Genomic DNA, 57671 nt, shown 5'->3' with positions numbered 1-57671 from the left:
TGAACAGCACCTGTGATTTCCAGAGTTCAAGATTGGATTCACTATCCGATTCAGCGACAGCGCAGATGCCGTTCTCGACGTTGCCATTTGATACTCCGTTTGGCTGGTATGGTACGACCTTCGGTAATCATGGTGGCAACGAGCCACGGCGAGGAGATTTGCCCAACCCGTTAGAGAATAACGGTATGCCCGGTTGCCGAAATGATGGTGAAACGTGTCAACAGCGTGGGAATGGTGCGGCTGATTAACATGAAGCCCGTTGAAGTTCGTATTAAGTCCGAAAGATGACAGAGTAAGTGCGTAGTAGGATGATGATGAAAAAAAAGATCGGCCTGATCTTGGCCATAGCGACCCACCTTGTACCGACAATGGCTTTTGCTACCACGGTTATTGAGCAGGCGCCTGCGTATAACACGGGGTTGATGCAACAACGGGTGGAAGATTTTCGCGTCGCCGTCATGGGGGGCTACATCACTTGGCAACGTGAATTCAGCCAAGGGCGCTGGGCGTTTAACGCGCAGTGGGCCAATCTGCACTATGGCGATTTACGGACGGTCGAACAGAGCAAACCGAAGGGCAAAGAACAAGCTACGACGGGTCATGATAAAACAGTATTACTGCGCAACGGTTATGCCTACCGCTTAGATCGCCAAGCCGCTGGCCGCATCTACCGTTATGACGTCAATAAATATATCGAGCAAACCGACGACGGGTTTATTTGGCATAACCGTGACGACGATTGGATCCGTTACGACCACGATGGGTTCATTGTGGCTTACGGTCAAGGGGCTCTAGCTACCGCGACATTTGTGCATAATGCGGCGAACCAATTGGTGGCGGTTAATGATCGTCACGGGCAAACGGTGTTAACGCTCGACTATGTTGATGATCGCCTTGTGGCAGTGGTTGACCGTGTCGGCCGAGCTGTTCGCTATCAGTGGCAAGGGGCAGCGCTGGTGGCGGTGACAGACGTGAACGGACAAGTCTGGCGATATACCTATGACACGTTCCTTGAAAAGGCGAGCAACATAGAGACAGAAAAGAGTGCGCCTTACGCGTTAGCGTCGTTTACTGATCCTGAAAACAGAACATGGATTTTTACCAATGCCGTTGTCGGAGGTGAAGTTGTACAACTCTGTGCGGATCGTGGCCCACAATGGCGCTTGCTTGAACGACAGATTGGATGGCAGGATGAACCGTCGGTCGTTCAACCGTTGGCCCAAACGCCAACCGGCGTAGTGACGATTGAAAAAAGTGTATTGCCCGGCACCGAAAATTGTCAGGCATTCACCATACCGCGTCAAATGATCACGCAGTCGGTGACGGGCCCCGATGGGCATACCCAGCGCTACGCGTATGCCTACCATCAAGCACAACAAGCGTATTACCAGTTACAGATCGACGCGACCGGACGAAAAACACAAACGTTCTACGGCAGTGACGGCGCGGTGACGCAAGTGCGTATTGATGATCAGACTGTTATTCGCCGTGTGCGCCAAGGGGATACGCTGTTTATTCAAGATCAGGCTGTTCAGCAGCAGACCAAGTCAGACCAGATAAACCCCAAGTTCAACATAAACTCCGAGCTCAACATAACCCCAAAGCCCAACAATCCGCTAACAACCGTCACCTTGAATCGCTTTCAACAGCCGATCAAAGTGACCCATTTTGATGGGCACGACACCGTTTCGGAATACCATCCACAACGTAATGTACTGACCCGTCAGGTGGATAAACATGGCATTATCACCATGTTTTCATACGATGATGCTGGGCTATTGACGCAAAAGATCAGCGCCTATGGCTTGCCTGAGCAGCGCACGGTGGATTACCGCTATAACAGTGACAAGCTGTTGAGTCAGGCGATTTATCAAGGCGGTCAGTCACACCACGTTGTTAAATACGATTGGGTGTATGACCCAATGGGGAATGTGGTCAAAACGGTGATCAATGATGCCATCACATGGGAATATCGTGATTATACGGTGACGGGGCAACCGCAAACCGTAATTGATGGCCGCGGAAAAACGTGGAAATTCCGTTATGACCCTGTGAGCCGCTTGACGGCGGAGATGAACCCTAACAAGCAAGAAAAAACGTATCAGTACGACAACGTCGGCAATTTGCGTGCGATTGTGGATGAAAACCAGCTAAAAACGCAGTTTACCTACAATGGCAATGACCAGTTAGTTACAGTGATTCATCCTGACGACACCATGCGCTCCTACCATTATGAGGCGGATGTGCTGGTGGCCATTACCCATGAAGATGGTGAGCGTATCGCGGTACCGGTTGAACCCGTAGGTCACCCTCGCTTATCGGATTCGTTGGAGGGGGATCAGGTGCATCGTTATCAGCACGCTTTCTTGGATACGCCGACACAGATTGTAGACGATGCCAACCGCGCGGTGGATATGGAATATGACCCGTGGGGACGCCTTGTTCGTCAGGCGCGCGAGGGCCTTGGTGTTTGGACGTGGCAGTACGATGGGAATGGTAACGTGACGCGCGTTGCTGACAGTAACCGGAGCGTGATTGATTTTGTTTACGATGACGCTAATCAACTGCGCCAAGAAAAGTGGTATACCGCCACGGAGCCTGCCGTGGTTCAAGGCATTGGTCGAGATACAGTTGAAGGCACGGTAACGCCTGATAGCACCGTGGCTTACCGTTATGACAAAACCGGTCGCTTACGCAGTTGGTCGGTGACATCTGGGCGCGCGAAGCAAGATGGGGCTCACGGTAAGACGCGTACCCGTAAACCTACAAATAAACCCACAAATAAACACAACAGCAAATTGGCCGGTGTGTTCACCCATGACAAGCAAGGGCGAATAACCTCAGAAACGGTCGACTTTGGGCCGTTCAGTAAACGCTACCAATACCGTTATTACGCCGACGGCATGCTCCAAACCTTGATCATGCCTGATGGCCGTGAATACCATTATGACTACGATGACCGCAATCGCGTGACGCGCGTGAAACTGCCAGGTGAAGGGGCGATCACCGTACGTGGCTATCATGGTGATACCTTGCCGACAGAAGAAATGTTACCGGGTGGCGTGGTGAGAAAAACCCGCTACACACACCAAGGCAAACCCCTGCGTGTGACGTTGGAAAATGCATATCAACAACCGATTTTGACGCTGGGTGACACACCGTCGGTCGGGCATGCGTTGAATTCAGGGCTTTGGCGATTAGAAAGCCTAACGCAAGGAATGGCTCATAACGTGTTGGAGATGAATTATTTGTCTACCGGGCAACTCAGTCAACGAGGGGAAATCACTTACCAGTATGATGCACAAGGTAATCTCATCCAGCAGCGTATCAATCATCAACATCGCGCCACGCCGCAAGACATGCCGCAAGAGAAGACATCAGCGACACGAGAAGCGGGATCTGAACGGTTGCCAGATCGTGCATTGACCTACGATGCACGTGATCGCTTGATCGCGGTGGTAGAGAATACAGCGAGTCATGAAAAACCCATCACCACACACTACCGCTATGACCCATTTGATCGGCGAGTCAGTAAGACCATTAATCGGAAAGGTATTGATGGGGAAACGACCTATTACTTGTACAACGATGTTGGTTTGTTGGCCGAGTACGATCAGAAAGGCAACGTGCTGCGCAGCTACGGGTATCGTCCAACAGCCAAAGAAGGTGATATGCCCCTGTTTGTTCGCGTGCCTAACTCTACCTCCAATTCTAACCCAAGCTCGGCGACGGATGATGCAGCGACGGTAGATATCGGCACATACTATTACTACCATGCGGATCCACAAGGTACCCCGTATGCGTTAACGGATCGCACGGGGCAGGTAGTGTGGTCACTGCCTCAAGCGAATAACCATTATTCTGAGAATCCCCATTCGGATAGCAGCCGAAGACCTGTCACTGAACAGACGGTTGAAAATAACATTCGCCGTGCTGGCCGATATTATGACCATGAAACAGGCTTACATTACAGTCAAGCTCGTTATTACGATCCAGAAATCGGCCGCTATACCACGCCGGATCGCCATGCCTTTACCACTGCTGATAATCTATACACCGAGACGGGGAACGATACCGGTATAAAAGCACAGTCAACCACGCCGAAGCTTCCTTTGGGGCTAAATGCGCATGAACAAAGCCTGCATGCTGATGATGTGTTAACCGCATTCCTCGGCGATGCTCATCGTCAGATGACGTTGCATTCTCAGCCATTGGGTAGGGATGCAGGCGAGGTATCAGGCAATCAAAATCTAACAGCCTGTACGTTAGCGCCATCGGTCATGTCATCTACGGTTCTGTCAACGCCAGTATCAAGAACGGCACAGGTAGCGGCTTCAGCATCAGTCACCGAGGCGTGGTATGTCGATCCGGAACAGGTCGTGTATACCGAAGCGGGACTCACGCCGATCACGGCGATTACGGTGGGTGAACGTGTGCTGTCATTGGATAAATGGAGCGGGCAGGAAAGCTACCAGCCAGTCACCGGCATTTTGACGCGACCACAACGCCATGAATATGTGGTGTTGTCACTGGCTAATGGTGACAACGTCACGGTAAGTCCTGAACAGACGTTTTATGTTTCGCCTGTTTCCCCGCTTTCTAACAAGGCCTATGTTGGCGCGGGGATCTCAGACTCGAATATCGACAAAAACAAAGACAAGGCACCAGCCGCGGTATGGATGACGGCGGGCGATCTGAATGTTGGCGATGGGCTGCATATGCAGCAAGACAGTACGACGGCCGTTGTGAATGTGGCTCGCAAAATCACACATTCAACCCGCTATAGTTTGGATGTTGCCAACACTCATACGTTTTTTGTCGGTAAAAACAAGCAATTAATCGATAGAATTGCTCTAGATAGCCGTGTGTTACAGAGTACGGCGTCAGCCCCCGTGGTTTTTCGGGGTGAGCAGGTTGATCGCATGGCAAGCAAAGCACAGGTGTCGTTGATTAACGTCACTATTAACTAAAAAGCCAGTATAAAAAACAGGTACTAAAACCTGACTGAAAAGAACAGGCACACTGTTTTAGACGGTATATGGCATTCAGCATGAAGGTAATGCGTTTGTCACGGCATCAACCGTTTGGAAAGGCCGTTTAACAAAGGATGTTATTCGTGGAATCGCAATTGACGCAATTTAAAAAGTTAGCGGTGTGTCTTCTGCTTTGTGCAGGTTCATCTGTGCAGGCGAGCGAGAGCAACCTGTGTGCCGTTGTTGAGCTTGAGATCAACCAAACTCAGATCCTTGAACGACAAGGTTTTGAGGCGGTGATGACCATGAATAACGCGCTGGATCATCAAGCCCTGAACAATATTCATATCACCCTTCATTTTATTGATGAGCAAGGTAATCCCGTGATTGCCTCCTCCGATCCGGCACACCCCAACGCGGCGTTCTTTATTCAAGAAGCTCACCTTGAAGGCATCGACGATATTGCCGGAAAAGGCCATCTGCCGCCGTCACATCAAGCCACGGCGCGCTGGTTGATTGTCCCGGCGATGGGCAGTGGGGGGCAGATGCCAACGGGCACGCTGTATTACGCTAACGCTTCACTGTCATATACCTTAAATGATCTGCGGGAAGAGATTGCGGTCACGCCCGATTCTGTGCGCGTGCAGCCCATTCCGATGCTGACATTGGATTATTTTTTACCCCGCGATGTGCATGGTGATGACCCGCGTACGGTCGGTATTGAGCCAGTTGAACCGTTTACGGTGGGGCTGCGCGTGCGTAATAGCGGCCATGGCGATGCGCGTCAGGTGAACATTGATACCGCGGTGACCGAGATCGTCGAAGATGCTGTCGGGCAACCCGTTAACTACGCGATCACGCAGAGCTTTGTGGGTGACGCGGATACCAGCCGCTCATTAATGCTGGAATTAGGCGATCTGCCTGCGCAAGCCAGTGTGACAGGGCGTTGGCAAATGGAAACAGCCCGCACAGCCCGCCTTCGTGGTTTTGACATGCGTTTCAGTCATGCCGATCAACACGGCCGAAAACTGTCTACGCTCGTCGGTGCGATACAAACCCATGAATTACTTAAAGACGTGCTGGTGGCATCGCCCGGGCACGATCACATTACCGACTTTCTGGCTTATAAAGGCGATGTGCTGACGGCGTTTGAATCAGAGGGAAAAGACATCCCTGTGGTTGATCATTCGTTGCACGCCCGCCTGACCGAAATGACGTCACCTCTCTCTTCACCTCAGGATCCACCGTCAGGTACTGGCAAAGAAGAGGGAGATACCCTCGATGTTTTGATGGATTCCGGATCCCCCGCGGCCTCACCCATGGCGTTTGATGCCGACGCTCTTAATGAGCAAGCGAGAGGTAAAGACGATGTTGATGCGAGTCATGACGATAGGACCCGTCATGATGCGAAAGAAACGCGCCCCGTTCTTTACACGCATCAATTGAATTTCCCTGCAGAAGTGGGGGTGACGTATGTGCGTATCCCCGATCCGTTCAAAGGCGAGAAAGCCATTGTGCAAGTACTGCGCAGCGATGGTCGTTTGTTGAATCCGAAGAATGTGTGGTTTTCCAAGCAGTTTAATGAAGACACCAAGGTGTGGTCGTATGATTTACACCTGTTTGATACCCAAAGTACGGGCGAGTATGTCCTTGATTTCAGCGATCGCGCCGAGCAACCCGCTGCGCCATTGATGCGTTATATCCCGGATATGGTTGGCCATGAAGGCGGCATTTTAGATTTTTATATTGATGCAGAAGATATCAATGATGATCCCCTGACGTTATCGGTGTCGCCATTGCCACCCGGTGCCACGCTGGTGGAGATCGCCAATGGCAAAGCGCGTTTCAATTGGCCGATAAAGCCCGGACAAATGGGTAACTATCCGATCATTGTGTCGGCCAGTGACGGTGAACGTTATACCAATCAGCAAGTGTTGTTGGCGGTGAATCCCAGCTATGACATTGATGGCGATGGCATGGACGATGAGTGGGAGCGCAAACACTTCATGACGCTGGATCGTGACGGCATCGGGGATTATGACGATGACGGTATTCCGGATTTTGAAGAGTTTGAAACTGGCAGTAACCCAACCTTGGATAATGGCCCGCATACCCCTACGATTACGGCACCGCTTGCTGGTGTGGTTCTTGATCCTAAAGCCGCATTAGCGGTGAACAATGCCGCTTATGCTGGCAGCAAAGCGATCACCTATTTCTTTGAAGTCTTTACCGATGCGGGCATGACTCAGCCGTTTGTTGCCTCTGGCCCTGTGGAAGAAGGCGAACAACAAACATCTTGGCAACCGAGCGGGGTATGGACGGAAAATCAGCATTATTATTGGCGCGTTCGGGCCTTTAATGGTGATGTGTACAGTACATGGAATTACGGCGACTTTTACCTCAATCAAGTGAATGAGGCACCCACTGTGCCGCGGTTGAATTCGCCGCTGAATACCACCAGTGTGGATAGCTTTATGCCGGTACTCAGTGTGATGAATGCGGACGATCCGGAAGGACGCGAGCTGACGTACACCTTTACCTTGTACAGCGATGAAGGGTTGACGAAACAGGTCGCGCAATCGAGTGCCATTGTGGGTCATGCAACAGGGGGCACGCAATGGCAATCGACGGAATCGTTACTGGAAGGGGCGGATTATTTCTGGCAAGTCACCGCGACCGATCCTGATGGCGCGGCATCCCACTCTGCGGTTTCGCAATTTACGGTATTGAAAGCCAATGCGCGTCCGGCCATGCCGGATTTGATTGCGCCACGTCATGGCGACGTGATCGCGTTGGATCAAGCCGAAAGCGGGTATGTGGATATTGTGGTCTCGCAAGCCGATGATCGTGATGGTCACAGTGTTGGTTATGCGTTTGAATTGGATACCGTGCCGACATTTACTTCTGCGGCGAAACGGGGTCAATTGATTTGGCCACAAGACGATGGCGATGTGGCATGGCGTGTTGATCAACTACAGGCCGGTCAATCGTATTATTGGCGGGTCAAAGCGGTTGATGATAACGATGCGTATAGCGATGTGCTGAATGGTCAGTTCACGGTAGAACAAGCGCAAACGGCATTACGCCGACCGGTGGTAAAGAACCCTGGCCATGGTGCTTGGGTAGCCAGTACGGCACCGGTACTGGAATTGCAACATAGCGAATTACAAGGCCTCGACCGTCTTACGCTCCTTGAGTATGAATTTGAAGTGTACGCCGAAGGGCTGTCGGCCAGTTTGGTGACGACCAGCATGGCGGCAGAACCGACGTTTCAGGTGAATCGCGCCTTAACAGATCGCACCTGGTACCACTGGCGTGTCAGATCGCGTGATGAAAACGGCCGTTACAGTGAATGGACCGATAAATCCCGCTTTTACGTGGATGATCAATTGGCGGATACCGCCCCGACATTGCGTTGGTTGAAACCACACGCAGATCTCGAAGTGAATGTGGGTGAGCCCATTACACTGGCGTGGCGCGATGAAGATCCGGACAGCAGCGCATCGGTTGATTTGTATTACACCAATTATGCCGACAGCATCGATACGCCGACCAAAGGCGATCATTTTAGTGTTAGCGGCGCGGGTTGGGTGGAAGTGAATGCGGGCGAACAAGGTTACTATTATGTCTTGTTGCCAGAGGCGCCAGCGTCCTCGCCGCCACAACTTTCTCAATCACCGATAGTGAAAGCGTTCCAAAAGGCGCTGTTGCAAGGCAAGCAAGCCGCCGATAAGCAAGAGTCATCAAAAGAGCCTGCCTCATCACGAGTGTTATCAACAGCCTCAGTATCACAACGCGCGCAAGCGACATGGCGTATGGCCGCTCCTGTAGCGGGCTATTACGAACTGCAAACCTACTGGCCAACGGCTGAATATGATTACCCACAAACGGTGAGTTACACCGTCACGGACAAAGACGGTGTTACGTCGACAGTGAATGTACAGCCAACCGAAGGCTGGGTGTCATTGGGCGTATTCAATCTGGCAGAGGGCGACCTGACGCTGCAGTTGCATGACAATGACTCAGCGCCTGTATCGACTCATGCACATCAAGGCTTGCATATCATTGCCGACAAAGTCCGTATGTTGCCGCTGGATTCACCAAGCCAATTGATGGTCTCGGCGTTGAATGAAGATGATCTCGACAGTCGCTACCAATGGGATACCCATTCGCTCAATCCGGGTTTGTATAAAGTCACCGCCATCATTAAAGACGATGCACATACCGTGGTGGCGCAATCACCTGCGACGATCAAAGTGAATGAATCGGCGTATTTGCTGGTGGATGATGCCATGGTTGAAGCGTCATTGGATAAAACCGCCGCATTGGATGATCGTGTCAGCGGTTTCATCGGGCATGGCTACCATGTGATGAGTCATAACGTCGATGATCCTGCGCGGCAAAGTGAATGGCGATTACGTATTCGTGAAGATGGTTGGTACGCCTTGGCATTTCGGGATCTCCCCGGTTTTGACAATGAAGCATTAACTTTTGGCCTTTCATCTCAATACGTGAATCATACGTTATCAGCGGCATTTTCTGAGAAAGAGAAGGCTGGCAGTGCCTCGTGGGCCTCGTTAGGGAAATACTGGCTGAAGGCCGGTTACTACGATTTGACCGCGCAATTGAATCGCCCTGCAACCGTCGCGATGGATGCGATTAAAGTGCAAAAAGTGGCGGGTGCCTCTCGTCATGCGCTGGAAGTGGATAACCATTCTATTGATTTCTCGGCCTCTGGCGCGGTAGATGTGAGTCAGCAGTATGCGGGGTATCAAGGGGATGATTACGGGCTGATGTGTCCGGGTATCGAAGGACGCGCGGCATGGGATGTGGAATTGCACCACGAAGGCTTGTATGAAGTGTTTACCAATTGGTCGGCGCATCAAAGCCGAGCGTCTAATGCCCGTTATACCGTGTATCACAATGCACCGACTGTGCCGGCATCAACATCTGCTCTTTTAGGGCCGGCAAGTGCCAATTTGTATACGTCATTATTGAAAAACCAGCGTCAGGGTGGCGGGGAATGGCAATCGCTCGGTGTGTACCATTTTGATGCCGGTATGGCGACCGTGAGTGTGAACAATGATGCCGCCAATGGCTGTGTGGTGGCAGATGCGGTGAAATTTGTGAAACGTGATGCCACGGCCATCATTTTGGATAACGCGTCTGAAGCGTTCCATGCTGAATCCGGTTCGTGGACTAATAGCACTCAAGTGGCCGGTTTTGCAAACGCCGATTATGCCTATTCCCGTTGGGGGGAAGCGTATTGGCAGGCTCAAATTGCGGAAGCGGGCACCTACCGCGTAGAAGCGATGTGGACAGCAGATGATGATCGCAGTGGTTCGGTGACTTACACCTTATCGAATGCGCGCTCACAATTGGACAGTAAAACGGTGTCACAGAAATTCAATGGCGGGAAATGGCGTCATCTTGGGGAGTTAACTCTGCAACCGGGACCATTGAAAGTCAGCATTGAAAACGACTATTTCTGGGGCGTTGTGGTGGCAGATGCGGTTCGCCTGACGAAAGTGGAGTAACGGGATGAACACGATGCCCGATGTAATGAAAAAGGTGACAGCACTTCCGACGCTGATTACGGTACCGCTTACGCAAATGCGGGCGAAACGGTTTCCAGCGCAGTGGCGGGTACGGAGTCTGTTTGTTGGCGTGTGTTTGAGTGCGCTGAGCCTGCCCGCTATCGCAAACGGTACGGCAAGCGAAACTGGGCCGAAAAACGCATGGCATCAACATGCCGACGGGCAGCAATGTGATGCGATTGCGGATGACACACCGCTGAATGTCCTGTTTGATTTTGTCTTACCGGTTTCCAGTCATACCGAGCGCAATCCGGATCTGTATGCCATGGCGATACCAGACAATAAGATAAGCTGGCATGTGGTCGATATCACGCAAGGGGCGTATAACATCCCGGGGACACTCCGGCTGTCTCTGCGCGCCATCAAACATAAAACCTACCTGCATGACAAACCGATTTTGCTGTTGGGTAATGGCATCAATTATCACGATGTCGAAATCGAAACCGCCAAACTTAATGCGCAATTGCGTTATCCGGTAAAAATCTTGTTAGGCGGGGTGAACGCTTGGCAGGCCAAGCAACATCAAGCGCAACGCGAAGAGATACCCTTTACGATTCCGCGCATCACGCCGGATCAGTTTGTGGCTGAATCGGAACTGGGCAGCTGGGGTTATATTTATACAGAACAACAATTGACATCATTGTTTTCGCAAGCCGCCTATACCTTCAACATGGATCGCTATCTTCTGATGGATCACGCTTTGGTGAAGACGATGCAAACAAAGCGCGAGACGGTGCCTGACACTTTGCGCGCAGCCTTGTTTGTGCTGGAGGGGGGCTTACCCGCATTGGAACAATACGCTATAAATCAAAGTCAGATTTTATCGCGGGTACAACAACGGAAACGAGAGACACGTTGTCAGTCGATGTAAGTTAATGTACGAAGTAAGAAATGCATGAAGTCGAGCGCCGAATGGTATTTCGGCGCTGACCGTATAACAAAAGGCGGGCTATTGCGCTAAGGCACTCAGCTTTGTGCGCTGATAATGCTCGGCAGAATCAGAAATATCGCCACTGTCACCGGTTGTGATCCACTTCTTGATACGACTCGCATCGCCTAGCGGTGTCCTTTTTCCGTACGCATCCAGTGTCACCATCACGTAGTCTTGCTTATTAATGTTGGCAATCATCGCTAGACAGTGACCAGCGATATCGAGATAACCCGTTTTGCTCAGGGTAATGTCCCATTTGTTCCCACGTACTAACGCATTGGTGTTGGTGTAGCCTAATTTGTAACGCGGCTTTTTAAAATACGCCGTATGTACCACGGTCGTACTGTATTTTTTTATGTCAGGGTATTTGCTTGCGGCTACGATCATCTTGTGCACATCGGTCGCCGTCGAGACATTGTCGGGGCTCAGGCCTGAGCTATCGACAAAATGGGTGTGAGTCATGCTGAGCTGTTTGGCTTTTTTATTCATCGCTTTCACAAACTCGGTATGGCCGCCTGGGTAGTTATCGGCTAAGGCGGCAGAGGCCAAGTTTTCAGAAGACATCAATGCAATACGCAGTGCTTCCCCACGGGTAAGTTGTGATTGCATTCTAATGCGTGAATAGCCGTTATAGATGCGCTCTTTGTCGGTGGTATCAAACGTCAATGGTTCTTTAAGTGGCAACTTGGCATCTAACACCACGATGGCGGTCATCACTTTGGTGAGCGAGGCAATAGGCATCACTACATCGGCATTTTTCTGATACACCACATCGCCGGATTTGAGTTCACTGACATAGGCACTGACTGACGCGGTTTCAATGTTGCTGGCAAGTGTCGTAAAGCTGGTGGCGCTGACGACAAGGAGGAGTAAAGTGCTAAGTGGACGAATCAAAGTGTCTCCCGTTTCAGGTAAAATGCAGCGGCTGTTATTTATAAATTCAAGCGTATCGTGATTTCAGTGTCCTCGCTAGCGCCATTCTAATTAATTGGCATTTCTATCAATAGAAACTCAAAAGAAACCTTAATCTGGAGCCGTAAACATGGAACATACCGATCTTGTTGACTACCTTGCACAGCTACCGGAATCTGACAGCAGTTACCCGTTTGGTCCGGATGCGGAGGTGTTTAAGGTCTCCGGCAAAATGTTTGCGCTGGTTGCGCACTATTACGGGGAATGGCGAGTCACCCTGAAAGGGACGCCAGTGGACAATATCTTTCTGGCTGAGCAGTTCAAAGGGATTATGCCGGGGTATCACATGAACAAACAACACTGGATCACCGTATCGCTGGAGCAAGATGTAAGCGGTAGCATGATCTGTGATTTAGCCAAGCAATCTTACGCGCTGGTGGTCAGTAAATTACCCAAAGGCGAACGCACCCGTTTGCAGATGTTGGAGTGGATATAATAATCCCTGATGGCATTATTGCGTTGGTGACTTTAATGCTTCTGATTTAGATGGCTTCTTTGGCTAGTGGTTATCGACCCCTTGTTTTGAATTGCTATCATAGTTGTATTTTTGCAGATTCGGCGTAATCAACAATCCATCACACCTTTCAGCTGATTTCGGACACAAAAAAGGGAATGCCATCACGACGCATTGTCGGTGATAGCACTCCCTTTTGTTTATCTTGATAGGCTTATTAGCCTTGATTCGCTACTTGGCACTCCACATCTGCGCGCCAGTACGCTCAAACTGGTAGCCACCTAACTTGTCACCTTTACCTTGCACTTCGGTATCCGCTAAGGCTTGCAGTAATTGCTGCGGCAGGGCACGGAAGTAAATGTTTTTCGGGATCACCAACTCAAACGCTTCGGTACACAAAGGAATAAAGCCAAGGCCAAACTCCCCAGCGGTACTCTGGCTGGCGCAACCCACATCGGCTTCACCACGGGCAATGGCAGAGGCCAACTCTCGCTCACTGTGACACACACCCACAGAGGTCAACATATCGACGGTATAAGCGTGATTATGTAGCCATTCGCCTAAGGCACGCATACTGCCAGCACCTTCCTGACGCAGCGCCCAACGCCAGCGAGACGCGATTAACTCTTGTGGCATTAACGAACGGTTATTCACGCACTCGGCGATTTCTTGTGACACCACTAAACCTTGCTTACGCTCAAAAGCATGCACCAACACCCAATTCTTATGACCGGCATACTGTTGCAATAACGCAGGGTGACGTAACGCGGCTTCTTCGGCATGACCCCAATGAATGGCACACATATCTACATGGCCTTTGCTCAGCATCGACAAACCCTGACGTGTGCCGGTAGAGGTGTAACCCACTAACGCGGTACTGCCGAGTTTGTTGGCCATATCACCCACTACCATCTGTAAGAGGGGATCGTCTGAACCTGCAATCAACAAGCGATCATTCAACGCGCCGTTATGGCAAGAATCGAGCAACCATTTATCAAGCATCGCCTTGGGAAATAACCATTTACCCGTCACCTTTGTTGCTGGCAGTAAACCATCGTTCGCTAAGGCGTAGACTTTCTTTTCGTTCAGGTCGAGGTATTCAGCCACTTGCTTGGCATTCATGAATTCGGGAAACGGCGCGTCCATTACGCATCACCTCGTTTTTTCGCGGCTTGGTGTGCATCGGTATCTGCATTCACTTGTTTGTCTGTCGCGGCATCGCCCTTTACGTCGAGGATAAGATTCTCGCTGCCGTTATAGATTTGGAAACGGTGGCCTTTAGCGCGGGCAATCATGGTAATGCCTAACTTCTTCGCTAACTCGTAACCCATCTGTGTGGCACCCGAACGAGACAACAGAACGGGGATGCCCATCTGCGCGACTTTAATCACCATCTCTGAGGTCAAACGGCCTGTGGTATAGAAAATCTTATCAGCGCCGGTTTCGCCTTTTAGCCACATTTCACCGGCTAGGGTATCAACGGCATTATGACGACCCACATCTTCCACAAACGATAGAATGCTCGTGTCTTTACACACGGCACAGCCATGAACGGCGCCGGCGGCTTTATAGGTTTCGTTATGATGGGTTAGCGATTCCAGTAGGCCGTATAGCATCGACTGGGTAATCTTTGGCTGTGGCAATTGCACGCCTTCCAACTTTTTCATGACGTTGCCAAACATGGTGCCTTGACCACAACCCGAGGTCACCGTCTTCTTTGACAGCTTTTTCTCAAGGCCATCAGTATTCTCGCGCGTAATGACGGCAGCAGAGTTGGTTTCCCAGTCAATGATCAGCGATTCAATGGCACTAATGTCTTCAATAAAGCCTTGGTTTTTCAAGTAACCCAGCACCAACGCAGACGGGCGCTCACCCAGCGTCATTAAGGTCACGACTTCTACCCAGTTCAGGTAAACCGTCAAGGGGTGTTCGCAGGCGATTTCTTTCTCCATCACATCGCCATATTCATCCATCACTTGAACTGTCATGGTTTGCTTGACCGACGAGTGGGTCTTAATGATTTTTGGCAATTGGCTCATCAAACATTCCTGCTGTAAAAAATAAAAGTATATGCCGTGCTGTAAGAGACGCGAATTCGTCGATTCGCGAAATGAGTCAGTCAGACTATTCTCTAAAGTGATCGCATTCAGCCACAGAGAACGCCGCTAAGCATTATGGATAAGCGTCACGTTGCCACGATGCTGTAAAGGCTGGACTAATGCGACGGGGCTCGGCATAGGTTGTGCTTAATCTCACTATAAGCAAAGTTATAAGCAAAGTTCATTCCACATCTGCTTGTGCTGGTGGATGAAGCACAGAGTCAGACCGAATAACGGGGGCTGACGCAGAGGCAAGCGAGAAGACAACAGCCTTACAAAGTGATGAGAAAAACCGCAGTCGGTCGTGTTGATGGTATGGATAAGAAAAGTTGGCCTACTCTTTGCTTTACTCTAGCCAGAATAGACTTGTCAGAATACGGCGTCATGATCGCATCATGGTGGCCGTTATCGCGAGAGAGAACGCATCAACAGCTATCAATAAGCGTAAGGAGTGAGCGTGCCAGAATTACATAAAGACGAAACGGTTTGGCCTATTGCCTTCCGACTCGTCTCTGAAGAAAAGCAAATAGGACGTTGGACAACACTTTCTTGGTCGATTGAGGATGTGTGTCTCTACGATGAAGATGAGAAAGACTTCCTTGCTGCGAAAGACGGTGGGTACTGCCTGCCGCTTGAGCTACATAAGCATGAACGTTCTGATTATCGTTTTAACCTGAGTTCGCGTGATCCCCATTTGTTCATTGTGTGTGTAGAAGAAAATGAACAACTGTCGCCGTTACTGATCACGGCAGCGCAAGGTTTGGCAAGTGGTTACATGGATGGTGACTATCAGGTATTGCACATCACCACGCCGTTACAGGTACAAGCGTGGATGGAAGCGTACATTGGCCGCCATGGCGAGCAATTAGAATTCCGAAAGAAACGCTGTAAAGACAACAGCAAAGACAGAAAAGGGCGCTCCAGTGGCAACTAATTTCTTCCAGCGATGGTCAAACCGCAAACTACAAGCCAGGGAAGAAAAGGCACAGGATACGCCAACGGACGCTTCATCCGCACAAGACACTCGCCATTCAGCGGTTGATGTTGCTAATCATGCCGCGATGGATAGGACGAATCGCGAAGGGGCTGGTGGTGATACATCGGCCCTTACGGAGTCTGCCCTTACAGAGAGGGAGACGAGGGATACAACGACTGAGTCGAACACGACAGAGGTTGTCACGGATGAACAGGAAGCGGCAGCCTTACCGACATTGAATGATGTGGTGAATGTCTCTTTTGATTCGGGTGTGACGAATTTCATGAAAACCGGCGTTGAAAAGTCGGTAAAGAAAGCGGCACTGAGAAAGCTTTTCCATTCGGATGAATTTAATTACATCAGTGATATGGATGATCATACCGAAGACTTCTCAAACATTCCGGCGCTTGATGCCAAGGTCACCGCGCAATTGCGTGGCTGGGTAAATAAAGCGGTGGAACAGGTAGAAGGTATGCTGGATGAGGCGACATCACAGACGGCTCGCCCTGAATCGGCGGTATCGACCGTTGTGGATGAGATTGATTCTGGTGTGACCTTACCGGATTCCTTGGCGCAATACTGTGAAGACGGTGAATCTCTTGCTGATCAAACAGCGGATCAAGTTATTGCTCAAACAACCGCATCCTTGGAAAGTGATATTACAGACAGCAGTACCGATAACACGAACAGTGAACTAAACCCTACATCACTGACGGTCGCGAAGTTGTAGTTATAGTTGTCGGACAGCGGTCGTCGATAAGAAAAAAGAGCGAAGTACGCAATTCAGTCGTCACGCATCGAGCGAAAAAACTGATGAAAATCTGAATTGGGACAAAAAGGGAATAATACCCTTAATATTGATCGGGACATTTTGGCGCAGTACGCATTTGATGGTGAGACAAAATGTCTCCAGAGTATGCGGTCAAACTGTCTCGTTCGGATTCTAGTTCCTTTTAGGTCATTTTATTCCGTGAAAAGTTGGATCGGTTATTGCTCTATAGAGAAGTATGAAGCGTTTTATTTTAAATTTCCGATTTAAAACAATGCGCTTCAACCGGCACTGACTAGCGGTGACGAGTAGACAGGAATAAGAATGTTAAATAGTACACTTGAAGCATATTCTGAGAGCGCTTTTGCGGATCACAATGGTAAAGCACGACACGCGGCGATTAAAGGCACCGTGGAATTGTCGAATCTGATCCCACCAACGGTTTCTTACGAAAGCCGTGGCAATGTTGTGATCATTGGTGCAGAAGACACAATTACCGCATTAGCCGATCAATTTTCTGACTTGAACTCTGTAACCCTACTAGCCACAGAGAAAGCAGAAGCGACACAAAAACGTGACAACCTGTATTTTGCCGCGAATGTGACGGTAAGTGGTTACTTGGGTGCCTTCGATGTTAACTGTGAAGTTGAAGGCTCTCTGACTGCGGTTAATCTGGCGAAAGTGGCGATTGCGCGTCCTTGTTTTGACCTTGTGGTTGATATGACAGCAGAAGGCCTGATTGCGGTAGAAATTCCTGCACCGGGTTATTACGCCGTGGGGGCGGGTAAAGCGAAAGTGGCTGATGTGATTGAAGAGCTACCTGCTATGTTGGGTACGTTTGATAAGCCGAAGTATTTTCGTCTGAACCCAGATCTATGCGCGCATTCTTCTCGTGGTGTTCAAGGTTGTGACCGTTGTGTGGATGCTTGTCCTGCAGGGGCTCTGTCTAGTACCGGTCATTCTATTGAAATTAATCCTTACCTTTGCCAAGGCGTAGGGACGTGTGCGACAGCTTGTCCGACAGAAGCCATTACCTATGCGCTACCTGATCCGGAAAACACACAACATTTTGTGCATCGTTTACTGACCCGTTATTTGTCAGAGGGTGGGGAAGCGCCAACACTGCTTTTTTTTGGTAATCGTGACGAAGCTAAAGTGGCTCAGGTTCTGCCTACACTGCCTACGTCTGTCATTCCTGTTGCATTGGAAGAATTGGCAACGATCGGTATTGATACATGGTTTAGTGCATTGGCTTACGGTGCGCATCAGGTTCTGCTTGCAACGAATACGGCATACATTCCGGCAACCATTGATCGTGTTTTACGTGATGAATTGACCATTGCTCAAACCTTCCTAACGGAAATGGGTTATGACGCAGAGCGTATTGCATTGTTTAACTTTGCAGATGCTGAAACCTTTGCCGGTTTTGATGCGGCACTACTTCAAACTGCCGATCGTCTGGAAGGCAATAAGCGCGCAAAACTGTTTGCGGTACTTGATGCACTTTATGCAGAGGCGTCAGTGAAACCTGCACATTCTGCATTGTTAGACAATGCCCCTTACGGTGGCGTGGAATGTAAAACGGATGATTGTACGTTATGTATGAGTTGTGTGGCGGTTTGTCCAACGCGTGCATTGCATGCCATTGGTGATCGTCCAGGCCTGCTATTTGTTGAACAAGATTGTGTGCAATGCGGCATGTGTGAAAAAGCGTGTCCTGAAAAAGTCATTACCCTAAAACCAGGCCTGACTTGGGATGCGACTGCTCGTCAATCTGTACGTACTGTGCATGAAGAAGAAGCAGCATGTTGTACATCTTGTGGTAAGGCATTTGCGCCTGCATCCATGATTAAAATGCTGACTGAAAAGTTACAAGGTCACTCGCACTTCCAAGGAGAGGCACTGCGTCGTGTCGCTATGTGTGAAGATTGTCGTGTTCGCGACATTTTTACTCACCTTGCCGATGATCCTGAAAGTCAGTTGAAGATGTAGGAAAGCCATTATGGAACAGCAACAAATGAATGCTCAACAAGAAGAAATGTCACTGCGCGTCGATATCTACGCGATGCTTGCTCATCTTCTACGTCGCGCACCTAAGCAAGATGTGATCGATTGGCTTTCGACGCTAGATGTAGAGGCGAAACAACCGGCTACAACAGGTATGGCTGCGGCTTGGCCTGTATTGAAATTGGCGGCGCAGAAAACCTCTGTGATTGCCCTTGAAGAAGAATATCAAGACCTTTTCATTGGTATTGGTCGCGGCGAACTGGTTCCTTTTGGTTCGTGGTACCTGACCGGTTCTCTAATGGAAATGCCTTTGGCGCATCTGCGTCGTGATTTGGCGCAATTGGGTTTTGCCCGTGATGAGTCTGTGAAAGAACCTGAAGACCACATTGCTGCATTACTTGAAGTGATGGCAATGCTGGTGGAAGGCGGGGATATGCACGTGCAACGTACGTTCTTCAATCGTCATCTTGCCGCTTGGGTCGAACGTCTTTGCATGGACATGAAAACCGCAAAAAGTGCCGTGTTTTATAGTGCGGTCGGGGAAGTTGCCCTACAGTTCCTGACCATAGAAAAAACACGCTTCATGGAAGTGAACTAGAATCTGTCTAATTCACTTCGTGACAATGTAACTGTTTCTCAGCGTTAGGGTCGACGTTCGTGTTGACTCATAACATTTGATGAAAACGTAGCAAAAAAACATCCTGAACGCATGAAGTCATGTGAAAAATCAGGAGATACGATAAAGGAGCACGCTTTTATGAGTGAGCACAATAAACCCAATCAAAGCCGCCGCCAGTTGTTGAAAAACATTGGCCTTAGTGTGGCAGCTGGTGCTGTTGTGGCTGGTGTATCAACGGCTGTTCAAGCCCAAGAGACCCAGCCAGAAGAGAAGAAGAATGAAAAAACAACAGGCTATCGCGAAACGCAACACGTTCGCGATTACTACGAAACCTTGTAAGGCGGAGCTATAAATGAAACTGATTAAACGTTCCGACAACGTGAGCAAGGACGAAAACCAGCTAGGTATTACCCGTCGTTCCTTTATCCGAAACACGTCATTGGCTGCGGCTGGTGGTGTAGCGGGTGCAAGCATGTTTGCACCAGGTATGATGAAAAAAGCCGAAGCCGCATCGCAAGATGTGTATGACGCGCCAAAAGAAGTGAAGCGTACTATCTGTTCACACTGTTCAGTGGGCTGTGGTATCTACGCGGAAGTTCAAGACGGTGTCTGGACTCACCAGGAACCTGCTTTCGACCACCCTTTTAATGCTGGTGGACACTGTGCAAAAGGTGCGGCACTGCGCGAACACGGTCACGGCGAGCGTCGTGTAAAATACCCAATGAAGCTGGTTAACGGCAAGTGGCAGAAACTGAGCTGGGATCAGGCACTAACGGAAGTCAGCCAACAAGTGCTGAAAATCCGTGAAGAATCAGGCCCGGATTCCGTTTACTGGTTGGGTTCGGCGAAGCACAACAACGAACAAGCGTATTTGTTCCGTAAAATGGTGTCTCTTTGGGGTACCAACAACGTTGACCACCAGGCGCGTATCTGTCACTCAACCACAGTGGCCGGTGTAGCGAATACTTGGGGTTACGGTGCGATGACGAACTCGCTGAATGACATGCATAACTGTAAGTCTATGCTGTTCATCGGTTCAAACCCTGCAGAAGCGCACCCAGTGGCGATGCAGCACATCCTTATCGCGAAAGAGCGTAACAACTGTAAGATTGTGGTGGTAGACCCACGTCGTACACGTACTGCTGCGAAATCGGATCACTACGTATCACTGCGTCCGGGTTCTGACGTTGCCTTCATCTGGGGTGTGCTATTCCACATCTTCAATAACGGTTGGGAAGATAAAGAATTTATCCGCCAGCGTGTTTGGGGTATGGAAGAAGTTCGCGCAGAAGTGGCAAAGTGGACACCAGCAGAAGTTGAGCGCGTAACAGGCGTGCCAGAAGCTGATGTATACCAGACGGCGAAATTGTTGTCTGAAAACCGTCCTGGCTGTGTGGTTTGGTGTATGGGTGGTACTCAGCATACTACTGGTAACAACAACACACGTGCGTACTGTATCCTTGAGCTTGCACTAGGCAACATGGGTAAATCTGGCGGCGGTGCTAACATCTTCCGTGGTCACGATAACGTACAGGGTGCGACCGACTTCGGCGTATTGTCTGACAACCTACCAGGTTACTACGGCCTGTCTGAAGGTGCGTGGAAGCACTGGTCTAAAGTGTGGGATGTTGACTACGAATGGCTTAAAGGCCGTTTCGACCAGAACGAATACCGTGGCAAAAAGCCAATGTACAACGCAGGTATTCCGGTTTCTCGTTGGATCGATGGCGTGTTGGAAGACAAAGCGAACATCGAGCAGAACGACAACATCCGTGCCATGTTCTACTGGGGTCACGCAGTGAACTCCCAAACCCGTGGTACAGAAATGCGTACTGCGATGGGCAAACTAGACATGATGGTTATCGTTGACCCATACCCAGGTGTGGCAGCGGTAATGAACGGCCGTACTGATAACGTGTACCTGCTTCCAGCGACCACACAGTTTGAGACGACCGGTTCTGTAACAGCAACAAACCGTTCTATTCAGTGGCGTGATCAGGTTATCGAGCCGCTATTTGAATCTAAGCCTGACCACGAAATCATGTACCTGCTTGCGCAGAAACTGGGTCTTTCGGATCAGCTATTCAAGCACATCAACGTTGAAAATAATCAGCCAGTGATTGAAGACATCACGCGCGAATTCAACAAAGGTATGTGGACAATCGGTTACACCGGTCAGAGCCCTGAGCGTTTGAAAGAACACCAGAAGAACTGGCACATGTTTGACAACACGTCGCTAGAAGCGGTGGGTGGTCCTGTAAACGGTGAAACGTACGGTCTGCCTTGGCCATGTTGGGGTACGCCAGAGATGAAGCATCCTGGTACGCACATCCTTTACGATACGTCTAAGACGGTTGCACAGGGTGGTGGTAACTTCCGTGCACGTTTCGGTGTTGAGCGTAACGGTGAAAGCCTATTGGCTGACGACAGCTATTCATTGGGCTGTGAACTGGAAGACGGTTACCCAGAATTTACTGACAAGATGCTGAAGCAACTTGGTTGGTGGGATGACCTAACAGCAGAAGAAAAAGTCGCTGCTGAAGGTAAAAACTGGAAAACTGACTTGTCTGGCGGTATTCAGCGCGTAGCGATTAAGCACGGTTGTATTCCATTCGGTAACGCAAAAGCGCGTACTGTGGTTTGGACATTCCCGGATAAAGTGCCACTACACCGTGAGCCACTTTACACGCCACGTCGTGATCTATTGCCTGAATACCAGACGTGGAACGACAGCGAAGCGATGTTCCGTCTGCCAACACTGTACAAGTCTATTCAGGACAAAGACGTGTCTGGTGAATACCCAATTATCCTAACGTCTGGCCGTCTGGTTGAGTACGAAGGTGGTGGTGAAGAAACCCGTTCTAACCCATGGTTGGCTGAACTTCAGCGTGAAATGTTCGTTGAAATTAACCTGAAAGATGCGAACGACATTGGCATCCGCGATGGCGAAATGGTGTGGGTTGAAGGCGCAGAAAAAGGCCGCATTAAAGTGAAAGCGATGGTGACACCACGCGTTCAAGTGGGTCTTGCGTTTATTCCGTTCCACTTCGGTGGTTACTTCGAAGGTGAAAATCTTCATAGCCGTTACCCTGAAGGTTGTGCACCGTATGTTTTAGGTGAAGCTGCTAACACGGCAACCACCTACGGTTATGACCCGGTTACTCAGATGCAAGAAACAAAAGTAACCCTTTGTAAAATCACTAAAGCGTAAGGAGTCCTTAGATGGCACGTATGAAATTTCTTTGTGACTCTAAGCGTTGTATTGAATGCAATGGTTGTGTGACAGCTTGTAAAAACGCCAACGATGAAGCGCTAGAGTGGGGCATTCAGCGTCGTCGTGTGGTAACCCTGAATGACGGTCTACCAAACGAAAACTCTATCTCTGTGGCATGTATGCACTGTAGCGATGCGCCATGTATGGCGGTTTGTCCTGCAGATTGCTTCAGCCAAACTGAAGATGGCATTGTTCAACACGACAAAGATCTCTGCATCGGTTGTGGTTACTGCTTGTTTGCTTGTCCGTTCGGTGCGCCTCAGTTCCCGAAACAAACGGCGTTTGCTGAGCGTGGCAAAATGGACAAATGTACGTTCTGTTCTGGCGGTCCAAATACGGAACCGGGTTCAGAGAAAGAGCGTATGCTGTACGGCGCAAACCGTATCGCAGAAGGCAAGCTACCAATGTGTGCGTCTATGTGTTCAACCAAATCGCTACTCGCAGGTGATGCAGAGAAGATCTCTGACATTTTCCGTAAGCGTGTGGTTGCACGTGGTGCGAAGGAAGCCGGTTGGGCAACAACTGACGACTTAGCATACGACGCAACAAAAGGCAGCAAGGCTTAATAGCCATAACCGTCATCGGTGTTAAGTGTTGATTTTAACGCCGATGTATTCAGCCCGTGGCAGCTTGCTTCGGGCTGAATTGTAGATTGAGAAATACTGTTGAAAACAGTCGGGAGTTTTATGACTAAGCGAATTCAACATTGGTTTGCGATGCTGGTAACGGCATTGACGCTGACACTGTCGGTGTCAGCGTTTGCTAGCAATGAAAATGACGCAAACACGAATACTGAGCGCTTGGGTGAGTCTGTTGTGAAATCTGAAATGGCAGGTTTTGCAGGTGCTGACTATTGGCGCGCAGTGAAAGATGGTCAGCAAGGGTACACCACATCACCATCACCGGAACACGGTGTGTTGATCAGTGTGCCAGGGCAGACATGGTACATCTTGAAAGAGAAGTGGATGTCTCCACTGGGTGCATTGGCTATTTTTGGTAGCCTTGCGATGGTGGGCCTAGCGTATGTTGTCGTGGGTCCATTGAAGCTGAGCAAGCCAAAGACCGGCCGTAAGATCAAACGCTGGAGCCGTTTGGATCGTGCGTTGCACTGGAGTATGGCATTCACGTTCCTGACTCTGGCATTCAGTGGTTTAACCCTCGTTTACGGCAAGCACTTTATTAAGCCTGTTGTGCCTACAGAAGTATGGGGCTGGATTATCTATGCGGCGAAACAGTACCATAACTACATCGGTCCAATCTTCGGTATTTTGTTGATTGCGGTACTGGTGAAGTGGTGGCGTAAGAGCCTGTTCACTATGGTGGATATGAAGTGGTTCATGAAAATGGGCGGCATGGTCGGTAAGCATAAAGGTACCCATCCATCAGCAGGTTTCTCAAACGGTGGTGAGAAGGCGATTTTCTGGTTGCTTATCTTCTTTGGTATTTTTATCACCATCAGTGGCTTTATCCTAGACTTCCCAATCTTCGGCCAAACTCGTCGTGATATGGAACTGTCTAACTTGCTGCACATGTTCTCTGCACTGATCCTGATCTGTGGTTTCATCTTCCACATCTACATCGGTTTGTTCGGTATGGAAGCTGCACTGGATGGTATGATCACCGGTGAAGTTGACGAGACTTGGGCGAAAGAGCACCACGACCTATGGTACAACGAAGTGAAAGATCTTCCTGAAAACCAGCCAGGTTATGATGCAGCGCAAGAAGCCGATAAAAAAGGCGACACCACGCAGAATAATGCGTAAGCCTTAAACGAAGTATTGATAAACAGCAGTCCAATGGGCTGCTGTTTTTTTATGTGCGTATGCCTACATTAAGCCAACCTTAATGCACTATAATTAAAATTATCGCTGAATCAATGACCGTCATCATCCGCGATAATAATGACAGTATTTCAAAGAGAACTGAAAATAGGTCATTATTACCATACCTAGCGCACTATAATTTTAGTATTGTCATTGCTTATTAGACTAATGTCGTAAACAAGTGGTTATAACCACATGAAAATAATGGTATAAAATAAAGATACCGCTTATTTATGAAAGGACACGCGCATGCTATTTCCATATCGAAACATTGTCATTTTGACGGGAGCGGGGATTTCCGCTGAATCAGGTATCCAAACATTCCGTGATCAAGATGGCTTGTGGGAAAAGCACCGCATTGAAGATGTGGCGACGCCTGAAGGGTATCACCGTGATCCTGTCTTGGTGCAAAACTTCTATAATCTGCGTCGTCAGCAACTTGAAAGCGGTACAGTCTTCCCAAACGATGCACATAAAGCGTTAGCGCGTTTAGAAAAAGAGCTGGATGGTAAAGTCACTCTCGTGACGCAAAATATCGATAATCTGCATGAAGCTGCCGGTTCAGAGAATATCATCCACATGCATGGTGAATTATTAAAAGCACAATGCAGCTATACAGGGCAAGCCGTCGAATGGAGTGGGGATATTGCAATGGAAGATCAGTGCCATTGCTGCCAAATGCCGTCACCGATGCGTCCTAACGTGGTGTGGTTCGGTGAAATGCCAATCGGTATGGATCGCATTCACGATGCCTTGATGGAAGCGGATTTGTTCATTTCTATTGGGACGTCGGGGGCGGTGTACCCTGCGGCGGGTTTTGTTCATGAAGCCGCAATGCATGGTGCGCATACCATTGAATTGAATTTAGAACCGAGCGACGTACAAAGTGAATTTGCCGAAAAGCGTTATGGCCCTGCATCAGTGCTTGTTCCTGCCTTCGTGGATGAGTTGCTCAGCTAAATATATGTAAAGAACAAGTATCACAGTATTCATGACAATTTGAACCAACATGAAAAGTTAATTTTTTGTTGCGAATTTTGATTTCATTATTTTCTCCATTCGTTAGGGTTCTTCCCGAACAATATAGAAAGGATTAATTATGAAACGCAGTTTATTTATTTTGCTTGTTGCTGGTCTTGTCGGATGTGGTGGAAGCGGTGGTGATGGTGGAGACAGTAGTGGTAGCACAACTACGGGTTCATCCTCACGGGTTTTAGTGTCTGATGCTATTAGTATTAATGAGGATCAATATTACGCAATCGGCTTTAGCTTGAATAGAAATGCAGATGTAAAAACAACAGTTACTGTATTAGATGGTCCAGCAATTGAAGGTTTTTTGGTATCGGAACGAGAGTACAACGCTTGGGTCACGATGACACAAGGTAATCAGTTTACTAATGTAGACCTGAGGTACTATCCAGATCTGAGTATTTCACCTGTTGCTACCCATCACGAATCAAAGTGGGGTAGATTGGAGCAGGGAACCTATTATTTCATTCTTGAAAATACCGACTATGGTTCAACGTTGCCTCCAATTAACATGCTTAACGATAAAACCTTTGTTGAATACTCAATATCTGTTAAATAATTAGAAAAGCCACACTTGTTTGGTGTGGCTTTTTACTATGATCTTAAGCCATGTTTGGCGTGAAGTACTTCGCTTTCACTTGGTCATACACCCAGTTATAGATGATGGAGTAGACTAGGAAGAAAATCACAACCCCCAGATCCAAAATCAATACCGTCCAGAAGTCCATCTGCAGTGCCCACATCAACACCGGAATGGTAACCACCAAGAGTCCGCCTTCAAAGCCAAAACCGTGCGCGATACGCGTGCCGATGGTACGAGATAAACGATCAGCACCGAATATTTTATCAAAACCCAGGTTGTAGACATAGTTCCAGGCCATCGCAATAAGTGACAACGTAATGCCAATGCCGCCGATGACGGCTGGGTTTTTGTCTGTAAATAGGGATGCACCCAGCATAATGATGGTTAATGCAAACACTTCAAACAACACGGAATGTAAAATACGCTCTTTAATGGTCATAACGACTTACCACTCAATTGACTTAACGATGTTTCAAACAATGTGCGAAACGAAAAGTTCGCACTGAATCTATACGTGTAATGTATCTTTTTATATGATTATATCGAGTTAGTTATTGTCAGTTTTAGTGATGGGTAAAGTATCAGGATACGTAGATTCAATCACTTATAACGGAAGTGCGTATGTATAATTTAGATCAACTCAATATGTTTGTGCTCTCCGCCAAATTAGGCTCATTTTCGGCCTGTGCGCGACACATTGGAAAGGTGCAATCAGCGGTGAGTCAGGGCATTGCTAACTTAGAGGTGGATTTGAATGTAGAGTTGTTCGACAGGACAACGCGTAAACCGGTATTAACAGAGGCGGGGCGACATTTATTTCATTTTGCAGAAGCCGTTTTGCAGCAGACGAAAGAATTAGAGTGTGCATCTAACGCACTGACAAAACGCGAAGAGAGCCAACTGAGCATTGTGGTGGATGAAGCGTTGCAAGTTGACCGCCTATACCATATTGCAGAGACGTTCAGTGACACCTTCACCGCAACGTCACTTCATATTTTGACCGCATCTGGTATTGACGTCAGGGATAGAGTGCTCGAAGGCAACGCCTGTATTGGTGTGATGTTGTGTGACTTTGAGACGATCCGTGAGGCTGACGTTTGCTATATAGGGAACTTGGCATTTGTTCCTGTGGTGAACCATCAACATCCTCTTGCTGATTTATCATGTGTAGAACCGATGGACTTGATTCCCTATCGACAAATTTTGGCGCGCGGTCTTGAAGACGACCAAGCCCGTTATTTTCCGGTGGTGTCGCCACATGTTTGGCGGATAACTAATCAATACAGTATGATAAAAATGATTGAGCGAGGGTTAGGTTGGGGGTATCTGCCGCTACATTTGGTGTCAGATAAAATACAGGCGGGCACGTTGCTTACATTGCCGGTGTCGTTTGACCATAAAGATTGGTCAATTCCTGTCGAAGTCGTTACGGCAAAAAATGTGACACTGGGTCCTGCGGGAATGTGGTTAAAGCAAGCGTTAAAGGCGTTGTTGGATCCTATCATTTAATGGCGCACAATCAATGGCAGACAATGTGTTCGGTTGACGGCAATACGGGGCTGTTGCTCCGAAAGGGCACAGAAATGAAAAAAGCCTGATCAATGATCAGGCTTTTCTTTACCGTGAAGGAAGGGGGATTATTGGCCCGCTTTCAACTTCTGGTAGTACTCTTCGTAAAGAGGGTTTGCGTCGCCTACGCTGTTCTGCCATTCACCCGCGTCCATTACAGATTGTGGTGGGTAGATCATCGGGTCGTTCACAAATTCTTTCGGCAGCAATTTCTTCGCTGTTGCAACTGGCGTTGGGTAGCCAATTTCAAGTGCGATTTTCGCTGCGTTTTCTGGACGTAGAAGGAAATCGATCATCTTGTGTGCCGCGTCGATGTTCTTCGCGTCTTTAGGGATCGCAATGCTATCCATCCAGAAAATCGCGCCTTCTTCAGGCCATACGATATCAATTGGCGCACCTTCTTGGCGAGCCATGTAGGCTGAACCATTCCACAGCATACCCAGTGACGTTTCACCGGCCATGTATGGGTTAGCAGGGTAGTCAGAGTTGAATACCAATACGTTTGGCATCAGTTTTTTCAGCTCTTCATAAGCCGCTTTGATTTGTGCTGGATCTTTAGTATTAGCAGAGTAACCTAGTTTGCGCAGGGCAATGTGGAAGAACTCACGTGCGTCATCCATCATCATCAACTGGCCTTCCCATTTAGGATCCCAGAAGTCAGCCCATTTAGACACTTGTGCTTTGTTCATCATATCAGTGTTTACACCGATACCCGTCGCACCCCAAATGTAAGGGATAGAGTAGTCGTTTGTTGGGTCAAACGGCTTGTGTAGGAAGTTTGGATCGATGTCATCAAAATGAGAAAGCTTTGATTTATCAATCTTCTGAAGCATGTTCTCTTCACGCATTTTTGATACATAATACGTTGAAGGTACAATCAGGTCGTAACCGCCGCCATGCGTTTTCAGCTTAGCGTACATGGTTTCATTCGATTCATAAGTCGAATAAATGACTTTAATGCCCGTTTCTTTCGTGAACTCTTCCAGTACATCATTTGGGATATACTCAGACCAGTTGTAGAAATATAACTCGTTGTCTGCGGCTGTCGCAATGCTTGAAAACATTGCCATAGCACACATACCGCCGGCCATCAAAGAAGACCATTTTTTCATTTTTAACGCTCCTAACAAACAGGGATTTTGAGAGTGTTCTCTAGCGGTTTTTTACCGCTTCTCCTACATAATAAAAGGAAACAGAAACTTAGCGCTTCTATTTCCGGACGGGTGATAACTTGTGTAAGTCAGCACTATTATAGCAGGGTATCAACAAGTTATGACAAACAATAATTGGATTTGTCATGTTTTGTACAATATCGTTTTGTATATGCTCATATAATGCCCGATTTTATCTTGCTGAAATATTCATTAGCAGGTGCTTTACCTGTGAAGATGTTTTAGTTGTAGTGAATCCCTTTATATATTCAACGCGATATATCCAACGTGAATAAGAAAATAGATTCAAATGATGGCGTTCAAAGAGGTTAGGATTTGAGGCAAGCATATAGGTGGGTCAGTGATACACAAAGGGCGGCGAGCAGAACAGTGGGATAGTCACGAATGTGTGAGAAAACAGAGGGGTCGTATGAGAAAAATGGACGTAACCGATTTTGTTGCCAGGATCAAAAAAGCAGCTCCGAAGAGCTGCTTTTTAGGATGAAAATTACTGACCGGCTTTAAGCTCTAGGAAGTAGTTTTCGTAGCGGATGCTCATGTCACCCACTGAATCCTGCCATTCACCACGGTCAAGATCAGCTTGAGGTGGGAATAGAGTTGGGTCGTCTTTGTACTTCGCGTTTGATTTCTCAACCGCAGTTAGGTAACCCGTTTCTTCAGAAATTTTTGCTGCAACGTCAGGACGAAGTAGGAAGTCGATCATCTTGTGTGCCGCTTCTACGTTCTTTGCGTTTTTAGCAATAGCTAGGCTATCTACCCAGAAGATACCGCCTTCTTTTGGCCATACTAGCTCAATAGGAAGACCTTCTTTCTGTGCAGCAGCAGCAGAACCGTTCCAAAGCATACCTAGGCCAACTTCACCAGCAAGGTAAGGGGCAGCAGGGTTGTCTGAGTTGAATACAAGCACGTTAGGCATTAGCTTTTTAAGCTCTTCGCGTGCTTCGTCAATCTGCTTAGGATCCGTTGTGTTACCTGAGTAACCAAGCTTACGTAGTGCGATGTGGAACACTTCACGGGTGTCGTCCATCAACATTAGCTGGCCTTTAAGCTCAGGGTTCCATAGGTCTGCCCAGCTGTCGAAATCTGCAGGGTCGTACATGTCAGTGTTGACTGCAAGACCTGTCATTGCGATTACGTGCGGGATAGAGTAGTCATTATTTGGGTCGAAAGGCTTGTCCAGATAATTCTTATCAAGTTCTTTAAAGTTAGTTAGCTTTGATTTGTCGATTTTCTGTAACATGCCTTCATCGCGCATTTTTGCAACGAAGTAAGTTGATGGCACAACGAGGTCATAACCTTTTGGGTGAGCCTTTAACTTAGCGTACATAGTCTCGTTCGACTCGTAAGTCGAATAAATCACTTTAATACCCGTTTCTTTAGTGAACTGCTCACGTAGCTCCGTAGAAATGTACGGACCCCAGTTCATGAAAACTAATTCTTCATCTGCTGCGTTTGCAGTAGTGGTGAACATTGCTGCAGCCATTGCAGTACCGGTTAGAAAAGCGGACCATTTCTTCATTATTTTATCTTCTCCAAAACCCTTTTAGGGTATGTATACAAAACAAGTGGCCCAAAGGGGCCACTTGCTCATTTTTTGGCATAAAGCCAATTTTTTAAAGCCTGAGCCTTATTTGGTCTTATCTCGCGCGATAAGCTGCGAAGATACTACCATTACCAGAGAAACAATTAGCATAATTGTAGCCAATGCATTCACTTCTGGCGAGATACCAACTTTAACCATTGAGTAAATCTTCAACGGTAAGATTTCGTAGCTAGGGCCTGTCACGAATGAACTCACGATCACGTCGTCCAGTGATAGGGTAAAACTCAACAACCAGCCTGCGAATACAGCAGGTTTTGCCAATGGCAAAATGATTTGTTTTAGAATGACCCACTCACTTGCGCCCAGGTCACGTGCTGCTTCAAGCATCTTCACATCAAAGCCTTTTAGTCGGCTATATACTGTTACCACAACGAAGGGTAGACAGAAGGTAATGTGTGCAAGTAGCAGTGACAAGAAACCAAGCTCTGCACCCACAAGGATGAACAGGGCAAGCAATGAAATAGCCATAACAATGTCAGGAGACATCATTACAACGAACAACATACCGTTTACGAACTTCTTGCCACGGAACTGGTAGCGGAAGAGGGCAACAGCCGTCAGGCTACCAATAATCGCAGCAGCGGTTGCTGAGAAAACGGCAATATTCAACGAGTGCCATGCTGCTTGCATCAAACTGTCATTGCTCATAAGTTGGTGATACCACTTCGTGGTAAAACCACCCCATTTCATACCAAACTTGCTGGCATTGAATGAGTTAATGATCAGAATGATAATCGGTGTATAAAGGAAGGCATACACCACAGTCATAAAACTGAATTTAAATACGCGTCCCATTATTCCAGCTCCACTTTTCGGTTGAGCAACTTACCTGCACGGTAGTAGGCATAAAGCATCACTGCCATTGCCATTGTCAGCGCGATACTTGTCGCTGCACCAAACGGCCAATCTCGAGCATTAAGCACCTGACTCTTGATAACGTTACCGATCAGTAGGTTTTTCGCGCCACCTAGCAGGTCAGACACGTAGAACATGCCCAATGCAGGAAGTAGTACCAACAAACAGCCCGCAATAATACCAGGCATTGTCAGTGGGAAAATCACCTTCACAAATGTCTGGAACTTATTCGCACCAAGGTCTTTCGCCGCTTCAATATAGTTGTGATCCAATTTCTCGATCGCAGAGTAAAGCGGTAGCACCATAAACGGTAGCAAGATATAAACCAGGCCGATCATTACCGCGTATTCGGTGTACATAATACGCAGCGGCTTGTCGATAATGTCTAGGTACATCAGGGTATTGTTAAGAATACCGCGTGTACCCAACATGATTTTCAAACCGTAAGTACGGATCAGTGAGTTGGTCCAAAATGGTACGATGACCAAAAACAACATAAACGGACGCCATTTTTCAGGCATCTTGGCAATCGCGTAGGCAAAGGGGTAACCAATCAACAAACAGAGTAGGGTAGCCACCAGCGCCATGTAGAACGAGTGCCACATTACCTTCGCATAAAGCGGGTCGAACAACCGGATGTAGTTGTCCAAGGTAAAGGTCATTTCGATCAGGTTTGCATCATCTCGGGTCAGAAAACTGGTTCCGATGATCATCAAGTTTGGAATGAAGACAAACAGCAACAACCAACTTACGATGACAGTAATGATGATGTTTTGAAGATTAAGCTTCTTGTTCATCTGCAAGTACCACTTCCCAACTTTCAACCCAAGTAATGGCAACTTTCTGATCCAGAGAGTGGTCTACATCAGGATCATCTTCGTTGAAGAATTCGCTAACCATTACCGGTGCACCTGATTCCAGTTCTACAACTGAATCCAATGTCATACCTTTATAGGTACGCTCACGAATGTAACCAACAATGCCATGTGCTTCTTCGCCATTGTTAATTTCTTCGATACGGATATCTTCAGGGCGCAGTAACACTTTCACTTTGTCGCCAGGTTTCACGTCCAACTTACAGTGGATCATGGAATGACGACCTTCAACGTTAGCGAGCACGCGGTTTTCATCAAGGCGTTCTTTCACTTCCGCGTCAAACACATTGATTTCACCGATGAAGCGAGCAACGAACAAGTTTGCCGGCTCTTCGTAAATTTCACGCGGGCTACCGTCCTGTTCGATGTTACCTGAACGCATAACGATAATGCGGTCTGACATCGAAAGGGCTTCTTCCTGATCGTGAGTAACGAAGATGAAAGTAATGCCAAGCTTACGTTGTAGCTGTTTCAGCTCGATTTGCATCTGCTTACGCAGTTTGTAATCCAGTGCTGATAACGATTCATCAAGCAACAATACTTTTGGCTTGTTGACAACGGCACGAGCGATTGCGACACGCTGCTGTTGACCGCCAGAAAGTTGGTGTGGTTGGCGAGGAGCAAATTGCTCCAGCTGTACCATACGCAAAGCTTCCATAACGCGAGGTTCAATCTCGCTTTCGGCCACTTTTTGCATACGAAGACCAAATGCAACGTTCTCATACACTGTCATATGCGGGAAAAGTGCATAACTTTGGAAGACAGTATTGACATTACGTTGCTCGGCGGGAATGTCTGTCACATCCTTGCCAGCAATAACAACGTTACCTTCGTCGGCGTTTTCAAAACCGGCAATAAGGCGTAAGACAGTTGTTTTACCACAACCAGAAGGACCCAAGATGGTAAGGAATTCACCATCGTTAACATTCAGATCGAGACCAGTGATAATTTGCTTACCATCGAAGCTTTTGCTCAGCCCTTTAAGCTGAATCACCGGTGCTTTAGTAGTTTCTGCAGCGTTCAATTCTACGTGATCTCCACCCAGGGGTTTCATAGGTAATCCCCCCAACTATGAGTATGAATTTAGGGGGCGCATAATAGTCCCCTAAACGTGTAAATTAAAGCGTTTTTTTTCAATTTTTAAGATCAAATTATTACAAGCATCGCGATGTTATAATAAATACAATACGTAACACTTGAAATGCGCACAAAAATGCTTTTAAATCAAGATTAAAGCTTAATTATAGTCGTTGGTTGAACATTAATCATAGTGCAATAATTAGAATGTTATTTTACCAGTATGTTTTTTCATACTATGGTGACTGATCCCATCATTCCGCTGCACTATTTCTATATCCTGTCTACCTAGCGTACAATCAACCTTATCAATGTATAAAATTTAGCGAAAAACAGATGAATAACAAAACATTCCATGTGGGCGGCTCGATTGAGAAGGCCCTGAAAGGTAAAAGTGAACTGCAACCGGTTACTGTGCTACAAGAGGCGTGGCGTACTACAGCAAAAAACTTTGTCTCTTTTTTACCAGCACTTGTTATCGTTTATACTCTACATATAGCTTTGCTTCAGTTTGTATTCAACCTGCAAGGGGGGGGGCAACTGTCTGTTGGGGACATGTTCTTCAATGAAAGTGAAGCCGTGAGAACCAGTGCTGCAATGGCACTTAATTGGGCATCCATGTGGTCAAGTGTTGTAACTGCGCCGCTTTATGCTGGAATTGCATTGATGACACTTAATTTTGCAGTAGGGTTGCCAAGTAAGGTTTCCCACTTGATGAAAGGTATGTCATTCAGCCTTGTTGCGATTGTTACGGAAGTCATGACAATTGTTTTACTCATCCTTGCAAGTCAAATTTTCCCGCCATTAGGTTTATTACTGCCTATGTTCTTTGGCATGGCTATCATCCTTATTTGCGAAAAGCGCTTGTCACCCGTGAAAGCCATTCAATATTCATTCATGGCGACATTGCGCAATTTCGTGCCAATTTTAGCGATCTATCTTGCCATAGTGGTCATGGGTATTATTTCATTGCTACCAATGGGACTTGGTTTGATTTGGACCGTTCCGTTCTATTTTAATGCAAAAGCGATCATCTATCGCAATCTATTCGGTGTGACACTGCAAGTCACTACCGTTGAGAAAGGGGAAGATGATAATAATACTAACGATAAAGAGGACCCTCAGGTATTTAACGCGTGATAAGAAAAACAATAAATAATAAAGCAATTGCCATCGTAGCATTGCTCAGCGGCTTGACCGCTTGTGGGGAAAACCCAGACTCAACAACAGACAATGACACCGCAGCCAGCTATGCCCAGAAAGTGAGACCTGACTTCTCGGCATTTCAGGATGTAAAAGAGAAAAAAGCGGCTTTCTTTAATTACTTAAGACCGGCTGTTATTCATGAGAATCAGCGTGTTGAGCGAGAGCGTACGTTCTTGATCGCGTTGCAAGAGAAAATGAATGCTGCTGCGTTGATTGCTGGCGATGATCATGAATACGCCGTAAAACTAGGTAATGTGTATAAACAGCCTCTTATGGATGACACTGTCACAATGGATTGGTTGTCTATTATGCTCAACCGTGTAGATGTTCTGCCTGAATCCTTGGTGCTTAGCCAAGCCGCGAATGAATCAGGCTGGGGCACGTCACGCTTTGCCGTCCAGGGTAATAACTATTTTGGTCAATGGTGTTATCGTAAAGGCTGCGGGTTAATACCGAATGCCCGTAATGCAGGGGCCGCCCATGAAGTGGCGATTTTTGAAACGCCATACTTGGCAGTACAAGGGTATTTTATGAATGTGAATACGCACCGTGCCTACCAAGAATTACGTGATATTCGTACTGCATTGCGTGTGGAAAACAAGCCGGTCGACGGCACAACATTGGCGAAAGGATTAACCCAATATTCAGAACGCGGTCATGCGTACGTAGAAGAGATTCAGGCCATGATCCGACATAACAATCAATACTGGCTCCAAGGATAAAGGATGAAGTTACCCCATTGGTTTCTGGCTGGTTTAGTCGCAAGTACCTCGTTGTATGCAAGCGCAGCGTTAGCGCAAAATATTGATATGCGCTACAGCACCTTGTTTAGCAAACTGAAACAAAACGTGGAGGAAGGCCATGATGACGTCAAGGTGGCTTTCTTCTTGCTCGACCAGCGTGATGGCAGCGTATGTGATGTACATAAAGGCTGGATGCGTAAAGATGAACATTATGAAGCGTTGATCATCCCGGAAAGCAATGAGCTTGATATACCGGTAGATAGCAATTTGCGCCAAGCGAATCCGGATGTGACGTTTGTGATTGATGAGGGGATTACTTGTGATGTTTCTATGCAGGTGATTGCCCGTGATCATTTTGATACGTCAATCACGCAGGCGGATGTGGCAAGGCTCACGCCACAAATGCAGGTGATATTGTCTGATCTTGGCGGGATGTTCTCCGACTGGTTCATGCCAGAGGTGGAAGGGGTGGTTGTTCATCTTTCTTCTGAACTGGTAGACCCAATTCAACTCACCAATGGGACTGTCGTGACAGTAGCAGATAAGAAAGCGGTATTGAAACTGGTTGATCTCGCAATAGCTGAGAAAGTGGATTTTCCGGTTTCTATTGTGAAAGTCACGCCTTGGTTACCTCGCGACTGATCGTTGTCTGTATTGCACGATATAAAAATCAAACCCGAGCCTCTCTCGGGTTTTTTATTACCTAAAATAGCCATTGTTAATACCTGTCTATTTTTTGCGCAAGATGTAACAAATAATGATTCACCGCAATTCATTTCCCTGCACGAGCCGTAATACTGACACTCACATAATGACTAATTTGCACTGCATGAGTGGGATATGGAACAATTAATTGCGCGTTTTTTACGTTACGTCCGTGTTGAAACACAATCGAATTCAGCCAATAGCCATTGCCCAAGTACTGAAGGGCAGCGCGTATTAGCTCAACAATTGAAAGATGAGTTAATTGCACTTGGCTTATCGGATGTTGATTTGGATGACAGCGGCTACCTGATGGCACGCTTACCTTCAAACGTTGATCACGATGTGCCTGCTATTGGCTTTATCGCTCACATGGACACAGCGCCTGACGCATCAGGTAAAGACGTAAAACCGCAAATCGTTGAAAACTACCAAGGTGGCGATATTGCATTGGGGATGGGTGATGAAGTGTTGTCTCCTATTCAATATCCGGATTTAAACCGCCTGCATGGCCACAATATCATCACAACAGATGGTACAACGCTGCTTGGTGCGGATAATAAAGCCGGTATCGCAGAAATCATTACAGCCATAGCGGTATTGAAAGCGAACCCAGAGATCAAGCACGGTGATATCTGCATCGGCTTTACGCCAGATGAAGAAATCGGTCGCGGTGCCGATCAGTTTGACGTGGCTAAGTTTGGCGCGCAGTGGGCTTACACCATTGATGGCGGCCCTGTGGGGGAGTTGGAGTATGAGAACTTCCATGCTTCCTCGGCGTTTGTTACCTGCCATGGCGTGAATGTGCACCCTGGTACGGCAAAAGATAAAATGATCAACGCCATGAACATTGCTGCACAATTTCAAATGATGATGCCAGCACAGGAAACCCCGGAATGTACGGAAGGCTATGAAGGCTTCTTCCATTTGGTTTCTATGGATCCAAGCGTGGCGAAAACACAGCTTCACTACATTCTGCGTGATTTTGATGCGGATAGCTTGGCGCGCCGTAAAACGTTGATCCAAGAAAATGTTGATGCCCTTAACCAGCGTTTAGACAAAGGCCGCGTGAGTGTTGAGATCGTTGATAGCTACGCGAACATGCGTGAGATGGTTGTGCCGCACCCTCACATCATTGAGTTGGCTAAACAAGCCATGATCGATTGCGATGTTGAACCAGAAATTAAGCCGATCCGTGGTGGCACTGATGGCGCGCGTTTGTCCTTCATGGGACTACCATGCCCGAATATCTTCACTGGCGGTTATAACTTCCACGGTATTCATGAGTTCATTACGGTGGAAGGGATGCAGCAGGCGGTTCAGGTGATCGTCAAGTTGGCAGAAAACACCGCTCTGCAATACAAAAAATAACGACGTTAAGTTGTCTGCATTATCTCTTATGGTAAAGCAGCAGTAAAAGCAAACGCCCTGATATGCATATCAGGGCGTTTTTTTTTGTGGCCACCAGCGCCAACGCTTTAAAAGATATTTGGGAAAACGTTCACTCAGTCTTTATCGTACAGCTTGGCTTGGTCTTTTACTTCTGGGTGTTTTTCGATTTCGCCTACAATCCAATTGTTCAGATGTTTTACGATGGCAGAAATGGCGTGCGTTTGGGTACCTTTCTCATTGTCACTGATCTCCAGTGGTTGCTTGGGGTGCATACCGGTCTGATCTTCTGCGATATGTACCCAGTCTGGATGCCAATAAAAACTGTGGCCTTCGTCGGTGATCCAGTTATGTACCCCGCAGGATTCTCCTGTGTAATTTAAGTCTTTTGCTTCGTATTTCATCTTACGGATCCTCATCGCATTTCTCATTCAAGTATATACCTCAAGAGAATTAAAGATGTGAGATGAGTACCATCTTGAATGTAACATTTTGAGGTGTGACTGCGACAACAGCGATAGATGCAATAGTTAATGAACGCAGAGATAGTGCACAGAGCATGGCGGCAATATACGGAAGGGTAAATGATAAGCAGAGATAAGAAGAGTTTCCCCCAGTCAGCGTGTGACTGGGGAAAATACGTTAAGTTCTAAGAGCTAAGCGCCAGGACCTAACGTAAGACCTCACCAAAACAAACTAGCCTAAGTAGCGGGCGATCAGGTGATTTTTGAAATGCTCGGCATTGAGTGCTTCACCGGTTGAATCAATGAGCAGTTTATCTGTGTTGACCAGAGAGGCGCGTTTCCATACATGGCGATCCAGCCAATTGAAGATAGGTTGGAAATTACGCTCACGGATCAGGTTGTCCGTGTTCATCTCTTTACGCATCGCAGACATAAACTGCGCAGCATACATCGCCCCTAAGGTGTAAGACGGGAAGTAACCAAAGCTACCAAAGGTCCAGTGAATGTCTTGCATGCAGCCATCCGTGAAGTTGCCTTTGGTGTTCAAGCCTAGGTATTCCTGCATTTTTCTGTCCCACAACTCGGGGATATCCGCCACTTCAATATGCCCTTCCACGAGATCACGCTCGATTTCATAACGAAGAATAACGTGTGCAGGGTAGGTGACTTCATCGGCATCGACACGGATATAGCCCGGAGCCACGCGGGTATTAAGCAGTGCCATGTTTTCTGGCGTTAATGATGGATCATCACTGCGATTGAACGTTTCTGCGGCTAATGGCGCTAAAATATCGATGAAGTGTTCGTTACGAGAGAGCTGCATTTCAAAGAACAGACTTTGCGATTCGTGGATCCCCATTGAACGGGCTTTACCTACCGGTAACCCTGCCCATTTTTGAGGCAGACCTTGCTCGTAGCGGGCATGGCCCGTTTCGTGGATCACCCCCATTAACGCAGAGGTAAAATCAGCCTCATCATAACGGGTCGTAATACGGACATCGGTCGGTACGCCGCCACAGAACGGGTGGACACTGGCATCCAATCGGCCGTGGTGAAAGTCGAAGCCCAGCTTTTGCATAATATCAAGGCTGAGTGTCTTTTGCTCTTCTGTCGGAAAGGGGCCGAGTGGTTGAATAACCTGATCATGGGTCTGCTTATCTTGGATTTGTGCAATTAACCCCGGCAACCAGTTTTTCACATCGGTGAATAAAGCATCTAAGGTTGCACTGGTCATCCCTGGTTCATACAAATCAAGTAGAGCGTCATAACGGCTCAGGCCGGTGGCTTCTGCGCGGATCTGGGCTTCTTGACGCGTGAGTTCAACCACTTTTTGTAAGTTCTCACTGAATCCTTGCCAATCATTATTGCCGCGCTGTGTACGCCATGCATGCTCACACTGAGAGCACGCCAGTGATTTTTCTTCGACAAGGCTTGCTGGTAGGACATTGGCATTACGCCAATGGCGTTTCATTTCGTTTAAGCTGGCTTTCTCTTCTTGAGAGAGGGATTCACGCTGTGCGAATTCAAACCACTCAGCAAGGTAGGGCGCAGTGGCTAATTCATGTGCCATAACGGCTAATTCTGCCATGGCTTCAGAGCGGGCTGTGTTTCCGCCTTCTGGCATCATCGCGGCTTGGTCCCAACCGCAGATGGCGCCTAAATGTTCGAGCTTAGAGAGCTTTTTATGATGTTGTTCTAATTTTTGATAGAAAGTCATTATCAATCCTTTATGTTGACTCATATCGGCACTGAAAATACCAGTGTATTGATGCATATTGGTATTTTACAGTAGTAAGCATTGCAATCTTTTAACGAATACGCAACACCTAATGGCCAAGCCCAATGCATTTGTGATAAAACCCAGTGAAAACAGGCCATGAGTCTGAAACCTGCGTTGAAAATCACACTTCCAGTGAAGTGAGTTGTAACGAATCTTACAATAACGTAAGACTTCGTAAAGGTCACAAGATTTACTGTTTGTCTTGGATATACTGCTTTTAAACTATATAGCTTTAGAGATTCACCATTGACGGCGAGTAATATGAAGAAAAAATGGAATGCCCCTTTTCGCACGCTAGTCGCGGGCACCGCATTGTTCTCGGCGACAGCGTTTGCTGCGCCAACAGTTATCCCTGATGCCCCTGAATTGGGCGCAAAAGGCTATGTGTTAATGGATTACCATACCGGTAAAGTTTTAGTGGCTAAAAATGCCCATGACAAGCTTAATCCCGCCAGCTTAACCAAACTGATGACCAGCTATGTGGCCGGCCAAGAAATGAAAAGCGGCAACATCAATGAAGATGACTTGGTGGTGATCAGCCGTAATGCTTGGGCACGTAACTTCCCAGATTCATCGAAAATGTTCATTGAGGTCAATACTGAAGTGAACATGATGGACCTGTATCGTGGTTTGATCATTCAATCAGGCAATGATGCCAGCGTGGCCATTGCTGAACACGTTGCCGGTTCAGAAGGCGCGTTTGTTAGCCTCATGAACTCTTGGGCTAAAAAGCTAAAGATGGATAACAGTTCTTTTGCTAACCCCCATGGTTTAGACAGCAATGGCTTATACAGCACCCCTTATGATATCGCGTTGCTTGGGCGAGCACTGATTACGGATTTACCGAATATCTACTCCCTTTACAGTGAACGTTCGTTTACTTACAACGATATCACGCAGCGTAACCGTAATGGCTTGTTGGGTGATCGCAGCCTGAATGTTGATGGCATGAAAACCGGCTTTACCAGCGGGGCGGGCTATAGTTTGGCCAGTTCAGCAACAGAAGGTGACATGCGCTTAATTTCGGTGGTTATGGGCTCAAGCAGCACCAAAAGCCGTGAAGCAGAAAGTAAGCAGTTGTTGAATTACGGTTTCCGTTTCTTTGAAACGGTATCACCGCATAAGAAAGGCGATGAGTTGCTTGACGAACAAATCTGGATGGGCAACGCCGACACCATTTCATTGGGAACGAATGCCGATACTTATGTGACAGTGTCACGCAATGACGCAAAGAATATGAAAGCGGGCGTTTCCATCAACAGTGATTTGATGGCGCCAATCAACAAAGGTGATGTGGTCGGTAAGATCTTCTATCAAGTTGACGGTACCGATGTCGCAGAAGTGCCTTTGGTGGCGTTAGAGTCTGTTGAGCAGGGCGGATTGTTTAGTCGTTTAGTGGATTACATCAAGATGTTCTTCTTGAGCTTATTCAACTAAGACCGTGTCGATACCGAACACATAAAGATAGAAAAGAGCCGCAGTGTGCGGCTCTTTGTGTTTTAGGGGATAGCAGGATGCGAATCAGTTGATCTGAACGATATCCAATTGTTCGCCAGGAACAAATTCGCCCACTTCGTCACCTGCCGCTGGAGCAACAGGGATCTCCTGCTTATCAAAAGCGATGTCACCGCCGTCAATTGCGCCAGAATCTTTATCAATACTCTTGAAATCAAACAGATTGAAGTCAGCAAGGTGAGACGGTACAACGTTCTGCATGGCAGTGAACATGGTCTCGATACGGCCAGGGTGGCTTTTATCCCAACCGCGAAGCATTTCTTTAATCACTTGACGTTGCAGGTTCGGCTGAGAACCACACAAGTTACAAGGGATGATTGGGAAGTTCTGCATCTCACTAAAACGTTCGATGTCCTTCTCGCGGCAGTATGCCAGCGGACGGATCACAACGTGCTCGCCATTGTCAGAAACTAACTTCGGTGGCATGCCTTTCATCTTGCCGCCATAGAACATGTTTAGGAATAAGGTTTCTAGCATGTCATCACGGTGGTGACCCAGTGCAATTTTCGTTGCGCCAAGCTCTTTCGCTGTACGGTACAAAATGCCACGACGTAGGCGTGAGCAAAGTGAACAGGTGGTTTTACCTTCAGGCACTTTCTCTTTAACAATAGAGTAAGTGTCTTCGTTCACAATTTTGTATTGAACGCCCAGTGAATCAAGGTATTCAGGCAAAATGTGATCAGGGAAGCCTGGTTGCTTTTGGTCAAGATTAACCGCAATAAGCTCAAAATTAACAGGCGCATTGCGCTGTAGGCTGCTCAGGATGTCTAGCATCGTGTAGCTGTCTTTACCGCCAGAAAGGCAAACCATAATACGGTCGCCTTCTTCAATCATATTGAAGTCTGCAATCGCGTTACCGACATTACGGCGCAGTTTTTTCTGCAGCTTGTTAAAGTTGTACTGTTGCGCTTTGGTCAAATCTTGAGTATCGCTCATTCTCAATCTCTCTTTGAAAAACAGATCTTGCCGTGATGCGTAATATCACCACATTCTGTTTGTTCAGAAATAAGGGACTTTTGCTACCGTGATAGATCCGGCAGAAAGTTAGTGGCGTGTATGATACGGATTAGCAACGTAGATGCTAGTATCTTTTGATATAAAACCGCGAATTTAGATTAAAAAAGTAATATAGAGACACAGAGGGCGATAGGAGAAACCGTGATGAATACCATGCCTACGGCCGACCTTGCCGCATAAAGTGAGGCAACGATAAGCGACAATGCGCTGAAGGGTGTGACGTGGTGTGAAAAATTGCATGACGTACGCGAACAGAACATGAAATCCCTTCCATCAACACGCGTGGCTATTGGCATTGAAAAACAGTTGGTTATAATCGACCTCAATGAAATAAGGAGAGACAACACACATGTTCCCATCAATGCCATCTTATTCCGGCACCGTATTGAAACCGGCGATCATTTTACTCTCCGTGCTGCTACTTTCGGGGTGTTCTGCGATGCAAGCAGAAGCTTTGGGCTTACGCAGCAGCAAGGTAACCAAAACGCCGCAGCAAATGAGCAATATGGAAATTTGTGACACGTATGCGTATGGACGTAAGGCGACACATACGCGTGCAGCCATTGCGAGCGAGTGGACCAAACGCGGTATCAACCGTAAGTATTGTGATAAAATCAAAAAGCAGTGGTACGTGACAACGACGGTGAAAGCTTTAGCGAATGCAGAAGAAAAACCGCGCAGTAAAAAAGTTCAGCCGGTGAAGTCTGTACAATTCTGATCGTGATGCGATCAAGCGTGATTAGCCGATGATGATTAAAAGAAAAGCCTCTAGTTAGAGGCTTTTTACGTTATTGAATCGCTGTGGAGGTCGGCTTCTTCAATACATATTGTGCATGACGCGATATGTTACACACACAGGTAACGTAACATAGGGGTCGCTTATAGCGGTGATTTACAAATTCGGACTTAATGGGCTGATATAGCCTTCTGGTTTAAGGGCGAGCAAGTCACAATTTAAGCTATCGATAGTGTGCTCGGCGGTGTTACCAATGAAAATGGCAGATAATCCCGTTCGGCCTGTTGTCCCAAGAATCACTAACCCTGCATCCAAGTCTTCTGCTACTTGTGGAATGATGTCTTCCGGTAATCCTTCTAATACATGAGTTTGCTCTTCTGGCAAACTATGCTGATGGCGTAATGCTTTCATAGATTTCAGGTGGTGCCCACGTACCGCATCGGTATATGACGCTGGATCAAACTCTGGCAACTCGATGGTGATATTCACCGGCGTGGCAGGGTACGCATTAACGAGGTGAGCTTCTGCTCCCAGCAGTTCCGCCATGTCTTTTGCTTCTTCCACAATGGAATTGTTGAGTTGTTCGTGCGTCTCATCATCGGCAGCAAGATTGACACTGGCCAGTACCTTGCCGTTAGCTGGCCAAGAATGCGTTTTCACCATCAATACCGGACATGGGCATTTACGCAAAAGGTGCCAATCGGTTGGGGTGAAGATGACTGAGCCAATTTTATCGTGGTCATGTGTTGCTTTGATGAGCAGATCATGATGCTGACTGAAGACTTCAGCGATCGCCGCTTCGTAAGGGCGGTTATGCCAAACAACAGTGATATCTATCTTGATCCCATCGTCTACATAAGGACGAATAATGTCTTTGAGCCATGATTCGCGTTGCATCACCACACCACGGCGCATTGCTTGGCGCTCGTCGGCGGATAACATCGAAGTCATCTCGTAGGAGAAATCATAAATCGCAAGGAAAATGGTGATGGTGACATCGTCAGACACGCGTGCAATTTGGACGGCGCGCGATAGTGCGGGTTGCTTGTCTTGCGCTGGATCAGCGACGACGAGAATATTCTTATACTTGGTCATAATTGCCCCCTTACACAAACAGTGTTGACACAGTAAACCGCTTCTCTTTCTCGTACTTTACGCTTAGGTTTTCTTTGGTGAGAAATCTGAAGGTTTTCAGTAAATCAACACGTTAACACCACTATGGCGTGTTAAATGCTATCGACTCAATAGTTATAACATTAACGCATTATGTAACCCCAGGGGAGGGGTTTTGTTCTTTAAATGCAAAAAAAGTGATATAGCTCAAGGCATATACCACTTTTTTAGAAGATACTTCGATGCATCAACGGTTAGGCGATAGTGTTTTTATTTACACCAGCCAGTTTTGCGAGTTCTTCATGATCAAGGATTGTGATGTACTTTCCTTTTACGCTTAACATCTCTGACTTTTGGAAACGACCCAATAAACGACTGATCGTTTCAACCGTTAAGCCAAGGTAATTACCAATGTCGCCACGTGTCATTGTTAAGCGAAATTCTCTCGGCGAGAAGCCACGCTGAGAAAAACGCAGAGAAAGATTATAAAGGAACGCCGCTAAACGCTCTTCTGCATTCTTTTTAGAAAGCAGCAGGATCATTTCTTGGTCACCTTTAATTTCGTTGCTCATCAGGCGCATGATTTGCTGACGTAGCTTTGGCATTTTCCCTGACAGATCATCGAGAATTTCAAAAGGGATCTCGCACACCATTGACGTTTCTAGGGACTGAGCAAAACTTGGATGCATCATATCGTTGATTGCATCGAAGCCCACAAGATCCCCTGCGAGATGGAAGGCAGTAATTTGCTCATCACCTTGCTCAGTAATGGTGTAGCTTTTAATGGTGCCTGAACGGATCGCATAAAGTGATTTTAGCTCATCACCGGCTTTGAAAAGCTCTTGTCCTTTTTGGATTGGCTTTTTGCGTTCAATAATTTGATCCAGTTGATCTAACTCAGACTCATTTAACGTAAATGGGATACACAACTGACTGATACTGCAATCCTGACAATGGATCGCACACCCGCCAGATTGGATACGTTTGGTTGTAAGTTTGTCTGAAATCATAAGCCTGTCTAACCAATTTGATGTAGGTCAATATTTTAACATAATATGAATCATTATGACGAGTATTAAAAATGACTACATTATTTGTTTGATTGCGATATAACCAGTATGAACCCCATAGGCCAGTAACAGCAAGGCACTCGCACGTTTTAGGTAAAGGTTGCGCAACCACTTTTGCAGTTGTTGTGCCATGCTACCGACCACGATCATCGCTGGCAGGGTACCCAAACCGAACGCGAGCATCACACCCGCACCGGCGACGGCACTTCCGGACACGGCCGACCAGGTCAGTGTTGAGTACACTAAACCACACGGTAGCCATCCCCAAAGCGCCCCAAACGGTAACGCCGCAAGCGGTGAGCGCAGTGGCAGTAATGATTGTGCGGCGGGTGACAATCGGCGCCATAAGCCTTGGCCCAAACGCTCAATTTGACTGATCCCTTGCCACCATTGGCCAATATACAATGCCAATACAATCATCATTATCGCTGCCAGTAAGCGCAATGCCACCAGTGATGACGTGTATCCACCGTAATTCGCCACGCCCGCGAACGCCCCCCCAATCACGGCACCTGCAATCATGTAAGAGAACAGACGACCTGCATTATAACAAAGCAAATAGGGCCAACGCCGTGTTTGCTGATCACCAGGCATACCCAATGTGACAGCGGCTGCGACACCACCACACATTCCCAAACAATGACCGGCGCCCATCAGGCCAATCACAAACGCGGCGTAAAAATCAACGTTCATTGGGTGAGGTGCCTGTTGATGCACGCTCGGGTGAGCTTTCGGATGTGCGTTCTGTTGTTGAAGATGACGGCGGTTTTGTTGATGCTTCCGGTTGAGATTCATTTTCATCAAACAGGATGTCATAGCCTTGGCGTTCGAGGTCCTCAAACTGCTCAGAGCGCACAGCCCACAAGAATATGCCGACCGCAATGCAGACAAAAATGATCGCAATAGGTATTAATAAGTAAAGACTAGACATTATCTTTTAATAACCTTAAAGAATTTGACACAACAATGATCGAGCTTCCCGACATACCGACCACGGCGATATAAGGTGCCACAAAGCCCGCGACGGCTAAGGGAAGGATGATCAAATTATAACCCAGCGACCATGCCAGATTCTCTCGAATAATTTTACGGGTTTTCAATGCGAGTTTTCTTGCCTGCAGAATACGTGAGAGATGATCACCCAACAGCACCATGTCGGCGGAGGATTTCGCGACATCCGTACCTCCGCCCATCGCCACGGACAAGTGAGCTCCTGCCAATACTGGCGCATCATTCACGCCATCCCCGATCATCAGTGCGATTTTATCTTTCGGTAACCCACGCAAATAGGCCAGTTTTCCTTCTGGTGACGCACCGGCAACCAATTCGTTCACGCCCAATGCGTTGGCAACGGTATTGGCGGACGCGGAATGATCTCCCGTCAACATGGTGACATCGATGCCTGCCGCTTGAAATTGCTGGATAAGTTCTGCACTGTCGTCACGAATAGGATCATCCAATAAAAACGCAGCGACAAGTTGGTGATCACAACTGAGCCACACTTGATAACGTTCATCACAGTCTGAAAGCTGTTGTTCGCGGTTGGGGTGTTCAGCCAACACGAAGTCGGCTTTGCCGATCCGCCATTCCTGACCATCACGCCAACCCTTTAAGCCACTGCCGATGATGTTTTCTACGCTTTCAAATTGAAAATCAGTGTGTCTAAACGGATTGAACGCACGAGCAATGGGGTGGTTGGCAAAGCGTTCCAGCTCTGCGGCGATGGCCAGCACGTCTTCACGTTTCCATTTAGGCGCAGCTTGTGTGTCGATAAGGTAGGTTTCCATGAGTCGCACGTTGCCTTCGGTCAATGTGCCTGTTTTATCAATCACCAATTGGTTCACGTTACACAGGGTTTCAAGCACATGGCCGCGGCGTAGCAATATACCTAATCGCCCCAGACTGGATGTGGAACAAGTCAGTGCGGTTGGTGTTGCTAATGAAAGGGCACACGGGCAAGTTGCCACTAATACCGCCAAGGTGATCCAAAGGGCATCCTCTGGACGATGTTGATACCAGTACAACCACGTGCAGACAGAGATAACGAGAATGGCAGCCACAAAGTAGCGCGCCACAATGTCAGCAATCTCAGCCACTTTGGGTTTTGAACTTTGTGCTTCATCTTGCAGACGCACAATGTTGGAGATCAATGAATGATTGCGGTCATGTGTGACCTTCAAAGTAATGTTGCCGTCGCCATTGATGGTACCGGCAAAAACACGATCCCCTTCGATACGTGCAACAGGCATCGGTTCACCGGTCAGCATGGATTCATCGACTGCGGTTTGGCCTTGTAGGATCTCACCATCCGCCGGCAAACTCTCGCCAGGTAAAACCGTGACAACGTCACCTGCTTTTAATGTCTTTGCTGCAACCTGTGAGCCGTCAACAAGAGTTGCCATCGCAGGTACCAGTTTCAACAGGTTGGCACTGGCGGCCGCGGCTTGGCGTCTTGCGCGCATTTCCAAAAATCGTCCCAATAGAAGGAAGAAGGTGAACATGGAAATGGATTCAAAGAACACTTCGCCTTTTTCCATCACGGTGGCATACAGGCTGGCAATATAGGCGAACAGTAGGGCAATCGAAACGGGCACGTCCATGCCGAGGGTGCGTGCACGTAAATTACGCCATGCATTCAGGTAAAACGGCAATGCAGAGTAAAGCAGCACAGGCGTAGCAAAAATTAAACTGACCCAACGTAGGTAGTTTTTGAATTCAGCATCAAGATCGCCAAAAATTTCGAAATATAACGCCACAGCCAGCATCATGACCTGCATGGTGGCAATACCCGCTATCCCTAATCGATAGAGGTAGTTTTTCATGGTGCGGTGATATTGCTGTTCTTGGGCATCGGCTTCAAACGGTGCGGCTTTATAACCTAAACGGTGGATCACACTGAGCAAATGACTCAATTTGGTCTGTTCAGGATCCCACACTAACAAGGCGCGATGCGTAGTTGTGTTAACGCGAATCGTCACGACGCCTGCTTCACGCTTAAGCTGTTTTTCAATCAGCCACGCACAAGCCGCACAAGATACACCGTCTAAAGAGAGAGAGGCTTCTTTGTGATCTGCATTATCACGAACAAACTCTTGCTGAATTTCTTCATGATCATAGAGCAGTAGCGATTGAAGTTGTTGCGGGACTAAGTCGGCTTTTTCCGCGGGGGCGGTTCGAAATTCATAATAGGAGGTGAGGCCGCTGGCAACGATGGTCTGTGCGACCGCTTCACAGCCGGGGCAACACATATCGCGTTGATGGCCAAGGATTTCTACTTGATGATGGTAATCCTGAGGAACAGGATCACCACAGTGATAACAGTCTTTTGTCATTCCTTACTCTGCCCGTACAACGAAATCGGGGTGGGTGTCGGCAGGTTCACACGACCTTGCAACATCCAGTCGCCATTAAAGGGTTCTACTTCGACAAACCATGGACCGGCTAATTGGTTTGTGGATGCAAAGCGATAGTTACCAGACAGATCGGCACTCATCATTTGGGTGAAATCTTTATCGGGCAAGGTGCGGTGAGTGAACGTCACCCGTAAATTAGGGTAGGTGGTTAATTCCCCTTTATTGAACATGATGGCGATATCGTTATCTTGCACTGAAACCTTCGCTTTCAGTTGTAATGCATCAGCCACACGAAGGCGAGAAAGGTCTAAGTTAATCGCTTTCCCTTTTTTGTAATAGTCTTCAGCGACAAGATCAACTTTGTTTAAAGAGAAGATATAGACAGCCGTTAAGCTGTAACAGATTGATGTCGCAGGGATGGCAAAAACGAACCAAGGCCAAAACTGCTTATACCATGGCTTACCCATATTGATTACCCTTGAAGCGGTGAGGAAACTGCCCCCGATGAACAGGGGCAGGTATTATGTCTCAGCCTACGCGGTAACGTTGTGACTGAGTGTGCGTTGAACGCAATAGTGTTTTGTTGCAGTGACGCTATTTGTTGGTGTCGTTGCTGAGGCTCCAGACATAGGCCGAGATAACTTGGATTTTCTCTTCACCCAAAATATCTTTCCATGCAGGCATAACACCTTGGCGACCATTGATAATGGTTGACTCAACGGCACTGCGTGAACCGCCGTATAACCATGTGTTATCGGTAAGATCCGGCGCACCGAAGGCAGGGTTACCTTTACCATCGGTACCGTGACAAGCTGCACACACGACAAACTTTTGTTTACCGGCAGCGGCTTCTTTAGCATTCACTTTTCGACCTGACATGCTCAGTACATAGCTGGTCACTTCCGTCACACCGTCAGCACCCAACGAACCAATCCATGCAGGCATGACACCCACACGACCTTCCATAATGGTGGTCTTGATTGATTCCGCCTCACCGCCGTACAGCCAACCGCCGTCGGTTAGGTTAGGGTAGCCAAGCTGGCCACGCGCATCAGAAGCATGGCATTGCGCACAGTTCTGCAAGAACAAGCGTTGGCCGACTTTCAGTGCTTCTTCATCTTGCGCGATGTCAGTGATAGGGCGTAATTGTGTACCGGATGCGTCGTAGGCAATACGTTTGAACGTTTCACCAAACTGCGCATTGGCTTCGTCCAACTCACGGGCATACTGATCTAAGCGTTTCTCACTGTGCGCATTGGCAATAGAGGCATTTGACTCTTGCAATGAACGCACGGTTTGATCCGAACTCTGCCAGCCAAGTACGCCTTTAAAGTTACCAAGGCCTGGGAAAAGTATAAGGTAAACCACGCTGAAAATAATGGTGCCCCAAAACATGTAGGACCACCATTTCGGTAGTGGGTTATTGATTTCACGAATACCGTCGTATTCGTGCCCCATATCTTCACCTTCTGCAACACCCATGGTGTCACGACTACACCAAACCAACAGGGCGGCAACACCGATCAACGTCGCAATAGTGATGATTGATATCCATAGACTCCAAAACGTAGTCATGCTTCCTTGCTCCTGTCGTTTTCTCTGGTTGCCACATCGTTGTCTTCATCTGCAAACACCAGATTAGCCGCTTCTTCAAAACGGGATGTCTGACGCTTACTGTATGCCCAAACGACAATACCGATAAAACTGCTGAACAACACAACCGTCCAAATGCTATGAATAGTGCCAATATCCATTGGGATCTCCTTATTTCATTGCATGGCCGAGTGACTGTAAGTATGCAATCAGTGCATCCATTTCAGTCTTGCCTTTCACTGCTTCACCGGCATTTGCCACTTGCTCATCGGTGTATGGCACACCAAATTGATTCTTAAAGATGGCGAGTTTCTTAGACGTTAATTCACCGTCAAGCACGTTCTCTTCTAACCAAGGGAAGCCCGGCATGTTTGATTCAGGCACAACAGCACGAGGATCACGTAGGTGAATGCGGTGCCAGTCATCAGAATAACGTCCGCCAACACGGGCCAAATCTGGCCCTGTACGTTTAGAACCCCACAAGAATGGATGCTCCCAAACACTCTCACCGGCAAGTGAGTAGTGGCCATAACGCTCTGTTTCAGAACGGAATGGGCGGATCATCTGGCTATGACAAACATTACAACCTTCACGGATGTAAATATCACGGCCTTCCATTTCCAGCGCGGTATAAGGGCGCAGGTTATCAACCGGCTCGGTCGTCTGGTCTTGATACAACAGTGGGGTAATTTCAACCAGCGCACCAAAGCTGATTGCAACCACAATCAGGATGGCTAAAAGGCCGACATTTTTTTCTACAATTTCATGACGATTATTTGCCATTGTCGGACTCCTTATGCCGGTTGCTCGGTAAGTTTTAGACTTTCTTTCGGTGCAGCAATCGTCTTATAGGCGTTGTACGCCAGTAAGAACATGCCAGAAAGGAAGATCAAGCCACCAATAAAGCGGACAATATAGAACGGATAAGATGCCTGCAGAGATTCAACAAAGCTGTAGGTTAACGTGCCGTCTGTGTTGACTGCGCGCCACATCAGGCCTTGCATCACACCCGAAATCCACATCGCAACGATATACAGTACGGTACCGATTGTCGCTAACCAGAAGTGAACGTTGATTAGGCGGATAGAGTACATGCGCTCTTGATTGAACAACTTCGGAATTAAGTGGTAAATCGCACCAATGGAAACCATCGCAACCCAACCTAACGCACCTGAGTGAACGTGACCAATGGTCCAATCCGTGTAGTGAGAAAGGGCGTTAACCGTTTTGATTGCCATCATCGGTCCTTCAAAGGTCGACATGCCGTAGAACGACAAAGACACCACAAGGAAACGAAGAATAGGGTCGTAACGCAATTTATGCCATGCACCGGATAAGGTCATAATACCGTTGATCATGCCGCCCCAAGAGGGTGCGAATAGAACCAATGACATCACCATGCCGAGCGATTGGGTCCAATCAGGCAGTGCTGTGTAGTGAAGGTGGTGAGGACCAGCCCAGATGTAAAGAGAAATGAGCGCCCAGAAATGGACAATCGATAGACGGTATGAGTACACCGGGCGACCTGCTTGCTTAGGTACGAAGTAATACATCATCCCTAAGAAGCCGGCGGTCAGAAGGAAACCGACAGCATTGTGTCCGTACCACCACTGTACCATTGCATCCACAGCGCCAGAATAAGCTGAATATGACTTACCCATTGACACAGGGACGGCTAAACTGTTCACAATGTGAAGTACAGCGACCGTTAAAATGAAGGCACCAAAGAACCAGTTTGCAACATAAATGTGCGACGTGTTTCTTTTTATCATGGTACCGAAAAAGACTATGGCATAGGCAACCCAGACAACAGCAATGGCGATATCAATCGGCCACTCCAGTTCTGCGTATTCTTTACCCGAAGTCCAACCCATCGGCAATGAAATTGCGGCGGATAGGATAATGGCTTGCCAACCCCAGAAGGTGAATGACGCTAATTTGCCACCAAACAACCTGGCTTGACAGGTACGCTGTACTACGTAATAAGACGTAGCAAATAACGCACTCGTACCGAAGGCGAAGATCACTGCATTGGTATGCAGGGGACGCAAACGGCTGTATGTCAACCAAGGGGTGTCAAAGTTAAGTGCCGGCCACACCAGCTGAGCGGCAATTAGTACACCAACGCCCATTCCAACAATTCCCCAAAGTATGGTCACTAAGGTGAATTGGCGAACGACCGTATAGTTGTAGTTTTGTTCAAGCTGCTTTACTTGGCTCATGTTGCTGCTTCCAATTTATTTGTCAACTACACTCTCTTTCCTTGTGCGAACAACAAGTTGTCGCAATGCCACCCAAAGCTTATGAAATTGTTGCAACGATTTTTCTCACCGCTCAGCAATTACATTGCTATTTTGTTGTAAAAGTGGCATTTTCAACGACATATACTATATGTTTTGGCATATGAATGACAGGGTCAAGCCCACACATTGTTTACGGTTAAGCAACATTTATGTGAAAAATTTGACCTCTGTAACACGGGAAGCACGAAAAAACATGGCTGCAGAAAAGCTCACTAAAGGGCGTTTTATTCAAATCCTCTTCTTAATGGCAGTGCTTATTACTGCATTTGTATGGAGAACAATCACCTATAAAGAGGAATCAACCACAGATTCCAGTGCCTTTACATGCTTGTTAACGGCAGATAGCTGTATAGATGAAGCTGGAAAAAAGCATAAAAATATCTCACTTTCACCGGTGGCAGCGACGGCAAATACACCTCTTGTCCTACAACTTGATAACACAGATGTTAAACCGAGTGCAGTTGTCGAAGGCGTGACGATGTTCATGGGCACGATCCCGGTCACTTTTGAGCAAACTTCAACGGGTTGGAAAGGCACATTTACTGTGCCAGAGTGCACACATTCACAGATGCAGTGGGGGGTAAATATCACCCAAGGTGACGAAGTGATTGTTGCAAAATTTACCGTTGAAAAATGAATAAAATGAATGTGTTAAATTAATACATTATGCTTTGTAGGGGTTTAATGACTAACCCCCTTTTTTTATGGCATAAGTGCAGGCCTCTTACTCTAAATGCAGCCTTTTTCGCATACCTTTCGGTGATGTATTGTTATTCGCGATAGATCATCTTCGTCGTCATACCGCCGTCAACGACAAAATTTTGTCCCGTGATAAACCCCGCGTCTTCAGAAATTAAGTATTTAACTAATGCCGCAATGTCATCGGGCGCACCGACTCGCCCCACAGAATGCTGCTGATGGTCAACATCACGTAGTGATTCACCAACCACATCGATCCAGCCTGGAGAGATACAATTTACCCGCACATCAGGCCCTAAACTGACCGCCAGCGAATGCGTGAGTGCGACAATGCCGCCTTTCGAGGCGCTGTAGGCTTCCGTATTGGGTTCAGATTGCAATGCACGCGTCGAGCTCATATTCACGACCGATCCTTTTTGCTTACGCAAATGGGGCACGCTGTATTTCGTGACGAGCATTGGCGCGGTAAGATTAACCGCGATGACCTTTTGCCAATAGGCAATGTCTAATGTTTCCAAAGGGGCATTGTAAGGATCAGCAATCGCCGCATTGTTAATCACACTATCGAGTCGCCCATGCTGCTTAATGACACTCTCAATGAGTGTCTCAACCTCTGATTCTACAGAGACATCGACGTGTTTAAATCGGATTAATGGGTTCTCTGTGACCAGTAGTTCACCTGCATCTTTATTCAGATCGGCAACAATGACGGTCATGGTTTTAGAGAGGGCATTCGCAATCCCTTTTCCTATGCCGCTGGCTCCGCCGGTGATCAATACAACGTGCTTTGTTATCGCTTCCATATTGCGCTCATTAATGTTGTGTAAACTCATTCGGTAATCTGTCATTAACGGACATTTCGCTAATAACTTTAATGATATATAGCAAAAAACGTTTAGACAGTTCTGAACTCACAATAAAAAACGACTATGATGATGGAAATATAAACAAAACATTTTGTTCCAATGGATATATCCACAAGCTTTTCATCAAACTCATCATCATCTGGCGCTATTGCACAGGCGATTGCCTTGCTGCAGCAAAAGATCACTAACCCAAAATTAATCTTGGTGTACTTCTCCGAGAACTATGCGGTTGATACCTTTCAGCAGGCGCTTACTGCCGCATTTCCTTACGCGCAAATTCTAGGATGCACGTCATGCCAAGGTGTGATGACAGATGACGGTTATCACTTTGGTACAGGGGTCGCTTTGTGGGCGATCTCCGATTATAACGGGGCTTACGGCAGCGCCATTGTCTCAAGCCATCGCCCTAAATATGAGATGGCGAAACAAGCATTATTAAAAGCGATAACCAATAGTGGCCGTTCTGGCGAATTACCTTCATTGATTGTTTTGCATGCTAGCCCAGGGGATGAAGAAGAAGTCATCCGGGGCATTAATGATGAACTGGGCATTTCTGTTCCCATCATTGGGGGCAGTGCGGCGGATGATTATATTCTTGGTAATTGGCAAATTTTCACTCATGAACAAACGTGTCAGGAAGGGGTCGGGCTAAGTGTTATCTACCCATCATGCCTGGTTAGTTATTCATTTCACTCTGGGTACGCCAGCACTGGATTACATGCTGTAGCAACACGGGTTGAGGGCAGAGAACTGCTGGAGCTAGATGGTCGCCCCGCGATTGAAGTCTATGAAGAGTGGATGAATACACGTCTCAGCCAGGGTGTTAATTTAGCCAAAAGTAGCAGTTTACACCCGCTTGGTAGGGTTGTCGGTCATGTGCACGACATGCCATATTTCAAACTGGCACACCCAAGAGAGATCACTCAACGAGGTGGCATCAAGCTTTTCGCCCGCATTCATAAAGGTGAGACGCTTTATTTTATGAAGGGAACGGATGAGCGATTGATCACGCGAGCGGGTCGGGTAGTGGACGCTGCTTGTAATATTTATTCAGAAGATAGCCTGTTAGAACCGATTGGCGGTATCACCATTTATTGCGCAGGGTGTATGTTACGCGTGCAAGATCGCATGCATGAAGTGGCTGGCCATGTGAACGATGCGATGCACAACGCACCGTTTGTTGGCCCGTTCACATTTGGTGAGCAAGGGCAATTTGAAGGCGGCGAAAATGCACACGGTAATTTAATGATCTCTGCCGTTTTGTTCCATAAGGATTAAGTCATGGCGAACTATGAATCTGAAAAACTTCAAGAAACCTTGCTTGATCTTATGCGAACGAAAGAGCGCGAAAAACAACTGCGCGATGAAAACACCGCGATTCTTGCGGGTATGGCCGCGATGGCGGGTGCAAACACAAAACGCCAAGTATTCAATAGTTTACTTACCGTTCTGCGTAAATATATTGGGTTTGAACATGCGCTTGTATTAACGCGTGAAGATGAAACTGCGCCATTACAAGAACTGGTCACGACATGTCGTTTCTTTGAGTCGAGCGTATGGCCGATCGGCAATACGTTTATCCGTTCTATGCACGGGGAAAGTATCGCACTGTTCGATCCCAAACAGGTTTATGAGTTCAAAACATTACCTAATGAGTTACTGGTACATTGCCAATCTGTGCTGCTAACGGGGGTAAAAGTCAGTTCAGGCGATGCATTACTGTTATTTTTCCATTCTGAAAAAGGGCAGTTTTCACCAAATTGTCGCCGTGTATTAGAACGTTTTCGACCGTTACTTGAACGCGCTATCATCGATATTGATTATCGCGAACGCTTACAATCGCTTGTGACAATCCGAACACAAGAGTTGACGCACAGTCAGCAGCGCTTTAAAGATTTTGCGAGAACGGTCGGGGACTGGTTCTGGGAAGTTGATCCTGATTACCGCTTTACCTATATTTCATCACCACATTTAGCCAATCATGTGATTGATACACATAGCATACTGAATATTTTTCCTGATCAGCCCGAGTTTGCTGCATTGCTCGAAAACGTGTTGTCTCAGCGAACAACGTTTGAAGACTTTGAATGGCAGCTACCCAAGAATGAAGGCGGGTTATGGATTAACTTCAGTGGCACGCCGTATTTTAATAAACATGGCGAACTCCTTGGGTTTCGCGGCACAGCCAAGGACATCACGTACCGAAAGAAACGTCTGGAAGAATTGCAAGAAGCACGCAAGCAAGCAGAAACCGCGAACAAAGCGAAGTCAGAATTTTTGGCTATGATGAGCCATGAAATTCGCACACCATTAAATGCCGTCTTAGGTTTGCTGGATATTCTGGCGGATTCCGGTTTGGACTTACAACAAAGTGCGTGGGTGAACCAAATGGATCAGTCGGCACAATTGCTGCTGACCATCATTAATGACATTCTTGATTTATCGCGTATAGAGTCTGGCAACTTTGAACTGTTTAATGCAGAGATGGCGTTATCGAGCAGTTTGGATTTAGTGGTTACCCAATTAAAAGAGCAAGCGAACAAAAAGCAAATCGAACTTGAAACCGTGGTGAGTGGATTGGTGCCTGCAACCATCATAAGTGATAAAAACAGAATGTCACAAGTGTTGTTTAATCTTGTTGGCAACGCCATTAAATTCACGCATGAAGGCAGCGTGCGTGTTGATGTTGATGTCGTCGAAAACAACTTACACATTGCGATTACTGATACCGGTATTGGAATTGCACCTGAAGCACAAAAGTCATTATTCAATCCGTTTATACAAGCCGATGGCAGTATCACACGACAATTTGGCGGCACCGGTTTGGGATTGGCCATTAGCCAACACTTGATCAAAAAAATGGGCGGCCGCATATTGCTGAAAAGTCAGTTGGGTGTGGGCAGTTGTTTTACCGTGATGATTCCGATCATTGAAGTGAAATCTCCGAACATTCAGCCCGATGAAAAACCACTGTGTGTGTTACACAACACGCCGATGAACATACTCGTGGCAGAAGACAGTCCGACAAATCAACTGGTAGCCAAACTCATGTTGGAAAAACGTGGACATCAGGTGAGAATTGCCAGCAATGGGCATGAGGTTATTGAAATGGCCAATCAACATCTGGGTGATTTTGATTTGATCTTCATGGATATTTCGATGCCTGGTATGGACGGTATCTCTGCCACAAAGGCGTTGCGTGCCAGCGGTATGAGTTTACCAATCATTGCGTTGACTGCGAATGTCATGAAGTCAGATCAAGATGAATACTTCAACGTTGGCATGAACGGTTTTTTGGCCAAGCCGATCTTGGCCAAAGAACTCGACAGCATTCTGAGTCAATTTCAGATAGCGACAAACACGCACTGAGTTCGAGTATCTAATCAAAAGACGTCAGGCTTGGTGATACCAAGCCTTGTAATTAACACCATATTTTGAAGTACTAGGCAAACTGACCATTTGCCGAAGGACTTAAAAAGAGGTGTTAATTACCTATTTTATGGTAAATAGCCAATACTGTTAAATAGAACAATTACGCCAGCAGTCAGGCAGAGAGAGAGGGAGGACGATGGTAAGAAGAATGTACCAACTAGCTGTTAATTATGGATTTAATGTACCTTATTTAACATAATATACATTATATGCACTGAGGCTGTAGCTCCAAAGCTAAAGTGTTTCTTTTCTGCAAAGTGAAAATGTCCTGTTTTTCCTATGGTGATCAGACTCTGTTCTGGTCTATATGAGATAAACAATCGATGTTGGTAACCATGAATGACAAAGAGATCCTTCGCCTTGGCGCTATTCGTGATGTGTGCGCCAAACGCATTCGACGTGTTGATGCTGCACGAATCCTATCAATCAGTGT

48 protein-coding genes (1 of these 48 running past the window's edge) are annotated in these 57671 nt (G+C 47.3%); 25 read left to right on the top strand and 23 right to left on the bottom strand.

The features are described from left to right. The 4 genes from L4C36_RS09155 to L4C36_RS09140 form a co-directional block, all read left to right on the top strand. A protein-coding gene (locus L4C36_RS09155) for a fibronectin type III domain-containing protein (protein WP_428477502.1) crosses the window boundary here: on the top strand, window positions 1-248 show its 3' portion. It extends 5881 nt beyond the left edge of the window; only the last 248 of its 6129 coding nucleotides appear in the window; its start codon lies beyond the left edge, outside the window; the stop codon is at window positions 246-248. A gap of 66 nt (window positions 249-314) precedes the next feature. Then, complete coding sequence (locus L4C36_RS09150; RefSeq protein WP_428477501.1) at window positions 315-4970, top strand: RHS repeat-associated core domain-containing protein; 4656 nt, start codon at window positions 315-317, stop codon at window positions 4968-4970. A 146-nt stretch (window positions 4971-5116) separates the two neighbouring features. Then, complete coding sequence (locus tag L4C36_RS09145) at window positions 5117-10510, top strand: golvesin C-terminal-like domain-containing protein (RefSeq protein ID WP_428477500.1); 5394 nt, start codon at window positions 5117-5119, stop codon at window positions 10508-10510. A 4-nt stretch (window positions 10511-10514) separates the two neighbouring features. Beyond that, a complete protein-coding gene (locus L4C36_RS09140; RefSeq protein ID WP_428477499.1) occupies window positions 10515-11441 on the top strand; it encodes a hypothetical protein in 927 nt (308 codons plus the stop codon). A gap of 78 nt (window positions 11442-11519) precedes the next feature. On the opposite strand, the gene pbpG is transcribed toward L4C36_RS09140, so the two are convergent. After that, entirely contained in the window at window positions 11520-12395 is an 876-nt protein-coding gene (pbpG, locus tag L4C36_RS09135) for a D-alanyl-D-alanine endopeptidase (protein WP_428477498.1), read from the bottom strand. Window positions 12396-12543: 148 nt separating this feature from the next. On the opposite strand from pbpG, the gene L4C36_RS09130 reads away from it, so the two are divergent. Further along, window positions 12544-12909 (top strand): MmcQ/YjbR family DNA-binding protein, encoded by a 366-nt coding sequence (locus L4C36_RS09130; protein ID WP_428477497.1) that lies wholly within the window; start codon window positions 12544-12546, stop codon window positions 12907-12909. 249 nt (window positions 12910-13158) lie between these two features. Here the strand turns inward: L4C36_RS09130 and L4C36_RS09125 are convergent, their stop codons facing one another. Together L4C36_RS09125 and fdhD are read right to left on the bottom strand one after the other, a co-directional pair. Beyond that, window positions 13159-14073, bottom strand: coding sequence for a substrate-binding domain-containing protein (locus L4C36_RS09125; protein WP_428477496.1), 915 nt, complete (start codon window positions 14071-14073; stop codon window positions 13159-13161). Then, complete coding sequence (fdhD, locus tag L4C36_RS09120; RefSeq protein WP_428477495.1) at window positions 14073-14966, bottom strand: formate dehydrogenase accessory sulfurtransferase FdhD; 894 nt, start codon at window positions 14964-14966, stop codon at window positions 14073-14075. The genes L4C36_RS09125 and fdhD overlap by 1 nt, the downstream gene beginning before the upstream one ends. 517 nt (window positions 14967-15483) lie before the next feature. Between fdhD and L4C36_RS09115 the strand changes: the two genes are divergently transcribed. From L4C36_RS09115 to L4C36_RS09070, 10 genes are all read left to right on the top strand, one after another. Next, the gene (locus L4C36_RS09115) at window positions 15484-15960 is read left to right on the top strand and encodes a DUF3305 domain-containing protein (RefSeq protein WP_428477494.1); all 477 of its coding nucleotides are present in this window, start codon (window positions 15484-15486) and stop codon (window positions 15958-15960) included. Next, window positions 15950-16732: a DUF3306 domain-containing protein gene (locus L4C36_RS09110; RefSeq protein ID WP_428477493.1), complete on the top strand. Its 783-nt coding sequence runs from the start codon at window positions 15950-15952 to the stop codon at window positions 16730-16732. Before L4C36_RS09115 ends, L4C36_RS09110 begins: the two co-directional genes overlap by 11 nt. A gap of 363 nt (window positions 16733-17095) precedes the next feature. After that, window positions 17096-18763, top strand: a complete 1668-nt coding sequence (locus L4C36_RS09105; RefSeq protein ID WP_428477492.1) for a 4Fe-4S dicluster domain-containing protein — start codon at window positions 17096-17098, stop codon at window positions 18761-18763. A gap of 10 nt (window positions 18764-18773) precedes the next feature. Beyond that, on the top strand, window positions 18774-19376 hold the full coding sequence (locus L4C36_RS09100; RefSeq protein ID WP_428477491.1) for a TorD/DmsD family molecular chaperone: 603 nt from the start codon (window positions 18774-18776) through the stop codon (window positions 19374-19376). Between the two features lie 159 nt (window positions 19377-19535). Continuing rightward, window positions 19536-19736, top strand: coding sequence for a twin-arginine translocation signal domain-containing protein (locus L4C36_RS09095; RefSeq protein WP_428477490.1), 201 nt, complete (start codon window positions 19536-19538; stop codon window positions 19734-19736). A 13-nt stretch (window positions 19737-19749) separates the two neighbouring features. After that, on the top strand, window positions 19750-22608 hold the full coding sequence (locus L4C36_RS09090; protein WP_428477489.1) for a formate dehydrogenase subunit alpha: 2859 nt from the start codon (window positions 19750-19752) through the stop codon (window positions 22606-22608). 11 nt (window positions 22609-22619) lie between these two features. After that, window positions 22620-23237, top strand: a complete 618-nt coding sequence (fdh3B, locus tag L4C36_RS09085) for a formate dehydrogenase FDH3 subunit beta (protein WP_428477488.1) — start codon at window positions 22620-22622, stop codon at window positions 23235-23237. Window positions 23238-23357: 120 nt separating this feature from the next. Further along, window positions 23358-24434, top strand: coding sequence for a formate dehydrogenase subunit gamma (locus tag L4C36_RS09080; protein ID WP_428477487.1), 1077 nt, complete (start codon window positions 23358-23360; stop codon window positions 24432-24434). 309 nt (window positions 24435-24743) lie between these two features. After that, the gene (cobB, locus tag L4C36_RS09075) at window positions 24744-25454 is read left to right on the top strand and encodes a Sir2 family NAD+-dependent deacetylase (protein ID WP_428477486.1); all 711 of its coding nucleotides are present in this window, start codon (window positions 24744-24746) and stop codon (window positions 25452-25454) included. A 139-nt stretch (window positions 25455-25593) separates the two neighbouring features. Next, on the top strand, window positions 25594-26082 hold the full coding sequence (locus L4C36_RS09070; protein WP_428477485.1) for a hypothetical protein: 489 nt from the start codon (window positions 25594-25596) through the stop codon (window positions 26080-26082). A gap of 43 nt (window positions 26083-26125) precedes the next feature. Here the strand turns inward: L4C36_RS09070 and L4C36_RS09065 are convergent, their stop codons facing one another. Next, complete coding sequence (locus L4C36_RS09065; protein WP_428477484.1) at window positions 26126-26545, bottom strand: PACE efflux transporter; 420 nt, start codon at window positions 26543-26545, stop codon at window positions 26126-26128. A gap of 182 nt (window positions 26546-26727) precedes the next feature. Between L4C36_RS09065 and L4C36_RS09060 the strand changes: the two genes are divergently transcribed. Next, window positions 26728-27615, top strand: coding sequence for a LysR family transcriptional regulator (locus L4C36_RS09060; protein ID WP_428477483.1), 888 nt, complete (start codon window positions 26728-26730; stop codon window positions 27613-27615). Window positions 27616-27743: 128 nt separating this feature from the next. Here the strand turns inward: L4C36_RS09060 and L4C36_RS09055 are convergent, their stop codons facing one another. The 5 genes from L4C36_RS09055 to potA all read right to left on the bottom strand — a co-directional run bounded on the left by L4C36_RS09055 (window position 27744) and on the right by potA (window position 33204). Beyond that, a complete protein-coding gene (locus L4C36_RS09055) occupies window positions 27744-28787 on the bottom strand; it encodes an extracellular solute-binding protein (RefSeq protein ID WP_428477482.1) in 1044 nt (347 codons plus the stop codon). Between the two features lie 547 nt (window positions 28788-29334). After that, on the bottom strand, window positions 29335-30366 hold the full coding sequence (locus tag L4C36_RS09050; RefSeq protein ID WP_428477481.1) for an extracellular solute-binding protein: 1032 nt from the start codon (window positions 30364-30366) through the stop codon (window positions 29335-29337). A gap of 108 nt (window positions 30367-30474) precedes the next feature. Next, window positions 30475-31245 (bottom strand): spermidine/putrescine ABC transporter permease PotC, encoded by a 771-nt coding sequence (gene potC / locus L4C36_RS09045; RefSeq protein WP_428477480.1) that lies wholly within the window; start codon window positions 31243-31245, stop codon window positions 30475-30477. Next, window positions 31245-32102, bottom strand: coding sequence for a spermidine/putrescine ABC transporter permease PotB (gene potB, locus L4C36_RS09040; RefSeq protein WP_428477479.1), 858 nt, complete (start codon window positions 32100-32102; stop codon window positions 31245-31247). Before potB ends, potC begins: the two co-directional genes overlap by 1 nt. Further along, on the bottom strand, window positions 32086-33204 hold the full coding sequence (gene potA, locus L4C36_RS09035; RefSeq protein ID WP_428477533.1) for a spermidine/putrescine ABC transporter ATP-binding protein PotA: 1119 nt from the start codon (window positions 33202-33204) through the stop codon (window positions 32086-32088). The genes potB and potA overlap by 17 nt, the downstream gene beginning before the upstream one ends. Before the next feature lie 389 nt (window positions 33205-33593). On the opposite strand from potA, the gene L4C36_RS09030 reads away from it, so the two are divergent. The 4 genes from L4C36_RS09030 (at window position 33594) to pepT (ending at window position 37279) form a co-directional block, all read left to right on the top strand. Continuing rightward, window positions 33594-34397, top strand: coding sequence for a hypothetical protein (locus L4C36_RS09030; protein WP_428477478.1), 804 nt, complete (start codon window positions 33594-33596; stop codon window positions 34395-34397). Beyond that, window positions 34394-35185, top strand: coding sequence for a glucosaminidase domain-containing protein (locus L4C36_RS09025; protein ID WP_428477477.1), 792 nt, complete (start codon window positions 34394-34396; stop codon window positions 35183-35185). The genes L4C36_RS09030 and L4C36_RS09025 overlap by 4 nt, the downstream gene beginning before the upstream one ends. A gap of 3 nt (window positions 35186-35188) precedes the next feature. Continuing rightward, window positions 35189-35848: a DUF2987 domain-containing protein gene (locus L4C36_RS09020; RefSeq protein ID WP_428477476.1), complete on the top strand. Its 660-nt coding sequence runs from the start codon at window positions 35189-35191 to the stop codon at window positions 35846-35848. 198 nt (window positions 35849-36046) lie between these two features. Further along, window positions 36047-37279, top strand: coding sequence for a peptidase T (gene pepT, locus L4C36_RS09015; RefSeq protein ID WP_428477475.1), 1233 nt, complete (start codon window positions 36047-36049; stop codon window positions 37277-37279). Between the two features lie 134 nt (window positions 37280-37413). On the opposite strand, the gene L4C36_RS09010 is transcribed toward pepT, so the two are convergent. Continuing rightward, window positions 37414-37701, bottom strand: a complete 288-nt coding sequence (locus tag L4C36_RS09010) for a hypothetical protein (RefSeq protein WP_428477474.1) — start codon at window positions 37699-37701, stop codon at window positions 37414-37416. A 292-nt stretch (window positions 37702-37993) separates the two neighbouring features. Beyond that, window positions 37994-39478 (bottom strand): carboxypeptidase M32, encoded by a 1485-nt coding sequence (locus tag L4C36_RS09005; protein WP_428477473.1) that lies wholly within the window; start codon window positions 39476-39478, stop codon window positions 37994-37996. 324 nt (window positions 39479-39802) lie between these two features. On the opposite strand from L4C36_RS09005, the gene L4C36_RS09000 reads away from it, so the two are divergent. Then, a complete protein-coding gene (locus L4C36_RS09000; RefSeq protein WP_428477472.1) occupies window positions 39803-40978 on the top strand; it encodes a serine hydrolase in 1176 nt (391 codons plus the stop codon). An 84-nt stretch (window positions 40979-41062) separates the two neighbouring features. Here L4C36_RS09000 and ttcA read toward each other — a convergent pair whose 3' ends face one another. Next, the gene (ttcA, locus tag L4C36_RS08995; protein ID WP_428477471.1) at window positions 41063-41992 is read right to left on the bottom strand and encodes a tRNA 2-thiocytidine(32) synthetase TtcA; all 930 of its coding nucleotides are present in this window, start codon (window positions 41990-41992) and stop codon (window positions 41063-41065) included. A 430-nt stretch (window positions 41993-42422) separates the two neighbouring features. On the opposite strand from ttcA, the gene L4C36_RS08990 reads away from it, so the two are divergent. Then, a complete protein-coding gene (locus L4C36_RS08990) occupies window positions 42423-42791 on the top strand; it encodes a hypothetical protein (protein WP_428477470.1) in 369 nt (122 codons plus the stop codon). A gap of 174 nt (window positions 42792-42965) precedes the next feature. Here the strand turns inward: L4C36_RS08990 and uspE are convergent, their stop codons facing one another. The 10 genes from uspE to ccoN form a co-directional block, all read right to left on the bottom strand. Continuing rightward, the gene (gene uspE, locus L4C36_RS08985) at window positions 42966-43904 is read right to left on the bottom strand and encodes a universal stress protein UspE (RefSeq protein ID WP_428477469.1); all 939 of its coding nucleotides are present in this window, start codon (window positions 43902-43904) and stop codon (window positions 42966-42968) included. A 272-nt stretch (window positions 43905-44176) separates the two neighbouring features. Next, the gene (gene fnr / locus L4C36_RS08980) at window positions 44177-44932 is read right to left on the bottom strand and encodes a fumarate/nitrate reduction transcriptional regulator Fnr (protein WP_428477468.1); all 756 of its coding nucleotides are present in this window, start codon (window positions 44930-44932) and stop codon (window positions 44177-44179) included. A gap of 75 nt (window positions 44933-45007) precedes the next feature. Continuing rightward, window positions 45008-45685: a sulfite exporter TauE/SafE family protein gene (locus L4C36_RS08975; RefSeq protein ID WP_428477467.1), complete on the bottom strand. Its 678-nt coding sequence runs from the start codon at window positions 45683-45685 to the stop codon at window positions 45008-45010. Further along, window positions 45675-45923 (bottom strand): cbb3-type cytochrome oxidase assembly protein CcoS, encoded by a 249-nt coding sequence (gene ccoS / locus L4C36_RS08970; protein WP_428477466.1) that lies wholly within the window; start codon window positions 45921-45923, stop codon window positions 45675-45677. The genes L4C36_RS08975 and ccoS overlap by 11 nt, the downstream gene beginning before the upstream one ends. Then, a complete protein-coding gene (locus L4C36_RS08965) occupies window positions 45916-48324 on the bottom strand; it encodes a heavy metal translocating P-type ATPase (RefSeq protein WP_428477465.1) in 2409 nt (802 codons plus the stop codon). Before L4C36_RS08965 ends, ccoS begins: the two co-directional genes overlap by 8 nt. Then, window positions 48321-48812 (bottom strand): FixH family protein, encoded by a 492-nt coding sequence (locus L4C36_RS08960; RefSeq protein WP_428477464.1) that lies wholly within the window; start codon window positions 48810-48812, stop codon window positions 48321-48323. Before L4C36_RS08960 ends, L4C36_RS08965 begins: the two co-directional genes overlap by 4 nt. A 127-nt stretch (window positions 48813-48939) precedes the next feature. Beyond that, a complete protein-coding gene (ccoP, locus tag L4C36_RS08955) occupies window positions 48940-49920 on the bottom strand; it encodes a cytochrome-c oxidase, cbb3-type subunit III (protein WP_428477463.1) in 981 nt (326 codons plus the stop codon). Continuing rightward, window positions 49917-50099, bottom strand: a complete 183-nt coding sequence (locus L4C36_RS08950; RefSeq protein WP_428477462.1) for a cbb3-type cytochrome oxidase subunit 3 — start codon at window positions 50097-50099, stop codon at window positions 49917-49919. Before L4C36_RS08950 ends, ccoP begins: the two co-directional genes overlap by 4 nt. Before the next feature lie 10 nt (window positions 50100-50109). Further along, window positions 50110-50721: a cytochrome-c oxidase, cbb3-type subunit II gene (gene ccoO, locus L4C36_RS08945; RefSeq protein ID WP_428477461.1), complete on the bottom strand. Its 612-nt coding sequence runs from the start codon at window positions 50719-50721 to the stop codon at window positions 50110-50112. An 11-nt stretch (window positions 50722-50732) separates the two neighbouring features. Then, complete coding sequence (gene ccoN / locus L4C36_RS08940) at window positions 50733-52160, bottom strand: cytochrome-c oxidase, cbb3-type subunit I (RefSeq protein WP_428477460.1); 1428 nt, start codon at window positions 52158-52160, stop codon at window positions 50733-50735. Window positions 52161-52434: 274 nt separating this feature from the next. Between ccoN and L4C36_RS08935 the strand changes: the two genes are divergently transcribed. After that, entirely contained in the window at window positions 52435-52878 is a 444-nt protein-coding gene (locus tag L4C36_RS08935) for a hypothetical protein (RefSeq protein WP_428477459.1), read from the top strand. A gap of 133 nt (window positions 52879-53011) precedes the next feature. Here the strand turns inward: L4C36_RS08935 and L4C36_RS08930 are convergent, their stop codons facing one another. Continuing rightward, complete coding sequence (locus L4C36_RS08930; RefSeq protein ID WP_428477458.1) at window positions 53012-53743, bottom strand: SDR family oxidoreductase; 732 nt, start codon at window positions 53741-53743, stop codon at window positions 53012-53014. 162 nt (window positions 53744-53905) lie between these two features. Here L4C36_RS08930 and L4C36_RS08925 point away from each other — a divergent pair, with 162 nt between their 5' ends. Further along, window positions 53906-55084, top strand: coding sequence for an FIST signal transduction protein (locus tag L4C36_RS08925; protein WP_428477457.1), 1179 nt, complete (start codon window positions 53906-53908; stop codon window positions 55082-55084). A 3-nt stretch (window positions 55085-55087) separates the two neighbouring features. After that, the gene (locus L4C36_RS08920; protein ID WP_428477456.1) at window positions 55088-57175 is read left to right on the top strand and encodes a PAS domain-containing hybrid sensor histidine kinase/response regulator; all 2088 of its coding nucleotides are present in this window, start codon (window positions 55088-55090) and stop codon (window positions 57173-57175) included. The last annotated feature ends 496 nt before the right edge of the window (window positions 57176-57671 follow it).

Source organism: Photobacterium japonica (assembly GCF_050337005.1).
GTDB classification, from domain to species: domain Bacteria; phylum Pseudomonadota; class Gammaproteobacteria; order Enterobacterales; family Vibrionaceae; genus Photobacterium; species Photobacterium japonica.
Note: the sequence above shows the minus strand (reverse complement) of the source record. Positions and strands in the feature narration are given on the sequence as shown.

Excerpts from the sequence above, each read along its gene's own strand:
- cobB (WP_428477486.1), top strand. The coding sequence starts at position 24,744 with ATGCTATTTCCATATCGAAACATTGTCATTTTGACGGGAGCGGGGATT.
- potC (WP_428477480.1), bottom strand. The coding sequence starts at position 31,245 with ATGGGACGCGTATTTAAATTCAGTTTTATGACTGTGGTGTATGCCTTC.
- fnr (WP_428477468.1), bottom strand. The coding sequence starts at position 44,932 with ATGATTTCAGACAAACTTACAACCAAACGTATCCAATCTGGCGGGTGT.
- L4C36_RS09105 (WP_428477492.1), top strand. The coding sequence starts at position 17,096 with ATGTTAAATAGTACACTTGAAGCATATTCTGAGAGCGCTTTTGCGGAT.
- L4C36_RS09130 (WP_428477497.1), top strand. The coding sequence starts at position 12,544 with ATGGAACATACCGATCTTGTTGACTACCTTGCACAGCTACCGGAATCT.
- L4C36_RS09070 (WP_428477485.1), top strand. The coding sequence starts at position 25,594 with ATGAAACGCAGTTTATTTATTTTGCTTGTTGCTGGTCTTGTCGGATGT.
- L4C36_RS09005 (WP_428477473.1), bottom strand. The coding sequence starts at position 39,478 with ATGACTTTCTATCAAAAATTAGAACAACATCATAAAAAGCTCTCTAAG.
- potB (WP_428477479.1), bottom strand. The coding sequence starts at position 32,102 with ATGAACAAGAAGCTTAATCTTCAAAACATCATCATTACTGTCATCGTA.
- L4C36_RS08950 (WP_428477462.1), bottom strand. The coding sequence starts at position 50,099 with ATGGATATTGGCACTATTCATAGCATTTGGACGGTTGTGTTGTTCAGC.
- L4C36_RS09020 (WP_428477476.1), top strand. The coding sequence starts at position 35,189 with ATGAAGTTACCCCATTGGTTTCTGGCTGGTTTAGTCGCAAGTACCTCG.
- L4C36_RS09055 (WP_428477482.1), bottom strand. The coding sequence starts at position 28,787 with ATGAAAAAATGGTCTTCTTTGATGGCCGGCGGTATGTGTGCTATGGCA.
- ccoS (WP_428477466.1), bottom strand. The coding sequence starts at position 45,923 with ATGTCTAGTCTTTACTTATTAATACCTATTGCGATCATTTTTGTCTGC.
- L4C36_RS09065 (WP_428477484.1), bottom strand. The coding sequence starts at position 26,545 with ATGACCATTAAAGAGCGTATTTTACATTCCGTGTTGTTTGAAGTGTTT.
- L4C36_RS08960 (WP_428477464.1), bottom strand. The coding sequence starts at position 48,812 with ATGGGTAAGCCATGGTATAAGCAGTTTTGGCCTTGGTTCGTTTTTGCC.
- L4C36_RS08990 (WP_428477470.1), top strand. The coding sequence starts at position 42,423 with ATGTTCCCATCAATGCCATCTTATTCCGGCACCGTATTGAAACCGGCG.
- L4C36_RS09095 (WP_428477490.1), top strand. The coding sequence starts at position 19,536 with ATGAGTGAGCACAATAAACCCAATCAAAGCCGCCGCCAGTTGTTGAAA.
- L4C36_RS09060 (WP_428477483.1), top strand. The coding sequence starts at position 26,728 with ATGTATAATTTAGATCAACTCAATATGTTTGTGCTCTCCGCCAAATTA.
- fdhD (WP_428477495.1), bottom strand. The coding sequence starts at position 14,966 with ATGAGCCAATTGCCAAAAATCATTAAGACCCACTCGTCGGTCAAGCAA.
- ttcA (WP_428477471.1), bottom strand. The coding sequence starts at position 41,992 with ATGAGCGATACTCAAGATTTGACCAAAGCGCAACAGTACAACTTTAAC.
- L4C36_RS09010 (WP_428477474.1), bottom strand. The coding sequence starts at position 37,701 with ATGAAATACGAAGCAAAAGACTTAAATTACACAGGAGAATCCTGCGGG.
- L4C36_RS08930 (WP_428477458.1), bottom strand. The coding sequence starts at position 53,743 with ATGGAAGCGATAACAAAGCACGTTGTATTGATCACCGGCGGAGCCAGC.
- L4C36_RS09000 (WP_428477472.1), top strand. The coding sequence starts at position 39,803 with ATGAAGAAAAAATGGAATGCCCCTTTTCGCACGCTAGTCGCGGGCACC.
- ccoP (WP_428477463.1), bottom strand. The coding sequence starts at position 49,920 with ATGACTACGTTTTGGAGTCTATGGATATCAATCATCACTATTGCGACG.
- L4C36_RS08935 (WP_428477459.1), top strand. The coding sequence starts at position 52,435 with ATGGCTGCAGAAAAGCTCACTAAAGGGCGTTTTATTCAAATCCTCTTC.
- L4C36_RS08920 (WP_428477456.1), top strand. The coding sequence starts at position 55,088 with ATGGCGAACTATGAATCTGAAAAACTTCAAGAAACCTTGCTTGATCTT.
- L4C36_RS09150 (WP_428477501.1), top strand. The coding sequence starts at position 315 with ATGAAAAAAAAGATCGGCCTGATCTTGGCCATAGCGACCCACCTTGTA.
- uspE (WP_428477469.1), bottom strand. The coding sequence starts at position 43,904 with ATGACCAAGTATAAGAATATTCTCGTCGTCGCTGATCCAGCGCAAGAC.
- ccoO (WP_428477461.1), bottom strand. The coding sequence starts at position 50,721 with ATGGCAAATAATCGTCATGAAATTGTAGAAAAAAATGTCGGCCTTTTA.
- fdh3B (WP_428477488.1), top strand. The coding sequence starts at position 22,620 with ATGGCACGTATGAAATTTCTTTGTGACTCTAAGCGTTGTATTGAATGC.
- L4C36_RS09030 (WP_428477478.1), top strand. The coding sequence starts at position 33,594 with ATGAATAACAAAACATTCCATGTGGGCGGCTCGATTGAGAAGGCCCTG.
- L4C36_RS09140 (WP_428477499.1), top strand. The coding sequence starts at position 10,515 with ATGAACACGATGCCCGATGTAATGAAAAAGGTGACAGCACTTCCGACG.
- L4C36_RS08965 (WP_428477465.1), bottom strand. The coding sequence starts at position 48,324 with ATGACAAAAGACTGTTATCACTGTGGTGATCCTGTTCCTCAGGATTAC.
- L4C36_RS09080 (WP_428477487.1), top strand. The coding sequence starts at position 23,358 with ATGACTAAGCGAATTCAACATTGGTTTGCGATGCTGGTAACGGCATTG.
- pepT (WP_428477475.1), top strand. The coding sequence starts at position 36,047 with ATGGAACAATTAATTGCGCGTTTTTTACGTTACGTCCGTGTTGAAACA.
- ccoN (WP_428477460.1), bottom strand. The coding sequence starts at position 52,160 with ATGAGCCAAGTAAAGCAGCTTGAACAAAACTACAACTATACGGTCGTT.
- L4C36_RS09125 (WP_428477496.1), bottom strand. The coding sequence starts at position 14,073 with ATGGACGCGCCGTTTCCCGAATTCATGAATGCCAAGCAAGTGGCTGAA.
- L4C36_RS08925 (WP_428477457.1), top strand. The coding sequence starts at position 53,906 with ATGGATATATCCACAAGCTTTTCATCAAACTCATCATCATCTGGCGCT.
- L4C36_RS08975 (WP_428477467.1), bottom strand. The coding sequence starts at position 45,685 with ATGAACGTTGATTTTTACGCCGCGTTTGTGATTGGCCTGATGGGCGCC.
- L4C36_RS09100 (WP_428477491.1), top strand. The coding sequence starts at position 18,774 with ATGGAACAGCAACAAATGAATGCTCAACAAGAAGAAATGTCACTGCGC.
- L4C36_RS09090 (WP_428477489.1), top strand. The coding sequence starts at position 19,750 with ATGAAACTGATTAAACGTTCCGACAACGTGAGCAAGGACGAAAACCAG.
- L4C36_RS09050 (WP_428477481.1), bottom strand. The coding sequence starts at position 30,366 with ATGAAGAAATGGTCCGCTTTTCTAACCGGTACTGCAATGGCTGCAGCA.